Raw genomic sequence first — 46,082 nt, forward strand, 5'->3', positions numbered from 1 at the left:
AATCCGGCTCGATCGAACAGGATGCCGACGTGGTGATCTTCGTGTTTCGCGAGGAATTTCAGGCCGACGGGACGAAGAAGTCGGTCAATGGCGGCATCATCGGCTTCTTCTCCTGCGAAATGTCGGCCGAACAGCTAGCCACCCGTATCATCGCCGAACGCACCGGAATCCCCTCAAGCACCATCCGGCGCGGCGGCATCACCGAAAGTGACTTCGAAAAAATTCGTGACTACTCGATCGAGTTGCAGTCGCTGCCGTTCTATGTCGACGAGACCGGCGGCCTTTCGATCGCGCAGTTGAATGCGCGCGCGCGCCGGCTGAAGCGGCAGAAGGGCCTCGACCTTCTCGTCGTCGACTATATTCAACTGTTGCAGGGATCCGGCAAGCGTTCCGAGAGCCGCGTGCAGGAGGTCACGGAAATCACCACCAGCCTGAAGGCGCTTGCCAAGGAACTTAACATTCCCATCATCGCGCTGTCGCAATTGTCGCGCCAGGTCGAGAACCGCGACGACAAGCGCCCGCAATTGGCCGACTTGCGTGAATCCGGCTCGATCGAACAGGATGCCGACGTGGTGATCTTCGTGTTTCGCGAGGAATACTATCTGGCCAACAAGGAGCCGCGCGCCGGGACGCCGGAATACGAAAAATGGCAACTGGACATGTCGCTGGTACACGGCAAGGCCGAGGTGATCATCGGCAAGCAGCGCCACGGTCCGACCGGCACCGTCGAACTCCACTTCGACGCCTCCATCACGCGCTTTGGCGACCTCGTGCCGGACAACCAGCTGCCCGACCGGAGCTACTGACGCGGGCCATCGGCGGTTGAACCGGTGCGATCCGGCAGGTAAAACGGCGGCATGAACATCGCCTCCGATCCGAAATCGATTCCCGCCAATTCCGTGCTCTCTCCCGAGGCGAACAAGGCGGCGGCGCTGGCCACCGCTACCGGCGTGCTGACGGTCAATCTCGACGCTATCGTCGCCAACTGGCGCAAGCTCGAGAAGGCCGCTGTTCCGGCCGAGTGCGCCGCCGTCATCAAATCCAACGCCTACGGCCTGGGTCTGGAACCCGTGGCCCGTGCGCTGGCCAAAGCCAGTTGCAAGACATTCTTCGTCGCCAACCTCGATGAAGCTCGCGCCGCCCGGGCCGTTGCCCCTGCGGCTGCGATCTATGTACTCAACGGTTTCATCCAGAACACCGGCGAGGGCTACGCCAAGATCGACGCCAGACCCGTGATCGGCGATCTCAACGAACTCGCCGAATGGGACGTGTTTTGCCGCCGCACCGGCTGGTTCGGCGGTGCAGCCATTCACATCGACACCGGCATGCAGCGGCTCGGCCTGACGATGTCCGAAGCGCAAGGTCTCATCCCCAGGATCAACGCCGGTGATCACGGCGTCACGCTCGTGATGAGCCACCTTGCCTGCGCCGAAAATCTCCATCATCCGCTGAACGCCCGACAACTCGCGAGCTTTCGCGAAATTGCCAGCCTTTTTACCGGCGTGCCTGCATCGCTGTCGAATTCGTCCGGCATTTTCTTAGGTCCCCCGTTTCTGTTCGACGTAGTGCGCCCGGGAGTGGCGCTTTACGGGGTCAATCCGACGCCGGAAGCCGACAACCCGATGCAGCCGGTTGTCGAACTGAAGGCGCGCGTTCTGCAGATCCGCGAGGTCGAGCGCGGCGAAAGCGTTGGATATGGCGCGACCTGGACGGCACGACGGCCAACCCGGCTTGCGATCGTTTCGGCCGGCTACGCCGACGGCTACTTCCGCGCCGGAGGCAGCAACGACGGCACCCGCGGCGCCGAGGTCGTGGTCGCCGGCAAACGCTGCCCGATCGCCGGCCGCATCTCGATGGACGTGATGGCGGTTGACGTCACCGATCTCGAAAAGAACGCGGTACGCCGCGGCCACCTGGTGACGCTGATCGGCGACGGCATCACCGTCGACGAGCTTGCTCATCATTTCGGCACCATCGGTTACGAGGTCCTGACCAGCCTCGGAAGACGCTACGCGCGGGTTTACAAGGGCGATACCGGCGAGGGTTAGCCGACTCGCCGATGAAAGTCGCGACCTTCAACATCAACAACATCAACCGTCGCCTGCCGAACCTGCTGCGATGGCTGCAACGAGCCAAACCCGACATCGTTGCCCTGCAGGAATTGAAAGCGGCGGACAACGATTTTCCGCGTAGCGCGATCGAAAAAGCCGGCTACGGCGCGGTGTGGCACGGTCAAAAATCCTGGAACGGTGTAGCAATCCTGGCGCGCAAGGCAGAGCCGGTGCTGACCCGCAGCGAATTGCCTGGCGATGGCAGCGACCGCGAGGCGCGCTACATCGAGGCTGCCGTCAAGGGCATCATCGTCACCAGTCTCTATCTGCCCAACGGCAACCCGCAGCCCGGGCCGAAGTTCGACTACAAGCTAAGATGGTTCAAGCGGCTCAATTTGCACGCGGCGAAATTGATCAGGCAGGATGTGCCGGTGGTGCTCGCTGGCGATTACAACGTCGCACCGACCGCGTTCGATATCTATCTCACGAGATCATGGGACAAGGACGCGTTGATCCAGCCCAAGAGTCGCGCCGCGTTCAAATCGCTGGTGGCGCAGGGCTGGACGGATGCGATCCGGCACCTTCACCCGGAAACACCGATGTTCACCTTCTGGGATTACAAGCGCGATCGCTGGCGACGCGACGCGGGCCTGCGGCTCGATCATCTGCTTGTGAGTCCCGTGCTTGCGCCGCGGCTGAAGAAAGCCGGCGTCGATCGGATGACGCGCGGCGAAGAAGGCGCGAGCGATCACGCACCGGCCTGGATCGAGCTAAGATAGCTGCGAAACGCCTTCCGCCCGTGAAGCCGATTTGAACGCGGCATCACCATCGTTCCACGAGTTCCAGTGCCACTCCTGTTTTAGCCTTTGGTTAGGAAAATTACCCTAGGTTGGCCCGTTAATACTGGTTAACACCACACTTGGCGGCCAGACTTCGTTTTCGAGCGGCCTGACATGCTTGTTCATTTCATCACGGATGAACCCGGGAAGATACCAGCGATACGCGCGATGCTGGAGCCACAACATCGCATCACTACCCGAGTGCTCGGGGCAGGCGATACTCACACCGCTTCAAACGGCGTGCTCATGGTCGACGCTGACCTGCGTCAGATGGCGCGCGTCGAACAGATCAAGGGTGTGTTGAGCGAGCTGCGCTGCATTACGGAAAAGCTGTTCGTTGTCCAAAGCCATCTCCAGCAGATGGTGTCCCAGGCCTATGCGCTCGGAGCGACGGCAGTGGTCTGCAGTTCCCGGGAAATCGTTTCCAAGCTAACGCAGATTGAGGCTGCGACAAAGGCGGCAAAGGCCGACCTTGACGGCCAAACACCAGAGATCTCGAACAGTGCGGCGGCTTTCGCTTCCATGTTCTCAGCGGCCAGGCGCGGCAAATCGATAGATCTTTCGGATGCCGAAAATGCCACATCGCTGATCGTCAGCGCCATCGAACAAAATGGCCTGACTGCGTGGCTGGATGACGTTCGACGGTACCATGAAGGCACGTTCCAGCACTGCCTGCTGGTGACGGGCGTGGCCATCGGATTTGCTTTGGATGTCGGGTTCACTGGTGCGGATGTGAAACGGCTCGGAATGGCGGCAACCCTGCATGACATTGGAAAAGCGCGTATTCCCCTATCGATTCTCGACAAGCCCGCGCAGCTCGCCCCCGACGAAGACGAGATCATGAGGCAGCATCCGGTGATCGGATTTGAATTGCTGCAGGATCTCCCGGGCGTCACTCCGGAAATTCTTGATGGGGTGAGGCATCACCACGAATTTCTTGATGGCTCGGGTTATCCCGACAGCCTGACGGCCTCACAAATCTCCGATCTGGTGAGGCTGCTGACCATTTCAGATATCTTCGCAGCCCTTATCGAGACGAGGCCATATCGACCCGCAATGCCCCGCCCAAACGCCTACCAGATTTTGTGCAGCATGGACGGAAAGCTGGAGCGAGCGCTGGTAACCGCGTTTCGAAGGTCAGCGCTCGGGGCGTGAGACGTCGGCACGTTGAACTATGTGAGGGTTTTTAGAGGTGCTGGTGTTGAACGCTGGCCACCTGTTACGGGATTGGGATTGAGATGGGTATAACGGCATCGGCAGCTTTGATTGCGGAACTGGATGACGTCATCAGGGCCGGATCGCGTTTGCGACAGACGAGAATCCTGAGGCAGGTGACGGACCTGTTCCGGACCGCCGTCCGCCAGCTGGATGAAACCCAGACGGATGTCTTCGACGAGGTCCTCGTTCGACTGGTCGAGAGCGCCGACCTGCAGTCACTGGTCGATCTCAGCGTGATCCTGTCCGGGATCGAACTGGCACCGCGCGAAACCGTTTGGCGACTTGCGTTTCATGAAGACGCGTCGGTCGCAGCACCCGTGCTGGCAAACTCCAATCGTCTTTCCGAAACGCATCTCGTTGAGATCGCCAAAACAAGAGGCCGGCAGCATCTGTTGGCTATTTCGGCCAGAAAAGCCCTCAACGAAATGCTGACCGACGCGCTGATCAGGCGCGGCGATTCCGAAGTGTTCAAGGCGTTGGCACAGAATGGAGGAGCCCGCTTCTCCGAGGCCGGTTATGCCGTGCTCGTCGGAAACGCCGAGCGCGACGAAAGCCTGCTCGAAGGTCTCGGCCTTCGATTGGACATTCCCGCAAAACTCCTGCGCAGGTTGCTTGGAACGGCCACGGACACCGTCTGGGCGCGACTTTCAAACGCGACCCGCCCTGTTGTGCGCGACAGGCCGCAACTGCCGAGCGTGGCGGGCGCCGCAGCACCAGGTCCGACAGACTATGCGCAGGCGATCGAGCAGATGGTTGCGCTCAATCGAGCGGGCAAATTGAACGACTCGCCGGTAAACCGGTTTGCGATCAGGGGCGAATATACCCATGTGGTGGCAGCGCTGTCCTTCATGACGGACGTCAAGGTCGAGGACATTGAGCCCCTGATTCACAGCGACCGGCTGTACGGACTGATCGTGGCGTGCAGGGCGGCGCGGCTCGACTGGGCGACCACGAGCACGATCATTCGCTACCGGCCGGGATGTCCTCCCACCACCCAGCAGGAACTCGATCGGGCTCGAGAGATTTTCGAAGCCTTGTTGCTGTCGGTCGCGCAATGGACGGCCCGGTTCGGTCTGGCTCGAGACACTTCCGAAAAAATCCCGCTGGCACGGCAGGGCTGAAGGCATCTCGACCTCCCCCGCTCGCCCCGCAGAATCCGCCAACAGAAAAGACCGCCGCGAGGCGGTCTTTTCATTCGCCGGTTAGAGCATGATCCGGAAAAGTGGAAAAATGAGATCATGATGCGCTTCCACTTAATCGCATCATGATCTAGCAAATGCGCGATCGCAGGGTCGCTGGCGTTGGACCTGCCTAGATGCGATCCGGGAAGCGGATGATGAAGTTGTCCCGGTTGGGCATTCTCACCTTCGGCAGCGTCTCCGCATTCATCACGTCGTTGGCGCCGATCAATTTGTTCTCTGCGAGTATGTAGGCGGTAAGCGCATAGACCTCGTTGTCGGAGAGTGAGCGCGGCGCCTGGAATGGCATCGCGCGGCGGATGAAATCGAAGATCGTGGTCGAATCCCCGATGAAGTTCTTGATCGTCTTCTGTGATGCGGAAATTCCATCGATCTTGGCATCGCTGACAAGGGCTGCGGCGAAACCACCCTTGCCGTTTTCGCCGTGGCACATTGCACATTTTTCGGCGTAGATCGGTGCGCCCTGCGCGGGCGTGCCGCTGCCCTTCGGCAGCCCCGTGCCGTCGGGCAGGATGCTGATGTCCCAAGCCGCAACGGCAGCCTCGTCCAGCGGCTTGCCGAGGTGCGGCGTCTCGGCCAGGCATACGCCGGTCATGATCGCCAGCAACAGCGAAGCGGCATAGATCGCGCGCCTAGGCGTAGACATGTGCGACCTCCCCGCTGCTCGCTACCCCCCAACTGGTGATCGAATTGAAGTGCTGATTGGGAAATGCCAGGACCGGCGGCTTTTTCGCAAGTTCGCCGCGCGTTGCAACGAATTCGGCGCGGGTCGGTTGCACGTTGCCGGCCTCATCCCATGCGCGACTCTGCAGTGTGGCTGGTCCGCCATCCCAGCGCCAGGGCATGCGGAAGCGGGTGAAGGCTTTGCTCAGAACCGGTTCCTGAAGCGCCGCCTGCGCCCAGCTCTGACCGGCATCGGCTGAAACCATGACCTTTTCGATCCGGCCGTTGCCGGAATAGGCGAGCCCCGAAATCTCGTAAAGACCGGGACCCTTCAACGCCATTCCGTGCGACGGGCGGGTGATGAAGGATTTGACCTCTTGCAGGAAATAGAACCGGTAGGCCTTTCCGCTCGGCAGGATCTGCGAATAGGTCCGCGCCTCGTAGTAGCTCATGGCCGGCTGCTCGACGAGCTTGATGCGGCGCAGGAACTTGACGTTCATGTTGCCTTCGTAGCCGGGCAGCAACAGACGCATCGGGTAGCCGTTGCCCGGATTGAGACGCTCGCCGTTCTGGTACAGCGCAATCATGGCGTCATCCAATGCCTTCTTCACCGGCACGCTGCGGCTCAAATGTGGGGAATCAGCCCCCTCCGCAACGAACCATTTTGCCCTGGGATCGATTCCGGTTTCCTCAAGCAGGGTCGAAAGCTTCACGCCGGTCCACTCCGCGCAGGAGACGAGCCCGTGCAGCGCCTGAATGTTCTCCTGCAAGGGTTCGGGAGAAAACAACGGCGCACTGTTGCCGCCGCATTCGATGAACGTGACGCGCGAGACCATCGGATAGCGGGAGAGTGTATCCAGCGTGAACTCGGTCGGCTGTTTCACCAGCCCATGGATGACGAGCCGGTGCTTTTCCGGATCGATGTTGGGGACCCCGCCGTGATTGATATTGAAGTGAAGCCCATTTGGCGTGATCGTTCCCTCAAGCAGATGGTGCGGCGTGCGGGCATGCGAATTGCGCGGTTCGTTGTTGGGATTGCTCAGCGTGCGCACCACCTTGGCCTCGAATTTCGATGGCCCCTGGTAGGGAGGCATCGGGTCACCGACTTCAAGGCTCCATGGATCGTCGGCCAGTGGTTCGGCAGCCGCAGATGCGGGCCCAATGCCCGTACTCATCGCGCCCGCCAACACCATGCCGCGCCCAAGCAGCGCCCGGCGGTCGATCAACCCGTTTCCTGCGACCGGTTCAAGAGTTTCAACGGGCGTCTGGCGATCCCTCGATCTGACCATGCCTCACCTCCCTCGAGTGCGGGCGTTTTCAACCGCCCTCTTGCTCATGCGCAAGTGTCCCGATTCCGAACTTCGCATCATTTTGCGGCGATCTTGTTTGCGAACTTCGGAATCCAAAGGACACTAGCAAGTCCTGTTTCTAGTGTGGCTTTGGTTCAGAAGGCCGCATAACGAACTCGCCGCTGCAATGATGCGGACTTCTGAACCGCCACACTAGGCTAGCTCTTCTCCTGTTCAAGAACAATTGGCCGGATTTCATCGGGTCCGGGACCGAATGAAGGACACGGCGAAGTATTCGCTGCCGGTCAAAGGCCCTTCTTGACGCGGCGCGAAGAAGCGCCGCTCGTCGCACCGGGACGTACAACCGATTCGAAGGAGACAAGGCTTTTGGATTTCCTCTTCGTCCTTGCGGTCGGGCTCGTCGCCGGCACGATCAGCGGCATCGTCGGCACCGGCTCCTCGATCATGCTTATGCCGGTCCTGATCTATGAATATGGCCCGAGGCAGGCGGTGCCGATCATGGCAATTGCAGCCGTGATGGCCAACTTCTCGCGCATCCTCGCCTGGTGGCGCGAGGTCGACTGGCGGGCCTGCGCAGCTTATTCCGCACCCGCCATTCCGGCCGCGGCGCTTGGCGCGCGAACGCTGCTCGTGCTGCCGTCGCGCACCGTCGATATCTGCATCGGTCTGTTCCTGATTGCGATGGTGCCGGCGCGGCATTGGCTCGCTCGCCACCAGTTGAAGCTCTCGCTCTGGCATCTTGCGATCGGCGGCGCCGTGATCGGCTATCTCACCGGGATCGTGGTTTCGACCGGGCCCCTGAGCGTGCCGCTGTTTCTGTTCTACGGCCTCACCAAAGGCGCCTTTCTGGCGACGGAGGCGGCGAGCTCGCTTGGCATATATGTGAGTAAATCCGTCACCTTTCAGCGCTTTGGTGCGCTGCCTGTCGAAGTCGCCGTACAAGGCCTGATCGCCGGCGCCTCGCTGATGGCAGGCGCTTTTGTCGCCAAGCGCTTTGTCTTGCGGCTCGAGCCGGAGGTTTTTCGGTGCCTGATGGATGTCATCATGATCGTGGCCGGCCTTTCGACGCTTTGGACGGCATTTTCATAAAAATCGGTCGTCGGCGTCGCCTCGGTCTCAACCGACGCGAGCAAAACTCCCCGTCACCGGCGAAGTCGAGGCTGCCTCCATCGAGGCGCGCGCCAAGGCGCTCGGCACCAATCCGAACCTCGTCACGCTGATGCAGGCCGAACGCTGGAACGGCGCCCTGCCGACAACCATGGTTCCGGGCTCAGGCGGTGCCGTTTGTATTGGTCAAATGAGGGGTTATGCCCCGGAGATGATATTCGGCGCAAACATGGACGGCATTGCCGGCCGCCATTCCATGCTATGGGAAAGCGTTCGCTCTCGATTCCGTCGTCGAACGAAGCCCCCATGGCCAAGAACGCGCTCTCTTTCGTCTGCCAGAACTGCGGCGCTGCCTATAATCGCTGGCAGGGCAAGTGCGACTCCTGCGGCGAATGGAACACGCTCGCCGAGGAAGACATAACCGGCGCGACGACGATGCCGGTCTCGATCCGCTCCAAGCGGAAGGGACGGTTGTTCGCCCTGGAAAGTCTCACCGGCAAGAGCCAGGACGCCCCTCGCCTGTCCTCCGGCATGCTCGAGCTTGACCGGGTCACCGGCGGCGGATTCGTGCGCGGCTCGGTGCTGCTCGTCGGCGGCGACCCCGGCATCGGCAAATCGACGCTTTTGACCCAAGCGACGAGCCAGCTGGCGCGCGCCGGCCATCGCGCCGTCTATATTTCGGGTGAAGAGGCGGTCGCCCAGGTGCGGCTGCGCGCCGAGCGTCTGGGCCTTGCGGACGCGCCCGTGCAGCTCGCCTCGGAAACTTCCGTCGAGGACATCGTCTCCACACTTTCCGAAGGCACTGTACCGCGCCTGATCGTGATCGATTCGATCCAGACCATGTGGACCGACACCGTGGAATCGGCGCCGGGAACGGTGACCCAGGTACGGGCCTCGGCACAGGCGCTGATCCGGTTTGCCAAGAAATCGGGCGCAGCGATCATCCTGGTCGGCCATGTGACCAAGGACGGTCAGATCGCCGGCCCTCGCGTTGTCGAGCACATGGTCGACGCCGTGCTATCGTTCGAGGGTGAAGGCTCGCAGCAATTCCGCATTCTGCGTGCCGTAAAAAACCGGTTCGGCCCGACCGACGAGATCGGCGTATTCGAGATGACGGGATTAGGCCTGCGCGAGGTTTCCAATCCGTCCGAGTTGTTCTTGTCGGAGCGCGATCTTGGCAGCCCGGGCACCGCGGTGTTCGCTGGCATCGAGGGCACCCGCCCGGTGCTGGTGGAACTACAGGCGCTGGTGGCGCCAACCTCGCTCGGCACGCCGCGACGCGCCGTGGTCGGCTGGGACCCGAGCCGGCTCTCGATGGTGCTGGCGGTGCTGGAGGCCCATTGCGGGGTCAAATTATCCGGCCACGATGTCTATCTGAATGTCGCAGGCGGCTTGCGGATCCAGGAACCCTCCGCCGACCTCGCCGCGGCCGCGGCCCTGGTGTCATCGCTGGTCAATGCACCCCTGCCGCCGGATGCGGTCTATTTCGGCGAGATTTCACTGTCGGGCGCGGTCCGGCCGGTGCCGCAGACCTCGGCCCGGCTGAAGGAAGCGGCAAAACTTGGTTTCGGCCGCGCCATACTGCCCGAATCCGTCCGTGCCGAGGTCAGCGAAGCCGGTTTATCTCTGCATTCGGTGGGGGGACTGACGAGCCTGGTCGCGGAAATCGCCGCGCGCGGCGCTCCCAGGGGGAACCGGCCGCCGAATCGGGAAAGTGCTGCTGCAGAGAAAAATGCCACACCTGAGAGATTCCGACGCAAAGAAGGCTAGCCGGGCGTGACCTTAACCGCCCTCGCCGCTATACAACCCGCGCGCGGGGCGGCGCGACCTCGGGCCTTGCGAGCTGGCCTTGGTGACCGTCAACTAGGGTGGCCACGATTACGCCGATTCGCGGCTTGAACTTACGAGCGGACCGACCAGCCGATGCCGATTACGATTCTCGATCTCGTTCTGCTCGCCGTGATGCTGATCTCTGGCCTCTTGGCAATGGTCCGCGGGTTCATGCGCGAGATTCTTTCGATCGCGGCGTGGGGCGCCGCCGCGCTGGTCACCCTTTACAGCTACTCAAAGTTGTTGCCGACGGCCAAGACCTATTTCAACAGCGACACCATCGCGAGCATAGCGGTGGTTGCCGGCGTGTTCATTGGTACCCTGATCATCGTCTCCGTGATCACGGTGCGGATTTCCGACATGATCCTGGACTCCCGGATCGGGGCGCTGGACCGCACCCTCGGGTTCCTGTTCGGACTGGCCCGCGGCTTGCTTATCGTCGTCGTGGCCTATGAGTTCTTCATCTGGCTTGTTCCCGACAAGCAACGGCCCGACTGGGTGGTCGGGGCTAAGTCACGAACGATGCTGGATTCGACCGGCGAATGGCTCAAAGGGCTCTTGCCGGACGACCCGGAGAACACCATTTTGAAGAGATTCAAGAAGAATAAACCCGAGGAAGAGCAAACTGACGCCGACCAGGCGGCGCCGGGGTCGGGCGATGGGTATAGCAAGCCGAACCGCGAGAGCCTGAAAAAGCTGATCGAAAAGCCCGCGGCACGTTAATACCAGGCCAAAGAGAGGCGCGATGGACAGTAAACAGAGCCCTTCCGACGACGCCGAACAACGGGAGCCGAACCCCGGCTCCCCCTATCCGGAAATCCCTGACCTTGAAGGCGACACGTTGCGCGAGGAGTGCGGTGTGTTCGGCATCTTTGGCCATCCGGAAGCAGCGGCCATCACCGCGCTCGGATTGCACGCGCTGCAGCATCGTGGCCAGGAGGCTGCGGGCATCGTTTCATTTGACGGAACCCGCTTTCATTCCGAGCGCCGCCTTGGCCTTGTCGGGGATACCTTTTCCCGCCGCGAGGTGATCGAGCGCCTGCCCGGCAATGCCGCGATCGGCCATGTCCGCTATTCCACGACCGGCGAGACCATCCTGCGCAACGTGCAACCCTTGTTTGCCGAACTCAACGCCGGCGGGTTCGCAGTTGGCCATAACGGGAATCTGACCAACGGACTGACCTTGCGCCGTGATCTGGTACGCGGTGGCGCGATGATGCAATCCACCACCGACACCGAAGTCATCCTGCATCTGGTAGCGCAATCCAAACGCAGCCATTTCATCGATCGCTTCGTCGAGGCGCTGCGCGCGATCGAAGGCGCCTACTCGCTTGTCTGCCTGACCAACAAGAAGCTGATCGGCGCACGCGATCCGTTGGGCATCCGTCCGCTCGTGCTCGGCGAACTCGACGGCTGCCCGATTCTGGCCTCGGAGACCTGTGCGCTCGACATCATCGGCGCGAAATATGTCCGCGACGTCGAGCCCGGCGAGATCATCGTGTTTGACGAGCGCGGCGCGCGGAGCCACAAGCCGTTCCCACCGAAGCCGCCGCGGCCCTGCATCTTCGAGTACATTTATTTCTCAAGGCCGGATTCCATCGTCGGAGGACGATCGGTGTACGACGTCCGCAAGGCTTTCGGCGCGCAGCTGGCGCGCGAGAGTCACGTCCCGGTGGACGTCGTGGTGCCGGTGCCAGATTCCGGCGTGCCGGCGGCAGTCGGCTACAGTCAGTATTCCGGGGTGCCGTTTGAACTTGGCATCATCCGAAACCATTACGTCGGCCGCACCTTCATCCAGCCGACCCAGAGCGTGCGCGAGCTCGGGGTGCGCATGAAGCATTCCGCCAACCGTGCCGCCATCGAAGGCAAGCGCATCATCCTGATCGACGATTCGCTCGTGCGCGGCACCACGTCGAAAAAGATCGTCCGCATGATGCGCGACGCCGGCGCCCGCGAGGTCCACTTCCGGCTCGCGTCGCCACCGATCGTGTACCCCGACTATTACGGCATAGATTTGCCGGACCGCGGTGGCCTGCTTGCCGCCACCCATAATCTTGAAGAAATGCGCGAGCTGATCGGCGCCGACACGCTGGCGTTCCTGTCGGTGGACGGCATGTATCGCGCCATGGGTTATCAGGGGCGCGACCCCGCCAATCCCAAATTCTCCGACCATTGTTTCACCGGCGTCTATCCCACCAGCCTCACCGACCAGAACATGGTCGAACCACAACCGCGGCAATTGTCGCTATTGGCCGAAGCAAGCTGACGCACGGCGGTAAGGGATGGTTGTAGCGTCATGGCCGGGCTTGTCCCGGCCATCCACGTCTGTAAAACCCTCCGCGAAAGTAAGACGTGGATGCCCGGCACAATGGGCCTTTGCTCGGGCCGGCGAGGCCGGACCCGAGTGCCGGGCATGACGGAGAAACCTGTTTTCATGACCCTTCCCCTCGCCTCCCGTATCGCTCTGGTCACTGGCGCCTCGCGCGGCATCGGCTATGCGACGGCGCGCGCGCTCGCTAGCCGCGGTGCACATATCATTGCGCTCGCGCGAACCCAGGGAGGCCTCGAGGAACTCGATGACGAGATCCGCAAGGATGGCGGCAGCGCCACCCTGGTGCCCCTCAGTCTCACCGATGTCGACGGCATCGCGCGGCTTGGCGCGGCGTTGCACGAACGTCACGGCCAACTCGATATTCTCGTCGGCAATGCCGGTACCGCCGGTCCTTCCTCGCCGCTCGGCCATATCGACATGAAGCCCTGGAACGACGTGATGGCGATCAACGCAACCGCCAACTTTCAACTGATCCGCTGCATGGAGCCGTTGCTGAAAAAAGCCGATGCCGGCCGGGCGGTGTTCATCACCTCGGCGGCGGCGAGCACGGCGCCGGCCTATCTCGGCCCCTATTCGGCTTCCAAGGCCGCGCTGGAGGCGCTGGTGCGGGTATGGGCCCACGAAACGGCATCGACCCGGCTTCGTGTCAACCTGTTCAACCCGGGGCCGATCCGCACGCGCATGCGCGCCGCCGTATTCCCCGGAGAGGACCCGATAACGCTCGATACGCCTGAACGGGCGGCAGAACTCATCGTGCCGATGTGCCTGCCGTCCTGGAACGAAACAGGTCGCCTTTACGATTACCCGACGCGGACGCTGATGAGCTTTCGCGCCCCGGCCTGAAAGTTATCGCCTTGGATGATCCTGGATGCGCTAGGATAGCGCATTGCCGCCTGCAGTGAGCAAGATAACATCGCGGCAGGCGATCATGTGGGCAAGCTCCGAAAAAGAGAGACGCCCATTCTCGAAACGTGGAGGAATTCGAATGAGAATTTTACTTGCGCGCCGCTCCGCGGTGCTCTTCGCATTCGCGAGCCTGGGACTGGCGACACCGGCGCTGGCTCAGGACAAGACGGTGAAAATCGGCGTGCTCAACGACATGTCGAGCCTTTATGCCGACATCGGTGGCCCCAATTCCGTAGCCGCGGTCAAAATGGCCGTCGAGGATTCCGGCCTGCCCGCCAAGGGCTGGAAAATCGACGTTTTAAGCAGCGATCATCAGAACAAGCCCGACATCGGCGTCAACATTTCCCGGCAATGGATCGATGTCGACAAGGTCGATGCCGTGGTCGATACGCCGACCTCGAGCGTCGCGCTCGCGGTTTCCAATCTTGTCAAGGAAAAGAATGCGATCCTGATCAACTCGGGCGGCGCCAGTACCGACATTACCGGCAAGGCCTGCACGCCGAACACGCTTTCGGTAACCTACGATACCTACATGCTCGCCAACGGCACCGGCAAGGCACTGACCAAGGCCGGAGGCGACAGCTGGTTCTTCCTCACTGCCGATTACGCTTTCGGTCATGCCCTTGAACGCGACACTGCCGCGACCGTCACTGCAAGTGGCGGCAAGGTGCTGGGCGGGGTCAAGCACCCATTGAATACTGCGGATTTTTCGTCGTTCCTGCTGCAGGCGCAGGCCTCAAAAGCCAAGGTGATCGGCCTTGCCAACGCGGGCGGCGACACCACCAACGCGATCAAGCAGGCAGCTGAATTCGGCATTGTCCAGGGTGGCCAGAAGCTTGCCGCCCTCCTGCTCTTCATCACCGACGTGCACGCGCTGGGGCTGAGGACCGCGCAAGGCCTCACCTTCACCGAATCCTTCTACTGGGACTTGAACGACAGCACCCGCGAATGGTCGAAGCGTTTCCAGAAGGTTTCACCGAAGGGGATGATGCCGTCGATGACGGTGGCGGGCCTCTATGCAGGTGTGCTGCACTACCTCAAGACACTGGAGGCGATGGGAGGTAATCCGCATGACGGCATCAAGGTCGTCGCCAAAATGAAGGAATTGCCGGCCGACGATCCCCTGTTCGGCAAGGGCATCATCCGCGTCGACGGCCGCAGGCTGGTTCCGGGCTATCTGTTCGAGGTCAAAAAACCCGGGGAATCCAAATATCCATGGGACTACTACAAGCTCATCGCGACGATCCCCGCCGAGGAAGCCGCAAGGCCCCTTAGCGAAAGCGAGTGCCCGCTGGTGAAGAAATGATCACGTAGCAATCATTCCGGGCCGCGCTCAAAAACGCGAACCCGGAAATGATTTGTCCCGCGATGTTCCGTTATCACCGCAATCGCAGAACCAAGAACGCCGATGTCGGGGAACATTTGACAATCGCGGGCGCAGGCCTCTAGAACAGAGCATGCGTCCCGCCGTCAATCACCACTCGGCCTCGTATTACCTGCCGTCGACATAACGGCGGGCGCATTTTTCTTGCACAACCGCTGCGTTCCGGCGGTTGAGACAGAAAGACATCCGGCATCGCAGCTGAATGGAGCCTTGCGATGTCGCCAAAACCGAGAGCTATCCAGCCCACACACGTCAGGTCAATCGGGATACTCGGCTTTGGCGCCTTCGGCCGGCTGATTGCCGCGCACCTGCATCCATATTTCTCGCTTTTTGCCTGCGATCCCGCGCTGACCGCGGAAGACCAGCGCCACGATCATGTCCGGTTCGGCAACGTCTGCGACATCGCGCGTTGTGACCTTGTGATCCTCGCCGTCCCCATCGGCGACTTGTCTTCCGCGCTGAGGGAGATTCGTCCGCATCTTCGTCCCGGCGGCATCGTGGTCGATGTTAGCTCGGTGAAGGTTCGCCCCATCGCGCTGATGAAGGCGGAGCTGCCGCCATTCGTCGACATCGTAGGAACGCACCCGCTGTTCGGCCCACAAAGCGCTAGTCACGGCATCGTCGGGCGAAAGATCGCGCTGTGTCCTGTGCGCGGCAGCTCGGCTCCGCGCATCGCGGCGTTCCTGCGACACGCGCTCAAGCTTGCCGTATACATTGTCTCACCGGAGGAGCACGATCGGCAGGCTGCGATCGTGCAGGGCATCACGCATTTGGTCGCCAAGGTCCTGGTGCGTATGGAGCCGCTGCCCACGCGTCTGGCAACCGCGAGTTTCGATCATCTGATACGGGCGACCGAAATGGTGAGGTACGATGCGGCGAGCGTGTTTCTCGCGATCGAGCGCGAAAACCCCTACGCTGCGGAGGTCCGCGAGCAGTTTTTCCTGATCGCAGAGGCCACGCGGGCCGAGCTCGATCAGCGCGATTGAGCCAGCGTCTTGACTGCGATAACCAGCGCCAGCAACAGCAGCGCGCCGGCAAGCAGGAACGGCGCGCCCGGTAGCTTTGCCGGCGCATCTCGGCCGATGAAATAGGCAAAGGTCAGCGTAAACAGAAAAGGGCCGAGCAGCTGAGAGAGGCTTTGCACGCTGTTGGTGGCGCCCTGCAACTGGCCTTGTTGCTCCGGGGCGACCAATCGCGTGTTGAGCGCCTGCAGCGCTGCCCCGGACACTCCCCAGAGTGACATGACGGGAATGCCGAGCCAGAACAGAAGCCCGGTTGACGCCACGCCGAAAATCAAAAAGCCGGCGGCGCCGCAGGCAAGCCCCAGCATCAGGGCTCCGCGTTCGCCCAAACGCGCCACGATTGGCTCGATTCCCGCGCCCTGCACGACCATTGCACAGATTCCGACGGTTGCGAGGGTAAAACCGACGGCAGCTGCGTCCCAGCCATAACGATAAGTCGCATAGAGCACGAAGGTGGAGGGAAGGACCACATGCGCCAGCTGGGCAATGAAGTTGACCACGGACAGGCCGGCCAGCACCCGGTCCGACCGCAACAGATGCAGCGCGCCGATCGGATTGGCGCTCTTCCAACGGAACGGCGAGCGGCGATCGTGCGGCAGGGACTCCGGCAGGATCAACAGACCATAAATCGCGTTGGCGAAGCTGAGGCCCGCCGCCGCCCAGAACGGCAGGCGCGGATCGAGCCCGCCGAGCAGTCCGCCGATCGCAGGTCCCAGGACGAATCCGGCCCCGAACGCCACACCGACCTTGCCGAACACCGCTGCTCGACGCTCGGGAGGCGTCATATCCGCGATATAGGCAAAGGCGGTTGAAATGCTCGCCGAGGTGACGCCCGAAATGACCCGGCCGATGAAAAGCCAGACCAGGGAGGGCGCCAATGCCATCAGGACATAGTCCAGGCCAAGTCCGAAATTCGACAACAGCACCACGGGCCTTCGGCCGAAACGGTCGGACAGGCTGCCGAGGATCGGCGAGAAGACAAACTGCATCAACGCCCAGGCTGTGCCGAACAGGCCGAAAATTCGGGCCGCACGCGCCGTGTCGTTGTCGACGAAACTTTCCACGAGCTTTGGCAGAATCGGCACGACCAGGCCGAACGCCAACATGTCGAGCAGGATCGTGAGGAAGATGAACGCCACGGCCGCTGGGCGCGCTGGCGGCGGCGTCAGCGAAAGCTCGGGCGCACCTGCTTCTACCTTTTCGCTCAAGACAGCCGCTTGCGCTTGTGGGCGAACGGATTGGCCTTCTCGCGCAACGAGATCCGCACCGGCGTGCCCGGCAGCTCGAAATGCTCGCGCAAGGAGTTGATGAGATAGCGCAGGTAGGATTGCGGCACCGCATCGGCGCGCGAGCAGAACAACACGAAGCTCGGCGGCCGCGCCTTGGTCTGTGTGATGTAATTCAATTTCAGTCGGCGGCCAGACACCGCCGGCGGCGGGTTGGCGCTGGTCGCCTGCTCGAACCAGCGATTGAGTGAAGCGGTCGCTATTCGCTTGTTCCACACCGCGTAGGCCGCCTGGATCGCGTCCATCAGGCGGTCGATGCCTTCTCCCATCAAGCCCGACACCGCCACCACCGGCGCCCCCTTGACCTGCGGCAGCCAGTGATCGGCCTCGGTTCGAAGCGCCGAGATCGCGCCCGGCTTTGTTCCGATCAAATCCCACTTGTTGATCGCGATGACCAGCGCCCGTCCTTCGCGCTCGATCAGATCTGCGATGCGCAAGTCCTGTTCTTCGAACTTGTTCTGCGCATCCATCATCAACACTACGACCTCGGCGAAGCGAACCGCGCGCAATGCGTCGGCCACCGACAGCTTCTCCAGCTTTTGCTCGATCCGCGAGCGTCGGCGCAATCCCGCCGTATCGAAAACCCGAAAGCTGCGGCCCTTCCAGTCGATTTCCACGGCGATGGAATCGCGCGTGGTGCCGGCTTCCGCACTGGTCAGGAGCCGCTCCTCGCCGAGCAGCTGATTGATCAGCGTCGACTTGCCGGCGTTGGGACGGCCGACCACGGCTACCCGTATCGGCCGCTTCGCCAGCTCCTCATCGCTATCGACGATCTCCTCATCGTTGAAGGTCTCGTCCTCTTCGGCTGGTTTGGGCATCAGCGCACGCAGCGCATCGTAAAGATCGCTCATGCCTTCGCCATGCTCGGCCGATATCTGGATCGGCTCGCCGAGACCGAGCGCGTAGGCCTCGATCGCACCCGTTTCGCCATGCTTGCCTTCGCTCTTGTTGGCAATCAAAACCACCGGCTTGTTGGCACGGCGGGCGAGATCGGCAAAGGCTTGATCGGTCGGCGTAAGCCCTGCGCGCGCGTCAACCACGAACATCAGAGCATCCGCAAGACCGACCGCAGTTTCGGTCTGCTCCTGCATTCGCTCGGTCAGGGAGCCTTTCGCACCCTCGTCCAGACCTGCGGTGTCGATCACCGTAAATTGGAGATCGCCGAGGCGCGCGGCGCCTTCGCGGCGGTCGCGCGTCACGCCGGGTTGGTCATCGACCAATGCAAGCTTCTGGCCGACCAGCCGGTTGAACAGCGTCGATTTTCCGACATTGGGCCGGCCGATGATGGCGATGTTAAACGACATGACACGATCCCGGCGCGCAGGAGAATCGATTAGAGAATTCTCTGCTTTTCGATGTCCTCATCAACGGGACGGGAGATCAAAATCGAGCGCTGCAAAAGGGACACTAGCAACTCTATGATTCTGGTGTGGCTTTGGACTTGACGTTCCTGTGACAATCACGGCGAGACTGATAGGAACGTCAAATCCACCACACTAGCGTTGGAATGTGCCGCCCGGGAGCGGCGCCGGGAATGGCGCTGCGGATTGTTGCGTCGGCTGGGAAGGCTGTGCCGGCTGGGCGGCCGGTTGTGCATCGGCCGGCTGATCTGGCGGCGGCGCGGTGGTGCGCTGGCGGACGACTTTCTTCGGCTTTGGCGCGGGCGGCGCCGCCGCTGAAGTGTCTTCTTCTGGGGTTGCTGCGGGTTCGGCGTTGGCCGCCGCCGGCTGCTTGGTCTTGGATTTCGCGGAGCGCTTCGGCTTCGTATCCTCGGCCGGTTGAGCGGCGGCGGCTGCTGCCTGGGCATTCTGCTGATCGGCGTCCTGCTGCGCTCCCTTGTAAAGCGATTTCGGCACGCCCTGTTCGAGGCCTGGCACGCCGTCAGGGAAAACCGGCTTGCGCTCGCCCGGCAGCTTCTTCTTGGTATCGAGAAAATCGAGCATGTCCATCGGATCCCAGCTGCTCACGCTGCCGGAGCAGCCTGCCACCGCGCCCGACAGCGCCATCAGGACGGAAGCTGCGATCAGACGTTGGAAACAGCGCATGGTCGGTTTCTCGTTCAACCCGTTTCTGGCTTCAACTCTTCGCAACCGGCGGAAGCAATGCCTGCAACGCTTCGGCACGCGAACGCATCGCCGATGGCGTCTCGGCGTCGCCGGCGATCAAGTCGAGCCACTGCCGTGCTGCCGCCGTGTCGTTGGCGCGCCAGGCCGATAGCGCCAGCAGTTCGCGTGCCGTATGGCGAAAGGTCGCATCCGCTTTGGTCGCCGGCTCAAGGCGCTGGCGCATGCTCGGATAGCTTGCCGTGTCCAGCAGCAAGCCCGCGGCACGTATCCTCGCCAGATCCTGCTGCTCGGCCCCCATGCTGCGATCGCCGGCAATGTCGTCGTACATCCTGGCGCCCGCCTGCGGGTCGCGTGTTGCCACTTCCGCCGCCGCACGGAGTTTGGCCAGCATGCGATAGCCCCACGGCGCAGACGTCGCCAGCTTGCTGAAAGCCAATTCCGCCTCGGCGCGCTTGTTCTGCTCCGAAAGGTCGACGGCGGCATCGAAGGCCGCGCCCGCCTCCGCCGCCTTCTTGGCTTCCAGATATTGGTATCCGCGCCAGCCACCGACCGCGGCAATGATCAGAAGCGCAGCGGCGATGATGTAGATCGAATACTGGTCCCACAGCTTCTTGAGCCGTTCCCGGCGAACTTCCTCGTCTACTTCATCAAATAATTCAGACACTTAGAGAAATCCCATGCCAGCTGGCCGCGCCTGATCCCGGCGCTGGCTCAAACTTCGTTCCCGTGTGGCGCGGCGTTACCCTAGTCATATGGCGGTGGCAAGGCAAAGCTAGCCCGATCAAAGTCTTAACGCTGGAGTTGTCCACCTCGCGGAGACGCCCCCTTTTATCACAGCTCTGGCGCCATCGCTTCTGCTCAAATAAGGCCCGCACGATCAACCTGAGGCTACGCACTTTTACGAGCAGTAACTCCATGATTCTAGTATGGCTTCGGATTTGACGTTCCAATAACGCGCTTCGCGGCGAGACTGATAGGAACGTCAAATCGGCCACACAAATTTAGCCCTTGGTTTTCATGTCGTAGACGTGCTCGGGTCCGGGAAAGGCACGCGAGCGCACGTCGGCTGCATAGGCCTCGATCGCATCTTCGATCATCGGGCCCAGATTGCCGTAGCGGCGGACGAATTTCGGTGCCCGCGGCGACAAGCCCAACATGTCCTCCAGAACCAGTACCTGACCGTCGCAGGCAGCACTGGCGCCGATACCAATCGTCGGAATCTCGATGGTCTCCGTGATCTTTCGGGCCAGCGGCTCGGCGACGGCTTCGACCACGACCGAGAAGGCGCCCGCTTGCGCGACCGCGCGGGCGTCATCCTCGATGGGCTTCCAGCTACCCTCCTCGCGCCCCTGCGCGCGGAACGAGCCGAGCGTGTTGATCGATTGTGGCGTCAAACCGATATGGCCCATGACGGGAATGCCACGTTCGACAAGAAAGGCGATGGTCTCGGCCATCCGCGCGCCGCCTTCGAGCTTGATCGCACCGCAGTGCGTCTCCTTGAGCACCCTTGCCGCCGAGTGAAAGGCCTGCTCTTTCGACGCTTCGTAGGAGCCGAAGGGCATGTCGACCACGACAAGGGCGCGCTGAGAGCCGCGCATCACCGCGCGACCCTGCAAGATCATCATGTCGAGCGTCACCGGCACGGTGGTCTCGAATCCATGCATCACATTGCCAAGGGAATCGCCGACCAGAATGACGTCGCAATGGCGATCCACGAGAGCTGCGGTATGGGCGTGATACGAGGTCAGCATCACGATTGGCTCGCCGCTCTTGCGGGCGCGAATATCCGGGGCGGTCTTGCGCTTGATCGCGGACTGGACCGACATTTTCTACACTCCTACGACCGGAACGCCGATCACAACGGGATGAAATGCGAAAGCCAGCGCAAAATAGGCAATGATTCCGACCGCTATGGCGATGAGATCGTTACCCCAACCGCCGACCGGAATTGCCGGTGCACCTGCATCGCTCCGGTGCTTGAGCGAGATCCGGTCGAATACCGCCCATCCGAGGAATGAGCCGAACAGAATGATCGAGCCGAGATCGCCGTTGGCGAGCAGATGCGCCGCCGCCCACAGTTTGATACCCGCCAGCATCGGGTGCTTGAGCGTCGTATAGATATGGCCGCGGATAAAGGCGGCCACCACGAGGATGACGGCCGGCAACATCAGCGCTACCGTGATGTGCCTGAATGCCTTTGGCGGATTCCAGACGTCGACCCACCCCGTCGCACGGTAGTGGCCAAAGCCCCAGGCGATCAGCGCGATGCCCAATATCGAGACCAGCGCATAAACGATCTTGTAGCCACCCTCGCCCAATGCCGCGACGGCCCGCGCGCGCCATTTGCGCTGCGCCGGTAGCGTATGGGCCCCAAGGAACAGGACGAGCCCCAGGATCATCACCGCAAGCCCCATGATCTCCCTCCGGAAAGCCAGGTCTTATGCGCACCGCCTATCACTTTCGGGGCGCCGACGGCAATCCGCCAAAAGGGCGACTGATCCCTGGCCCGCCGCCTTTCCCGAAAGGTCCGCCAATGGCGCGGGGCCGTTCACTGCGCAGACGGCTGTTTGTCGATTTCACGGTTGTCGACATAGCGCACGGCGATCGGCCGTCCGGCCAGCGCACCGGCAAGGCCACCCGTGAATTTCAGCGGCACACAGCCATCCAGCGAGGCGTTGATCGCCTTGAGATAGGTCTCGCGGACATCCGCCGGCACCCCCGCGGTAGCGAAAGTCATACGTGGTGGCCCAATCAGGTCGCCGGATCGCTTGAAACTGAAGCGCACGGTCATCTGCATGCCCTCTTTGGCTTCCTGCGCCTGAGGCGGGGTCCAGCAGGATCGCAGGGCGGCAAAGAGATCGCCGATATTGTCGAGATCGTGGTCGGGCTTCTGGTATTTGGCCGCGTCGTCCTGCGGCGGCACGCTCTCGACCGTCAGTTGAAGATTCTCGCCATAGGGATAGTCGATCTCGGGAATGCAGGGTCCGCGATTGAAAACGCTGCAGAAGTAAGGCGTACAAGGCCTTCGGGAAAAGACGCTGCAGGGTGCATGCCAAAAGGGCGTGGCATCGATATGGTGCCGCCGCCCTGCCTCGGCGCTTCCGGTGGTAGCCACTCCAGCAATGACAAAAATAAGACCGATAGCGGCGCGACGGAGCATGCAAGCGGCCCTCCGAACCAACACAAACTCGAATGCAAATATTATAATGCCGAACCGGGCGCTTCGTAGACGTATCCCGTTCACATCCGCGCGTTCAGTTTCGCCGGTTTTCGCGATACCGGACGGGAAGAGCGCTCACGTCTTCTTCTTGACGTCCTTGACGTTGGAGAAGGTGATGCCCTCGGCGCGTTCTCTTGTGTAGCCGAGATAGAACTCGTTCCTGGCGAGGAAGACCGGATCACCGTCAACGTCATCGGCCACCCCTGAGCCATTGGCCGCAATGAAAGCATCGAGCTTCTTGCGGTCATCGGACGAAATCCAGCGCGCCAGTTGGAACTCGGAAACTTCGAATTCGACAGGAAGCGCGTATTCGGCCTCGAGCCGCGCCTTCAGCACGTCGAGTTGCAGCGGACCGACCACGCCGACCAACGCAGGCGCGCCATCAAGGGGACGGAATACCTGGACGACGCCCTCCTCCGACATCTGCTGCAGGGCCTCCTTGAGCTTCTTGGCTTTCATGGCGTCGGTCAGCCGTACCCGGCGGACGATTTCCGGCGCGAAACTGGGAACGCCGACGAAGGTGATGTCTTCGCCCTCGGTCAAGGTGTCGCCGATCCGCAAGGTGCCGTGATTTGGGATTCCGACAACGTCGCCGGCGAAGGCTTCGTCCGCCAGCGCGCGATCCTGCGCAAAGAAGAATTGCGGACTTGAGAGCGACATGTTTTTGCCCGTGCGCACCAGCTTCGCCTTCATGCCGCGGCTAAGCTTGCCCGAACACAGCCGCGCGAATGCGATGCGGTCGCGATGGTTCGGATCCATATTGGCCTGGATCTTGAACACGAAGGCGCTCATGCGGGGCTCGCCGGCTTCCACCTTGCGCAGGTTGCTTTCCTGTGCACGCGGCGGCGGCGCGAAACGGCCAAGACCTTCCAACAGGTCGCCAACCCCGAAATTGCGCAAAGCGCTGCCGAAATAGACGGGCGTCAGATGCCCCCCGCGAAAAGCCTCGAGCTCAAACGGTTTGCAGGCCTCCGACACCAGCGCGAGTTCGTCCTTGACGACGGCGACGTCGAGATTGGCGTCGCGCTTGCCAAGTTCGGCAATGTCGATCTGTTGCGCGGCGCCGGTCTTGGAACCACCGCCTTCGAGAAGGCGCACCCCGCCGGTAGCGAGGTCGTAGGTGCCGAGGAAATCCCGCCCGCGCCCGACCGGCCAGGTCATCGGCGTGGTATCGAGCGCGAGCGTCTTCTCGATGTCGTCCAGAAGCTCGAAGGTATCGCGGCTTTCGCGATCCATCTTGTTGATGAAGGTGATGATCGGAATGTCCCGCAAGCGGCAGACTTCGAACAGCTTTCGCGTGCGAGCCTCGATGCCCTTGGCAGCGTCAATCACCATGACGGCAGAATCGACTGCGGTCAGCGTGCGATAGGTGTCCTCCGAGAAATCTTCGTGGCCCGGCGTGTCCAGCAGGTTGAAGACGAGACCATCGAACTCGAAGGTCATCACCGAGGTGACGACGGAGATGCCCCGCTCACGCTCGATCTTCATCCAGTCGGACCGGGTGTTGCGCCGTTCGCCCTTGGCCTTGACCTGTCCGGCTAAATTGATGGCGCCACCGAACAGCAGCAGTTTTTCGGTCAGCGTCGTCTTGCCGGCATCCGGGTGCGAGATGATCGCAAAGGTGCGCCGGCGCGCCACCTCGGCGGCGAGCGGCGAACGAGAGGGCGATTCGGCGGTGAGTGCGACGTCGGACATAAGGGGTTGAGCGTTTGGCAGGGAAAGAAGACCGGATCAAGTGGAATTGCCCCTATTCATATATGAACCGCGCGGGCTTTCCTCCAGTCCGCCGGCCCTAAAAGCGCAATAACGTCGTGGACCAATAGGCCAGTGCCGCGACGCCTGCCGCAGCCGGAACAGTGATCACCCAGGCATAGACGATCGAACTCGCCACGTTCCAGCGCACCGCCGAGAGCCGCCGCGAGGCGCCGACACCAACGATGGCGCCGGTGATGGTATGAGTCGTCGATACGGGAACCCCGAGCCAGGTGGCCATGAACAGCGTCGCAGCGCCGCCGGTCTCCGCGCAAAAGCCCTGCATTGGCGTCAGCTTGGTGATTCTCAGTCCCATCGTGCGGACGATGCGCCATCCGCCCATCAGCGTACCCAGCGCCATCGCGGCCTGACACGTAAGCACCACCCAGAACGGTACCGAAAACTGTGCGCCGAGCTTCCCTTGCGAGAAGAGAAGCACCGCAATGATGCCCATGGTCTTTTGCGCGTCATTACCGCCGTGGCCCAGCGAATAGAGCGAGGCTGAGGCAAATTGCAGGATCCGGAAGGCGCGGTCGACCGCAAACGGCGTCGAGCGCACCGATGCCCAGGATACGACCGCCACCAGCGCCAGCGCCAGAACGAATCCAACCAGCGGCGACAGCACGATCGCCAACAGTGTCTTGGACAAGCCGCTCCAAACCGCGGCCGAAAGTCCCGCCTTCGCCATCCCGCCGCCGACCAGCCCTCCGATCAGGGCGTGGGAGCTCGAGGACGGGATGCCCAGCCACCACGTGATCAGGTTCCAGACAATCGCGCCGACGAGAGCGGCAAAGACGACCTGCGCGTCGACAACGCTGGGTTCGATGATTCCCGTGCCGATGGTCTGGGCCACGTTGAGCCCGAAAACCACGAAGGCGACAAAATTGAAGAACGCAGCCCAGAACACCGCATAATGCGGTCGTAGCACACGGGTCGACACGATGGTCGCGATCGAGTTGGCGGCATCGTGCAAGCCATTGAGAAAGTCGAACAGGAGTGCGACGGCAATCAGGGCGACGAGAATCGGAAAACCAAGGGTGGTATCCACTGCGCAGCCCCGCCCTATACCTGTTCGATCACGATGCTGTTGATCTCGTTCGCGACGTCGTCGAAGCGATCGGCGACTTTCTCGAGATGGTCATAGATTTCCGCGCCGACCACAAAATCCATTGCGTTGGCGTCGCGGTGCTTGAGAAAGAGCTCCTTCAGGCCGATGTCGTGAAGGTCGTCGACGCGTCCTTCGAGCTTGGTGAGTTCCTCGGTAATTGCGGTCAGCATCGAGACATTGCTTCCGATCGCTTGCAGCAACGGTAGCGCGCGGCCGACGAGATTGGCGCACTCGACCAACAGCGTGCCCATTTCACGCATTGGCGGCTCGAAGGAACGAACCTCGAACAACATCACGGCCTTCGCGGTCTGCTGCATCTGGTCGATGGCATCGTCCATCGAGGTGATCAAATTCTTGATGTCGCCGCGATCGAACGGCGTGATGAAAGTGCGGCGTACCGCGGTCAGCACCTCGCGCGTGATGTTGTCAGCATCATTTTCAAATTGGTTGATGCGCTGGCAGAACATCGGGGTTTCATCGCCACCGCGCAGCATGTCCTGCAACGCGAGTGCTCCCTGCAGGACGGCCTCAGAGTGGCGGGCAAACAGATCGAAAAACCGTTCCTCCTTGGGAAGAAAGGCGCGAAAAAAGCGCAGCATATGATCTAGTCCATACCCTCGGAAACCGGCTCAAAACCTTTTGTCATATCACTGTCATAAACCATTTCCCCGAAAACTGCCTAGACGGCGGTCGCCGGGCCGGCGGTCATCCACCGCTTGATCGGCCTGAAACTCCACGGATTGGGAAACGGGCAAGAATGCTAGAGCGAGCGGCGGAAAAAATGCGCGATCTCACCAATGATGCCGCGGCGGAAAGTCAGCACGCACACGACGAAGATCACGCCCTGGATGACCGTCACCCACTGCCCGAACCCCGCCAGATATTGTTGCATGGCAATGATCACGAAAGCCCCGACCACCGGGCCAAACACCGTGCCCAAGCCGCCGACCAGCGTCATCAGCACGATCTCTCCCGACATCGTCCAGTGCACGTCGGTCAGGGAGGCATTTTGCGCCACGAATACTTTCAGGGCGCCGGCGAATCCGGCCAGCGTTCCCGACAGGATGAACGCGAGCAGCTTGTATTGGTCCGTCTTGTACCCCAGCGAGATCGCCCGCTGCTCGTTCTCGCGGATCGATTTCAAGACTTCGCCGAACGGCGAGTTGATGGCGCGAAAGATCACGAGAAATCCAAACAGGAATCCGGCGACGATCACATAATAGAGGATCATCGACTGGGCGAGATTGAGGACCCCGAACAAATATCCCTGCGGGATTCCCTGAATGCCATCCTCACCATGGGTAAAGGGTGTCTGCAGATAGATGAAATAGAGCAGCTGCGACAATGCAAGCGTGATCATGGCGAAATAGATGCCCTGACGGCGGATCGCGACTACTCCGGTGATGACTGCGAGCCCCGCTGCACCCGCCGTACCGATCAAGATTCCGATTTCGGGCGTAACTCCCCAAACCTTCAACGCATGTGCGGAGAAGTAACCCGCCGACCCCAGGAACATGGCATGCCCGAACGACAGCAACCCGCCATAGCCGATCAGAAGATTGAAGGCGCAGGCCAAGAGCGCAAAGCACAGCGCCTGCATCACGAAGAACGGATAAATGCCCGTGAACGGCACGAGAAGGAGCAGCACGGTCACGACGGCGAATGCAATCATCTCGTCGCGGATCGTGCGCCCGCTCACCGGAATGGTATCCTCGGTCGTCGCGGTCATGTTCTAGTGCCCACTTTCCGAAGTTCGTGCTACACTTCAGCACCCAGCTTTCACGAACTTCGGAAAGTCATGGGCACTAGCGAATTATCATTACAACTGCTTATCGATCTGAAGTCCCTGAAACGAACCTACCGCAGATGCTGCAGGGACTTCAGATCGGCGGTACTAGATCGTCCGCCCCGTCAGTCCAGAAGGCTTCACAAGCAGCACCAGCACCATGAGGACAAATACCACCGTGTTGGATGCCTCGGGATAAAAGTATTTGGTCAACCCCTCGATCACTCCGAGCGCAAAGCCCGTGATGATCGAACCCATGATGGAACCCATGCCGCCAATGACCACGACTGCGAACACCACGATGATCAGATCCGCGCCCATCAGCGGGCGCACCTGGTTGATAGGTGCCGACAGCACGCCGGCAAGCGCGGCAAGACCGACCCCAAGGCCATAGGTCAACGTGATCATCCGCGGCACGTTGATGCCAAAAGCGCGTACCAGCGTCGGATTTTCGGTGGCTGCGCGCAAGTAAGCACCCAACCGCGTTCTTTCGATCAGATACCAGGTGATCAGGCATATCACGAGCGAGAAGACGACCACCCAGCCGCGATAGATCGGCAGAAACATGAAACCGAGATTCATGCCGCCCTTCAATTCATCGGGGATCGCATAGGGCAAGCCGGAGGAGCCGAAATAATTCTGGAAGATGCCTTGCACGATCAGCGCGATACCGAAAGTCAGCAACAAACCGTAGAGGTGGTCGAGGCCGGACAGCCACTGCAACAAGGTCCGCTCCAGGATCATGCCGAAAATGCCGACAGCAATCGGCGCGATGATCAACGCCCACCAATATCCGATGCCTGCGAGATCGAGCAGGAAATAAGCGCAGAACGCGCCCATCATATAGAGCGCGCCGTGGGCGAAATTGATGATGTTGAGCATCCCGAAGATCACGGCGAGCCCAAGACTGAGCAGCGCGTAGAACGAGCCGTTGATCAATCCCACCAGAAGCTGTGCGTAGAGAGCTTGCATATCAGTCGATCTTTCGCTCAATCCCTGTGGTAACGAGTGGTAGATACCCGCCGCCGTGAGGCCCGCGGGCAATCGACTTACTTCTTCACCAGCGGACAGGAACTTTCGGAAAGCGGCCTGAACGCTTGCTCGGCCGGGGTTGTGCCGACGAGCTTGTAATAATCCCAGGGTCCCTTGGATTCTTCCGGCTTCTTGACCTCGAACAGGTAGGCGGGATGGATCTTGCGGCCGTCTGCGCGAATCGAGCCCTTGCCGAACAGCGGATCGTCGGTCGGCATTTCCTTCATTTTCGCGACCACCTTGGCGCCGTCATGGGGATTGCCGCCCATCGCTTCGAGGGTCTTGAAGTAGTGGATCAGACCGGAATAAACGCCGGCCTGCACCATCGATGGCCGCGCCTTGCTCTTGGCGCGTTCGGAAAAGCGCGCGGAAAACGCGCGGGTTCCGTCGTTCAAATCCCAGTAGAAGGTTTCGGTGAAATTAAGCCCCTGTGCTACCTTCAGACCCAGCGAATGAACGTCGGTAATGAACAGAAGGAGCCCGGCGAGTTTCTGGCCACCCGCAACAATACCAAACTCGGCTGCCTGCTTGATCGTATTGGTGGTGTCGCCGCCAGCATTGGCCATGCCGATAATCTTGGCTTTGGACGCCTGCGCCTGCAACAGGAACGAGGAAAAATCGGCGGTGTTGAGCGGATGCTTGACGCTGCCAATGACTTTGCCGCCCGCCTTCACCACGACAGCAGTTGTATCGCGCTCCAGCGCCGCCCCGAAAGCATAGTCGGCGGTCAGAAAAAACCAGGTGTCACCACCGGCCTTCACCAGAGCCTGACCGGTGCTGTTGGCAAGCATGTAGGTGTCATAAACCCAGTGAATCGTGTTCGCCGAACATTGCGCGTTGGTCAGATCCGACGTCGCAGCGCCGGTGTTGATCATGATGGAGTTCTTCTCCTTCACGAGGTTGTTGACCGCGAGCGCGACACCGGAGTTGAGCACATCCATGAAGATGTCGACCTTTTCGACATCGATCCATTGCCGTCCGATATTGGTGCCGATGTCAGGCTTGTTCTGATGGTCCGCAGAGATCAGATCGATCTTCCAGCCTTTGGCGACCAGACCGAAATCCTCGATCGCCATCTGTGCCGCCAGGGTGGAGCCGGCGCCGCCGAGGTCGGAGTAAAGCCCCGAATTGTCGGTCAGCACGCCAACCTTGACCGTCTTGTCCTGGGCGAGAGCCAAGCCTCCCGCAAAAAGGCCGAGCGCAATCCCCAGCAGCAACGATGCGATGTTTGTTGTCTTCATGGCCGTTCCTTGTTGGATCCTTCCGCTCTTTTTCAGACACCGAGATAGGTGTGAAGCTTGTCCATGTTGGACTGCAACTCCGCATTCGCGAAGCCATCGATGATCCTGCCGTGTTCGACGATGTAGTAGCGGTCGGCAACGGTTGCGGCGAACCGGAAATTCTGCTCGACCAGCAGGATGGTGAAACCTTCGTTCTTGAGACGTTTGATGGTGTGGCCGATCTGCTGGATGATGACGGGCGCAAGGCCCTCCGTCGGTTCGTCCAGCATCAGGAAGCGCGCGCCGGTGCGCAGGATTCGTCCGATCGCGAGCATCTGCTGCTCGCCGCCGGACAATTTCGTGCCCTGGCTGGCCAGCCGCTCCCTCAGGTTTGGAAACAGTTCGAAGATCTGATCCAGCGAGAGACCGCCGTTGCGCACGGCCGGCGGCAGCAGCAGGTTTTCACGAACATCGAGACTTGCGAAAATTCCGCGCTCCTCCGGGCAGAAGGCGATTCCCATTCGCGCAATCCTGTCGGAGGAGGTGCGGATGATTTCCCTCTCCTCGAAGCGGACCGAGCCGGAGCGCTTGCCGATAATTCCCATCACGGCCTTCAGCGTCGTGGTCTTGCCGGCGCCGTTGCGTCCGAGCAGCGTGACGACCTCTCCGGCCTTCACGTCGAAATCGACGCCGTGGAGGATATGTGACTCGCCGTACCACGCCTCGAGATTCTGAACCGACAGCAGCGGTGCAAGCGACGCGGATTTCGTCCTGACGGCATCGGAGGTTTGCACATCAACCATGGCCTGCCCCCAGATAGGCTTCCTTCACGCGTTCATCTTTTGACAGTTCGGCATAGTTGCCCTCCGCCAGCACGTGACCGCGCGTCAGCACGGTGATGATGTCGGACAGATTGGCCACGACGCTGAGATTGTGTTCGACCATCAGGATGGTGTACTTCGCGGAAATGCGCTTGATCAGGGCCGTGATCTTGTCGATGTCCTCGTGCCCCATCCCGGCCATCGGTTCATCGAGCAGCATCATTTCCGGGTCGAGCGCCAGCGTGGTCGCTATTTCGAGTGCGCGCTTGCGCCCGTAAGGCATCTCGACCGCAGGCGTATTTGCGAACTCGCTTAGGCCGACATCGTCGAGCAACTCCAGCGCGCGGCCGTTGAAGCGGTCGAGCACGGACTTGGAACGCCAGAAATCAAAGGAATGACCGTGCCGACGCTGCAGCGCGACCCGCACATTTTCGAGCGCGGTGAGATGCGGAAATACCGCCGATATCTGGAACGAGCGAACCAGACCAAGGCGCGCCACATCGGCCGGCGCCGTCGCCGTGATGTCCTGACCCTTGTAGAGGATTTGACCTGCCGACGGCTTGAGGAACTTGGTCAGCAAATTGAAACACGTCGTCTTGCCCGCCCCGTTCGGACCGATCAACGCATGGATGCTGCCGCGGCGGACCCGAAGGTCGACGTCACGAACAGCAAAGAAACCCGCAAATTCCTTCGTCAATCCGTGGGTTTCGAGAATGATCTCATCAGCCAATCAATGTCCCCCATCGGCCATGGCCGCGACATTCCATCGCAGCTGACCAATCTCTTTATCTCTCCGGCAAGTGCTCCCTGGCGTCTTGGAATTGGTCTTGGAATTTACCCTGGAGCCTGCCTCCTCCGGGGCGGAATATGCCGTCAACGCCCCTGTTTGCGCAAGGCGGAAAGCAGGGCAAATCCGCGCGTGCGCCGGCACCATCTTCGCCCTTAGTCGAATGATGACGCAGCCGAGATGCGTGCACGTCCGGCATGTCGAAAGCAGTCGTTAACGCTGTTTCTCCCTGAACCGCCGTTTTCATCAATTGTTTCCTCTTGGGCTTGATCGTTTGAAGCTGGGTTTTGCGATGGACCGTCAACCGTGGATTTCGAAAGCACCAACCCGACGATCGTCAAATCGATCAAGCAGCGTGACCTCCTGAACACGTGGCTGCGGCTTTATGCCCGCGCGCAACAATTGCCGAGCATCGATGAGTTCCGGCCTGAGCGGATCGAGGGAGAGCTTCCGGATCTGGTCTTCCTCACCGTCGTAGACGGGCAGCCGCCGCGCTTGAGGATCGAGAGCGACGGCACACGGATGTCGTTCGCATATGGAAACACCGGCAAGGGCCGGTATCTCGACGACTATCTCGGAATCAAGCTCGCTCCTCTCATCATGCCGATCTACCACGAATGTTTGAAGCGAGCGCTTCCGGTCTACACCATCGCCAACATCGATGACGCTTACGGCCGGAACGTCGCCTACGAGCGCCTGCTGTTGCCGTTTTCTGAAGGTACCGGCGTCACGCATGTGCTCGCCTCGCTGAAGACGATCTCCGAGGATGGCGGGTTCGAGATCAGGAATCTGATGCGGGGAGATCAATCGCTGCCGACGACCAAACGTCGTGCCGTGATCGATCGCGAGCTTTTCCATCGCATGCCGGGCCGCACCCCGACCGGCGACGTCATCGAATTCAGCTAGCATCGGACAACGGGCCGGCTAGTGGTCCGATTCTGACATTCGCTTCCCTGGATCCGGCTTCACTCCCTTGCGCGCCGGGATGTGCCGGTGGCTGCGACTTCCCTGGCATAGATCTCCGGCTTGAAACCGACCAGCAGTTTGCCACCGACGTCAAGCACCGGCCGCTTGATCATCGAAGGCTGCGCCAACATCAGGGCGAGCGCCTTGCGCTCGTTCAAGCCTTCCTTGTCGGCGTCGGGCAATTTGCGAAACGTGGTGCCGGCGCGATTGAGCAAATTTTCCCAGCCGAGCTCGTCGGACCAGGCTTTTAGCTTGTCCTTGGCGATACCCTCGGTCTTGTAATCATGAAAACCGTAAGCGATGTCGTGGCCATCAAGCCAGGCGCGCGCCTTTTTCATGGTGTCGCAGTTCTTGATGCCGTAGATGGTGATCGACTTGGTCATCGTGATCCGTTACTCGCTTCGCAGGGGTAAATCGCCGGGGAAGCTACAACAGGGGTGTTGACGATCCAAGTCACCGGCTCCGGGCGGATGAAGGGTTTAAAGCCGGGCGAAGCCGGCTGATCCGGCAAGGCAGACCGGCATCGGCTCCCGAACTGACGGCGTCGAGCAAAGGCGCCGTCAAGCGGAGCTACCATTGCGGATGGAGTCGAGCTGGTTCAGCACGGTAAGTATTTTCTGGTCTTGCGCTGCGTTCTGGCTGTCGCCGAAGGATTGATCGGCCGCGAGCGACTGCTGGAAGCGCTGGATGACGTCGTATTGTTGCCCGCCGGGAGCATCGTTGCCGACCAGTGTTCCGGGCGGACTGGGTGTGGTCGCGACCAGCTGGCCATTGATGATGCGATAATGCTGGCTGTCGAAGAAATCGCTCAGCACGGTTTTGTTGAAGAAGTCCAAGCTGTCCTTTTGCGACAAGGCGCCGGATGAGACGAGCTTGCCTTGGAGTTGCTCCTCCTGCTGATGTGTCAGGTGATGGAGGTCGTACTGCGCGGCGATCTGCTGCAACGTTGGAGGCCCTGATGGAGGATCGGACGAAGCGGCGCTTTGACCCGCGTCCACAGAGGCGCCAGACAGGTTGGTCGCCTGGCCCGCTGTTTCCGTGCCCGACGTATCCTTGGTGGATTGTTGAGACTGACTACTGATCAACGCCCCGATCACGTCCGCGGAAAGTCTGGATGTGAACCCCGTCGGGGCACTGGTCCCCCCGCCCACTGCCGAAGCGGGGCGATCGGTAGCGCTGGACGGGGCGTTGCTTGCATTCAAACCCTGCAACAGGATGGCGTCGGGTTCCCTGAGCTTGGGAAGGTTTGCAGAGGGCCAGATGTTCAAGCCAGTGATCGAAACCATGTCAGACCTTCATCGATGCGGATGATGTGTCGCGCTGCCGGTGCAACCGTAGGTTAAGCAAACGATGTGCCAAGCCAAAAAGTGCTGATTTTGCTTGCATCCTCAGGTTGTCAACTCAAGTCGAGCAGGCATTTTCTACCGGATGTCCGGCATTTCTGGCCGTTCGAGCGCGAGTACACCACGAACAAGGTCAGCCGTTGAGGTTGGAATATCTTGGCAACTTATTGGCGTCGTTAATCAGAGCAAGCCGAAACCCGGCAACAAGCGACCGACGCGGCGGGCGTAAGCGTCAAAGGCCTCGCCGTAGCTGCGCCGAAGATATGTTTCCTCGGCACGAATCTGCAGCCAAACTGCAAGATAGGCGCCAGCCCACAGCATCATCGAAGTGACCGTCGGAAGCAGGGCGGCATAGCCGGCGACGATCACGAGCAGCGCCAAATAAATCGGATTGCGGCAAAAGCGGAAAAGACCCGTTTCGATCAGGCCAGGCGTCGACGTCTCGTCGATGCCGATCCGCCAGGAGGCGCCCATCTGCAGTTGCGCGACTACGAGCAGCACCAGTCCAGCGACGATCAGCATCGCACCACCGATCGAGAGGACCAAAAATCCTTCAGGCCGCAACCAGCTCCCGGAAAAGCCAGCTGGATTCTTGAGCGCGCCGAGCGCCTGTGCGGTGAGCAGGGTAAAAACAAGAATGAATATCCCTGCCCGCGCCGCCTGGGCTGGCTCAATCAGCCCTGACCCGACCACGCCCCATGTCCCGTGACGCTGTCGTTGCAATAAAGCACGCCAGGCGACCCCGACAAGAAGGACGCACAGCATGCCTGCCAGGGGCAGGACACGCAGGATCGATGTCATGGACTCGGATACTATCATGGCTCAACCGCTATGCCCCTCTTGTCGAGACAGGACCTGCGGATTCATAGGAGTGTTTCTAGCAAGACCAAAAACGAAATATTTTTTTGAATAGGGCTGGACATCGGTGCGCGACAGCCGATTGATTTGCCCGTCGGGCAGTTTTGCTATTGCTGCTTGGCGCGGGCCGTGCATGCCCCATCAGCTTGCGTCGCCGTTCGTCGCAGCCTCACCCTCCGCCGCCAGCACAAGCTCCGCATCGCTCACGACATAGCGCGCATAACGATAGTCGCGGATGAAGCTGATCCGCTCGCCGCGCCATTCGAGCCACATGAAGTAGGCAGGCTTCGCATCGGTGCGATTCTCGAACACCGCGATCACTTCCCTGCCCTCGACCCAGGCCGGCGCGAGCCGCACGCCTTCGAACTTGGCGTAGATGGTGAAGAACATGCCGACATCCGCAGCGCCTGCGCGCATCGGATAGGTCGACTGATGCAGCTTCACATCATCGGCCAACAGCGCCCGCAGGCCGTCCCAATTTTGGGCGTTGAAGAGCGCGACATAGCGCGTGACCGCAGCCGATGCCGGCTTCGCCTCGGCAAGCGTTGGCGGTTGCGCATTGATCTCGCGCAGACGCGCGCGGCCCCGCGCCAGATGAGCTTTGACGGCATCGACGGTGAGATCGAGGAGATCGGCGATATCCCTCAGCGACTCGTCGAGCACGTCCTTGAGGATGACGACGCTGCGTTGCGGAAGCGGAAGCTCTGCAAAACGCGAGACCGCGGTCTCGACCGCTTCCTGACGCATCAAGACCTCCATCGGGTCAGCGCTGGATTCATCGGCGACATCGGAAGCGGCTTCGATCGGCTCCGCCTTTCGCAAGCTGCGGCTGCGCAACAGATCGAGCGCGCGGTTGTGGGCAATTCGGAACAACCAGGGTCGAACTAGCGGCATTTGTTCGATTTCACCGATCGCCACCAGCGCGCGCGCGAACGTATCCTGGACGACGTCCTCGCCGTCGATCACCGATCCCATCAGCCGCGCGCAGTAACGGTGCAATTCGCCACGCAGTTCGCCGGCCAGGGCAAGGAATTCTGCCCGGCGGTCACGGTTCGGCGAGGATTGTCCTGCGTTCAAGCCGCCGCTCCCTCGATCACGGTTATTCCCGCATCACCTTTGAGGCCGAACACCACGCCGTCAGCGTATTTTGCCTCCTCCAGCACGGAAACAACTTTCTCGCCGAATTCCCGCGGCGGCATGGGTTTGCCGAAGCGCGCCAGAAACTGGTCGCGAGCGACGCCCATCGCACGGGCGTAGGCATTCGCGCCGGCATCGCCGACCCCGGTATCGCCGATGATCTGTTGCGGCACGATCGCCTGAAAGCGGATCCCAAGCTTGTTCTGCACCGAGATGCCGTTGGCATATTTGGCCATCAACCACAGCATGCGCTTGGCGCCGGCATAGCCGCCTGAAAGCGGCGAGCCGTTCTGCGCCGCGCCGCTCGAGCCTACGAGAACGCGGCTCCCGGACCTGAGCGGGATCTTCAGCGCCGCCTGCAGCCAATAAAGTCCGCCCCTGACGTCCGTCTCCCATGTCACGCTGAAATCTTCCCAGCTCAGCTGATCCAACCGGCCCATGTGGGGCTTCGCGCCGGCGTTCAGCACGAGGATGTCCGGATCGATCTCTTTCAGAATACGGTGAGCCGCGCTCTCGTCGGTGACATCGGCAGAGATCGTGGCGACACCGAGCCGGGTACGGACCGACGCCAACGCGTTCGTGTCGCGGGCAACAACCGTCACCCTGGCGCTATGCGCGACCAGCGCCTCGACCAATCCGAGGCCGAGCCCGCGGCTTCCGCCGGTGACGACGACTTTCTTCTCTTCGAGGTTCATCGGTTTGCTCCACTGTTTGGACGTTAGCTAGAACGATCGAGGCCTGTGAAAAGAGTCGCACCAAATCAGGCATGCCGGGCGACGTTTCCTCGCCGCGAGAACAGCCTGAGCCACGGCACCAGATGAAAGGCAGCCATCAGCGAGTACATCGATGCCATTCCGCCCGGCCATAGACTGCCCGCAGCCGCGCAGAACGCGTTCGGTGGGCTGTTGTCGAGAACGATCGTCAGCAGCGCCATGATCGCGAAGGTCGGCGCGGCCGCGAAACGTAGCCATTTAGCCGCGGCCGACGCTGTCAAGATGCTGAGTGCATCACGGCGCGTAACGCCGCTCGCATCGACCCCGATCATGGCTTTGCGCCCGCGTCGCGTTTGCGAAAGGCGGCCTCTCCGGCGTCCGACACCTGCACCCATTTGGGGTCAGGCGCGGCATTGGGGACGTAGCTCTCGTTCCAGTTCCACCACTTGTACGGCCGGCTCTGCGGATAGCCCTGCGGCGAATCCTCCCACTCCTCCTGGCGCCCAAGCGCCGTCATGTCGAGGTAGCTCCAGACGTTGCCCATCGCCTCGTCGCCGCGGCTGTTGATGAGATAGGTGCGGAATATGCGCTGGCCCTCGCGGATGAACGCGTTGTGGCCGTGCCATTCACCCACATCGAAGTCGGTGTCGAAACTGTCGGTGATGGAAACCCAAGGGATCTTTTGCCAGCCCATTCGCGCCTTGAGGCGCGCAATGTCGGCCTGCGGTGCGCGCGAGGCATACACCAGCGTGGTGTCGCGCGCATTCAGGTGAGCGAGGTTCGAGACCTGGTCGGCCCCCAGCGAACAGCCGATGCAGGCGTGCTCCGGCCAGCCATGTACGCCGGGCTCAAAGAAGGCGCGGTAGACGATCAACTGACGGCGGCCCTCGAACAGGTCGAGCAGGCTTATCTTGCCCGCGGGCCCATCGAACTCGTATGTCTTCTCGACAGCCATCCACGGCATCCGCCGGCGTTCGGCGGCCAGCGCGTCGCGGGCGCGGGTCAAAGCCTTCTCCTTCACAAGCAGTTGCTCCCGTGCGGCCTGCCATTGTTGCGGCGACACGATCGGCGGCGTGTTGATGGCAAGCGTTGCGCCTTCACGAGCGGGTGATGTCGGCATGGTCGGCGTCCTTCTTGCTGTTTGTGACTGCAGTCCGGTTCGAGTGTTCTGATGGCTCTAAGACGTTTGAGGCGCTGAAAAGGAGTCAGCTTTGTTAAAAAAAATCGGAGGGCGGGTTAGCGAAAGCGTAACCCGGTAGTGTCGTCGTTACTACGCCAGCGCCGGAGCGGATTTCGCCTGAGCCTTCGTAAACGGCCGGAACGTCAGCGCGATCAGGAAGGCGCCAAGTCCGACGGCCCACGAGCCGATATAGAGCCAGGCGTAGCTTGCGAAGGTGTCGTAAATCAAACCGCCGGCCACCGGTCCGCTCGCCATGCCGAGGCTGCCAGCCATCGCGGTTCCGCCGATCACCGTTCCCATCATCCGCAGCGGAAAATTCTCGCGCGCGAGCACCGAATAGAGCGGCATAGTTCCGGCGTAGATGAAGCCGAACAGCGCTGCGACGACGTAGAACGCGGCAAGCTCCCGCACGAAGACATAGGCCAGCGCGCCGAACGCCTGGGCGAACAGGCCCGCCACCAGCACGCGCTTGGCGCCAAGGCGGTCGCCGAGCAGGCCGAACACGATGCGCCCGCCCATTCCGGCCAGCCCCTCGACGCTGTAGATCGTGACCGCGGCGATGATCGGGATGCCGCAAGAGATCGCATAGCTCACGGTGTGGATGATCGGACCGGAATGCGTCGCACAACAGAAGAAATTGGTCAAAAGCAGAATGACGAATTGCGGCGAACGCAGCGCTTGCGCCAGCGACATCTCCACGCCTTTCTCCGCGCCTTCGGATCGGGAAGGCTGCACTTCAAGCGCCGGCGGCCGGCGCACCAGAAGCGAGACCGGAATCATGATTCCCGCGACCACGACGGAGAGGATCTGCATCGAGGTGCGCCAGTCATGATGGGAGACGAGCCAGGCAGCCAGCGGCGACATGGTCATCGGCGCCATCCCCATGCCGGCAGAGACCAGCGACACGGCGAGGCTGCGATGGGTGTCGAACCAGCCGGTGACGGACGCCATCATCGGCGCGAAGATCGCGGCCGTGGCGCCGCCGACCATCACACCGAAGATGAATTGAAATGCGATCAGCGATGTCGCCCGGCTCGCGAGCGCCAGGCTTGCCGCGATCACCACCGAGCCGGTCAGCACCACCGGCAGCGGCCCCAGCCGATCGGACAGCGTGCCCCAGATCATGCTGGTCAGCGCCATGGCGAGGAAGCCGATGGTCATCGCGCTGGAGACGCCCGTGACCGACCAGCCGGTATCCCGCGCGATCGGCTGCAGCAGAACCGGCAGCGAGAACATGCCGCCGATCGCGACACAGCCCAACAGGCCGCCTGCCGCGACGATCACCCAGCGATAGCGAGAATTAGTCATTGCCTCGTCTCCGATTCAGTTCTGTCTTGGTGTAAGACGAACGGAATGACAGGGAACCGACAGGCGGAACCATATTTTTTTGGTATTTGATGCCTGCCAGCGCGGCGCCGCGCCTGTTATGGACATAAACGCGAAAGCCCCGTTCGATTATCGGCTTTGGAGCCGTCTCCATGAGCGAGCTTCGTTTCTCCAATGTGCGGGTCAACGGAATAACGCTGCATCTCGCCGAGGCTGGCCCGGACGACGGCCCGCTGTTGTTCCTGCTCCATGGCTTCCCGGAATACTGGCGAGCCTGGAAAGACTACATCCTGCCTTTCGCAGCGGCAGGTTTTCACGTCATCGCACCTGACCAGCGCGGTTACAATTTGAGCGAAAAACCGAAGGACATCGCGGCCTATGATCTCGATCAACTCGCAGCCGACATTTTCGGCCTTGCCGATCGTTGGGGCGCGCGCAGCTTTTCGATTGTCGGTCACGATTGGGGCGGGACGGTTGGATGGTGGATCGCAACGTCGCGGCCTGAACGCCTTGACCGTCTCGCCGTCACCAACGCGCCGCATCCCTCCGTTTGGCGCGAGTTCATGGATGCGGATCCGGAGCAGAAGCGGAGAAGCCGGTACGTCAAGCTCTTCCGGATGCCGTGGCTGCCGGAATTTCTGATTCGCCGCAGGCACTTCGCTGCGCTTGCGCAAAGCTTGCGGCGAACAGATGGCGGTCCAACGGCCACCGAACTCGAACATTATCATGCGGCGTGGAGCATTCCGGGTGCGCTCACGGCAATGGTGAATTGGTATCGCGCCTTTCTGCGCAAGCGACTACCGCCGAGCTCGGAGGTCAAGATAGGCAATCCGTTGCTGCTGATCTGGGGTGAGCGAGATCCGTTCGGCATCACCGAACTGGCTCGGGCAAGCCTGCGCTTGTGCGCGCGCGGCCGCGTCTTCTTCATCGCAGAAGGCTCGCACTGGGTGCAGCATGAAGAGACCTCGCGTTGCCGCGAAGCTCTGCTCGATTTCCTTTCTGAAGACCAGGCAGGACCCCGACCCGCGAGTAATTCGTGAAACCGGACGAAGCCTGTCCGCGGCCGCAGGAACGTAGCCCGCATGAGCGCCAGCGATATGCGGGGCCGGAATAAGGAAGTCCGGATGTCGCTGCGCTCATCCGGGCTACGGTGCTATCCGCCAGCGCCTCTGGATCGGCGAAGAGCTTGCTTCCATATTCAATTGTCAAGCAGCCGAGCATGCGCGGGCCGGTACGTTCAAGTTCCCTCCCCCCTTGCTGGGTTAGGGAGGGGTAACTGTAACGGTGGTGCTCTTGGCACCCCCTCTCCAGCTCTCCCCCACCGCAAGTCGGGCCTGCCCGACTTGCGCAAGATGAAATGGCGCAACCGCGGTAAACGGGGTGGCGCGGGGGAGAGAGCACACCGAGTACGCAAGCCGCAGCTTCGCGATCTCGCCGCAGACTTGCGCGAGTTTCGCATGAACATCGGCCCTCAACGAGACAGAGGGCGCAGGGAAAGCCGGGTGCCCAATGCACCCATAGCCTCGCGTGCGAATGAAAAAAGCACACGAGCAAGTCACCACAGGTTCATCCGGATCATCCGGCTTTCCCCGCGCGATGGTTTTATCGGTTTCCTACGCGCTCTCCCCGGTGAGCCGGGCTTTCTTGCCACCGTCGCAGGCCACGATGCAAAAACATCGTCGGCCGGCTTGACGCCAGCGTCGGGGCGTCAGGACCACGCGTCTTCGCCGCACGCGTCGCGTCGTTCGTCTGTCGACACAATCCGCGTCCACCGCATCCCGCCCCGCGTTCGTGACGATCGCGAGCCGCCCCTCTCGGTGGGACGGGACGGGCGAATCGATAAAGCTGTTTCTACCAAACGGCGAAGCGAAATATTTTTTGAAGGAGGGCTGGACAACCGCTTAGCAAGGCGTCGCAGTGATTTGCCCGTCGGGCAAATCAGCTTGCAGCCTTGCAGGGCAAATCAAGCTTGCAGCTTTGCCGTCATTCCGGGGCGCGAGTGCAACGAGCGAACCCGCAATCCATGTCTCCACTTGTGATGTGGCCCCATGGATTCCGGGCCTGCGCTTTCAGCGCATCCCGAATGACACAGTTACTTTCGGCAAAATTTGCCCGAGGGCAAATCAAGCTTGCAGCTTTGCCGTCATTCCGGAGCGCGAGTGCAACGAGCGAACCCGCAATCCATGTCTCCACTTGTGATGTGGCCCCATGGATTCCGGGCCTGCGCTTTCAGCGCATCCCGGAATGACACAGTTACTTTCGGCAAAATTTGCCCGAGGGCGGGTTAGCGAAAGCGGACTTCTGAACCGCCACACTAGGCCGCAAGCCTGATGAGCCCGAGCTGCTGCAACGCGGTGACGCCGTCGTCGAGGCCAATTTCCTCGACGATTTTCCCGTCCTTCAGCTTGAGGACGGTAGTGCCGGTAAATCGCATTTTGCGCCCGGTATTCGCAGGCAGGGATCCCGCCAGGAAGTCGGTGAATGCTGGTCCAGTGTGTGTTCCGCCACCTTCCCATCGGCCGACCACATGATCGCCGTCCGCGATGAGATCGGCGGTGCCCCAGAAATTGAGATCGGGGAACGCCTTGCGAAAATCAGTCATGAACGCCTTGATATCCTCCCGACCTCTGCGCGGCTCATGCAGCGAATATTGAAGCAGCATGTCCGGTGCGGCGAGCTCGTCGACGATTCCGAGATTGCAGCTCTCGCCCCAGAATTCAGTAAACCAGCGACCGACGATGGCCTTGTTGTCGTCTTGTCTCGACATGTTCCTCTCCTCTATTGGATCGGACCTCTCCAGGGATGGAGCGATCGACGCGCGGGAATGTGGGGCGTTGGACGACCGCCGGCCACCCGATTTCCGGATCGCGTCAATGGCCGCTGTTGTTCTTGATGGGATTTTGATTTTGGCTCACGGCGATGTCTCCTTTGGAAGACAGAGATAAACGAACTCCTCCAGCCCGTGGGGCGGGCTAGCGAAAGCGTAACCCGCCATCACGAGGGCGTAGCCCGCATGAGCGCCAGCGATATGCGGGACCGGAAGGAAACCCCGGATGTCGCTGCGCTCATCCGAGCTACGCTGCTGCTGTCATCGAGGGACAAGATTAAATCCATTCCACCGGTGCGCCGCAAACCCCCCGCTCCAGCGAAGCGCAGCGGTAACAAAATGCGTTGTTGTTGCGAACCAACGGGGAATGGCCGTCAAGCGGCGCGAACCGAAGGGAGAAGCAACATGTTGCTGAAATGGCTGATCGGCGTGGCCGTAGCGCTGGCATTGTCGACAACGGCAAGCGCGCAAGGCAAAGCGAGAGCGGTGACGCTGAGCTCGCGTGACCGTGTCTCGATATCCGCGCTCGCTTGGGAGGCCGCGCAGGCGAAGGCAGTCATCCTGCTGTTTCACCAGGCCGGCTCCAGCAAGGCCGAATACGCAACGATCGCCCCACGCCTGGCGGCTGCCGGCTACACGGCGCTTGCCATCGATCAACGATCCGGCGGCTCCCTCTATGGCCCGAACGAGACCGTTTCTCGCCTTGGCAGGTCTTCCGCGACCTACGAGGAAACCAAGCCCGATCTTGTGGCCGCCCTAGATTGGGCGGTACCGCAGCATCTCCCTGTTGTGCTGTGGGGGAGCAGTTACTCGGCGGCGCTTGTTTTCGAAGTCGCCGCGGAGCATGCAGACCAGGTCAGTGCGGTCATCGCCTTTTCTCCCGGCGAATATCTCAGGAAAAGCGGGGCGGTCGCGCGCGCGTCTGCCCAGGTCCACGCGCCGATCTATGTCACGTCGTCACCTGACGCAGGCGAGGTCAACGCGGCGCGCCAAATTCTCGCCGCGTCGCCCGCGGCTGCGAAGACCCAGTTCGTGCCGAAATTCGGCGTGCACGGCTCCTCAACGCTGATCGAGGCGCGCGACCCCAAAGGCGCCGCGGAGAATTGGGACCATGTTCTGGCTTTCCTGGCCGCACTCCCCAAACCGCCGGGATGACGGCGAAGCAGCCCGCAGCGCAGGTTAGCGAGAGCGTAGCCCGCGTCCGCGAGTACGGCTCGAGATAAGGATGTGGTGGATTACGCCGGAGCCTGCCATCGGGCCGCGCCTTGCACGGACCCGTTGGGCTAATCTACCCTACGAGCTTGTCCTTCGTTGACCACGACGCTCTGGACACCGCCCGAGTTTGTCATCTTCAAGACATGTGTCGTGTTGTTGAGATCACCCCGCAAGAAAGGTGAAAACTCGCGGAATGACCAACGCAGCGGAACCGCGCGTTCCGTTCGTAGCACACGACTGATATGAAAGCGGATGAGCCTTTGAGCGCCGATTGAAGCGGATACCTCCGGCCCATCCCAGACGATTTCAGCATACGCGGCGATTTGCAGTGTCGTGCCCGTTGCGAAGTCGACGAAAAGCAGCCCGCAACGCGGCTCGAGGAGTAGATTACCAAGCGTGTTGAACGCAGAATTCCCGGCGTAATCCGGTACGAGCAGCGTGCCATTGTCGATCACGTCGACGAAACCGGGCTTGCCGCCCCGGTGCGACGCGTCCACACCGTGACTCGAATCGTTCCGCGCCGTGCCAAACGCGCTTGCGACAAAGAACGTGTCAGACCGGGCTATCAACGTGCGATCGCGGGGCGCGAGTGACGTACTCATGACCGTTTTGGCGTCGCGACGAGCGCCATTTGGTGTCATTTTCCAGTCCCGTGCCTGTATATACTTCGGGCAATTTCCGAAGGATTGTGTGACGGCGACGTCAAACAAGTCATCGGTAAGGGCGGACACGACGCCATTTATGCGATTGCGGCGGCGCGTCGCAAACTCCAGACCGATGATACCAATGTCGGCGTCGACCTTAAGCGCATGCGCGAGAGGATCGCCAGGTAGCGGCCGAGCGACGATCCGCAACACCTTCGGATCGGGTGACACGGCAAACCCGGGCGCGCCGGCGAGGATGGATGCCCAGGGTTGCCCATCGTGATCCACCGAGCCGAGGAATAGGCACGGCAGCTGCGCGTAGAATTCCCGGTGCTGATCGAGTAGCACGTCGCGAATGACGCGCCGGCCGACGGCCTCGATTCGATCGCGAACGCCCAGCTGTTGCTGGATCGCCTGCTCACCCCGGTGAAACGGCGAGGCGGTGGCAAAACCGTCAAGAGGCTGTGTCATCGCCATTTTCCTGTCGAGGTTCCGTCGGCCGCCACTGGAGCGCCGGCCGACGGCGCAAGGCCCGGGTGGTTTGGTCTCTATTGATTATGTCGCGAGGCCCTCAGCCTTGAGCGCCTCATGGACCTTCGGCCGCGCTGCCACGCGACCCATATAGGCCTTCAAGTTCGCCCAGGGCGTGAGATCGATGTTCAGGAAATTCGACCAATTGACGACCGTGAAACAATAGGCATCAGCCACTGAGAATTTGTCACCCATCAGGTACAGCCGACCGGCCAGGTGGCGGTCGAGGTAGCCGAATTTCGCTGCGATGTTTTCTTTTGTGATCTTTTTGTATTCCTCGGGCGTGTTCTGCCGGACCATTGGAGAAAAGGTCTTATGCAGCTCCGATGTGACGAAGTTGAGCCACTCCAGCACGCGATAGCGCTCCATCGTACCAGCTGGCGGAACGAGGTCGGCTTCGGGTTTCCGATCAGCAATATACTGAAGGACTACCGGCACTTCAGTGAGCCTTTGTCCGTCGTCAAGTTGGAGCATTGGCACCTGAGCTTTCAAATTCAGTTGGGTAAAGTCGGCTCCGCTTTTCGTCTTTTTGGTCGCGAGATCGACTTGATCGAGATCGAAGGTAAATTCCGCCTCGCGCAGTACGATGTGTGTCGCAAGCGAACAGGCTCCGGGGGTGAAGTAGAGTTTCATGGCAGTCTCCTCAGTTTCCTTGGCGCGTTTGCCGGTCTTGCTGCTCGGACAGACGAAGCATGTATCTGTATCCGATACAGTAACATCTTGGGACATGGTTCTATGCAGCCTGTGCTTCGATCAGACGCATTACGTCCGCAAGCGTGCGTCCCCGCAGTTCCTTCTCGAACGCGCCCTCTGCAGCACCGATGACGGTTTCCAGCGCACCTTGGATGCGGCGACCAACAAAACATGAGGGATTGGGCTCCCGGTGGATGCCGGGTCGGTGCTCGCCTTCGAGACCGACCGCACGATAGACGTCAAGCAGCGTGATTTTATGCGGAGGCCGCGCAAGGTCAGTACCGGCAATGCCGGCAGACGAGCGGACGAGCCCAGCCCTCGCGAGCAGCGACAAGACACGGCGAATAAAGCTGGCATTCGTTCCCACGCTGCCGGCGATCATTTCCGAAGTTGGGTGGTCCTTACTGAAGCGTTCGAGGAGCGCCAGCGTGTGTACGGCAACCGAAAAACGCGTCGCTCGACTCATATGATATTCTCCTTACCTGTATCAATATCAGATACATCATCGGGGCGTCAAGCCGTCTTGAAAAAAATCTGCGTGGCGGGATCAGCGCCAACTCCGAGCATGCCGGGCTGCCCGCGTCGAGTTCCGCGGCCCCCTACTCCCACTCAATGGTCCCCGGCGGTTTGCTCGTCACATTATAGACCACGCGGTTGACGCCCTTCACCTCGTTGATGATGCGCGTTGCGGTTTCGCCCAAAAATTTCATGTCGAAGGGGTAAAAGTCCGCGGTCATGCCGTCGATCCCTCGCTCCCGAAAAATGCGCGCTGGTGTCTTAGAGCCTTTTCGGTTCTGATTGAATCAGAACCGAGGCTCTAAATCTTTTGTTTTGACGCGTTTTCTTCACGCGAACCGGGATCCACTTCGCTCGAAAACGCTATAGTCAGCGCCGCGCGATCTTCGGCTGTTTTTCCTTGGTGACTTTCACCGACTGTCTCCCTGTCGCTCCGGGCTTGACTTTAAATATTACGATCATCATGTAAAAAATGGGGCGTCCTTGCGAAGCAGGAAGGAACCTCCCATGCGTGCCGTTCACCTCACCGCCTTCGGCAATCCGGTCGAGTGTCTCGAATTCGTCCAGATCCAGGAACCCCCGCCGCCAGGCCCCGGCCAAGTCCTGATCGGCGTCGAATTCTCCCCGGTCAATCTCAACGACCTGCTGGTGGTCCGCGGCACCTACCCGCTTCGCCCGAGCCTGCCGAGCGTCATCGGCAACGAGGGAGTGGGGCGAATCCTGGCCGTCGGTCCGGGTGTCCGGAATGTCACGGTCGGCGATCGCGTCCTGACCCCGCTCTATGGCTTTGCCTGGGCCGAGCGGATCGTGGTACCGGCGGAAGGGCTGTTCGCACTGCCCGCCGATGTCGATCCGCAGCAGCTCGCCATGCTGACCATCAATCCGCCGACCGCTGCGTTGCTGCTGAGTGAGTTCGTCGACCTCGCGCCTGGCGACTGGGTCGTCCAAAATGCCGCCAATTCGGGCGTGGGTCGCGCGGTCATCGCCTTTGCCAAAGCGCGTGGCTTCAAGACGATCAATCTGGTCCGTCGACCGGAATTGATCGACGAGTTGAAAGCGCGGGGCGGCGATCTGGTGACCGTGGATACGCCGGAAGGTCTGAACCTGGTGAAGGCCGCTCTCGGCACGGCCGCCCCTCGCCTCGCTATCGACGGCGTCGGCGGCCCGTCCGCTGCGACCCTGGTCAATCTGCTC

At 61.1% G+C, this 46,082-nt stretch carries 45 protein-coding genes and 2 pseudogenes; 17 read left to right on the forward strand and 30 right to left on the reverse strand.

Features of this window, described 5'->3' with window-relative positions:
- The 5 genes from VNX23_RS01365 to VNX23_RS01385 all read left to right on the forward strand — a co-directional run.
- Window positions 1–806, forward strand: an 806-nt coding sequence (locus tag VNX23_RS01365) for a DnaB-like helicase C-terminal domain-containing protein (RefSeq protein WP_325627204.1), incomplete at its 5' end; no start/stop codon positions are given.
- Between the two features lie 51 nt (window positions 807–857).
- Complete coding sequence (alr, locus tag VNX23_RS01370) at window positions 858–2,048, forward strand: alanine racemase (protein ID WP_325627206.1); 1,191 nt, start codon at window positions 858–860, stop codon at window positions 2,046–2,048.
- An 11-nt stretch (window positions 2,049–2,059) separates the two neighbouring features.
- Window positions 2,060–2,830, forward strand: a complete 771-nt coding sequence (locus VNX23_RS01375) for an exodeoxyribonuclease III (RefSeq protein ID WP_325627208.1) — start codon at window positions 2,060–2,062, stop codon at window positions 2,828–2,830.
- A gap of 330 nt (window positions 2,831–3,160) precedes the next feature.
- Window positions 3,161–4,045 carry an HD-GYP domain-containing protein gene (locus tag VNX23_RS01380; RefSeq protein ID WP_325627210.1) on the forward strand — a complete coding sequence of 295 codons (885 nt, stop codon included), beginning with the start codon at window positions 3,161–3,163 and terminating at the stop codon, window positions 4,043–4,045.
- An 83-nt stretch (window positions 4,046–4,128) separates the two neighbouring features.
- On the forward strand, window positions 4,129–5,229 hold the full coding sequence (locus VNX23_RS01385) for a DUF2336 domain-containing protein (RefSeq protein WP_325627212.1): 1,101 nt from the start codon (window positions 4,129–4,131) through the stop codon (window positions 5,227–5,229).
- Window positions 5,230–5,419: 190 nt separating this feature from the next.
- Here the strand turns inward: VNX23_RS01385 and VNX23_RS01390 are convergent, their stop codons facing one another.
- Entirely contained in the window at window positions 5,420–5,953 is a 534-nt protein-coding gene (locus VNX23_RS01390) for a c-type cytochrome (RefSeq protein WP_325627214.1), read from the reverse strand.
- Entirely contained in the window at window positions 5,940–7,259 is a 1,320-nt protein-coding gene (gene soxC / locus VNX23_RS01395; RefSeq protein WP_325627216.1) for a sulfite dehydrogenase, read from the reverse strand. Before soxC ends, VNX23_RS01390 begins: the two co-directional genes overlap by 14 nt.
- Window positions 7,260–7,646: 387 nt before the next feature.
- Here soxC and VNX23_RS01400 point away from each other — a divergent pair, with 387 nt between their 5' ends.
- The 8 genes and pseudogenes from VNX23_RS01400 (at window position 7,647) to VNX23_RS01435 (ending at window position 15,825) form a co-directional block, all read left to right on the forward strand.
- Window positions 7,647–8,369, forward strand: a complete 723-nt coding sequence (locus tag VNX23_RS01400) for a sulfite exporter TauE/SafE family protein (protein WP_325627218.1) — start codon at window positions 7,647–7,649, stop codon at window positions 8,367–8,369.
- Window positions 8,370–8,427: 58 nt separating this feature from the next.
- Window positions 8,428–8,547: pseudogene (locus tag VNX23_RS30950) on the forward strand (prohibitin family protein); the annotation flags it as partial.
- 146 nt (window positions 8,548–8,693) lie between these two features.
- The gene (radA, locus tag VNX23_RS01410) at window positions 8,694–10,157 is read left to right on the forward strand and encodes a DNA repair protein RadA (protein WP_325627222.1); all 1,464 of its coding nucleotides are present in this window, start codon (window positions 8,694–8,696) and stop codon (window positions 10,155–10,157) included.
- 153 nt (window positions 10,158–10,310) lie between these two features.
- Window positions 10,311–10,940: a CvpA family protein gene (locus VNX23_RS01415; RefSeq protein ID WP_325627224.1), complete on the forward strand. Its 630-nt coding sequence runs from the start codon at window positions 10,311–10,313 to the stop codon at window positions 10,938–10,940.
- A gap of 22 nt (window positions 10,941–10,962) precedes the next feature.
- Window positions 10,963–12,483, forward strand: a complete 1,521-nt coding sequence (purF, locus tag VNX23_RS01420) for an amidophosphoribosyltransferase (RefSeq protein ID WP_325627226.1) — start codon at window positions 10,963–10,965, stop codon at window positions 12,481–12,483.
- A 168-nt stretch (window positions 12,484–12,651) separates the two neighbouring features.
- Entirely contained in the window at window positions 12,652–13,392 is a 741-nt protein-coding gene (locus VNX23_RS01425) for an SDR family NAD(P)-dependent oxidoreductase (RefSeq protein ID WP_325627289.1), read from the forward strand.
- Window positions 13,393–13,534: 142 nt separating this feature from the next.
- Window positions 13,535–14,761, forward strand: a complete 1,227-nt coding sequence (locus VNX23_RS01430) for an ABC transporter substrate-binding protein (RefSeq protein WP_325627228.1) — start codon at window positions 13,535–13,537, stop codon at window positions 14,759–14,761.
- 293 nt (window positions 14,762–15,054) lie between these two features.
- Entirely contained in the window at window positions 15,055–15,825 is a 771-nt protein-coding gene (locus VNX23_RS01435; protein ID WP_325627230.1) for a prephenate dehydrogenase, read from the forward strand.
- Here the strand turns inward: VNX23_RS01435 and VNX23_RS01440 are convergent.
- The 15 genes from VNX23_RS01440 to VNX23_RS01510 form a co-directional block, all read right to left on the reverse strand.
- On the reverse strand, window positions 15,813–17,069 hold the full coding sequence (locus tag VNX23_RS01440; RefSeq protein WP_414642935.1) for a TCR/Tet family MFS transporter: 1,257 nt from the start codon (window positions 17,067–17,069) through the stop codon (window positions 15,813–15,815). The two genes, VNX23_RS01435 and VNX23_RS01440, sit on opposite strands and share 13 nt — an antisense overlap.
- Complete coding sequence (der, locus tag VNX23_RS01445) at window positions 17,066–18,451, reverse strand: ribosome biogenesis GTPase Der (RefSeq protein WP_325627232.1); 1,386 nt, start codon at window positions 18,449–18,451, stop codon at window positions 17,066–17,068. Before der ends, VNX23_RS01440 begins: the two co-directional genes overlap by 4 nt.
- Window positions 18,452–18,643: 192 nt before the next feature.
- Window positions 18,644–19,192 carry a hypothetical protein gene (locus VNX23_RS01450; protein WP_325627234.1) on the reverse strand — a complete coding sequence of 183 codons (549 nt, stop codon included), beginning with the start codon at window positions 19,190–19,192 and terminating at the stop codon, window positions 18,644–18,646.
- Between the two features lie 31 nt (window positions 19,193–19,223).
- Window positions 19,224–19,877, reverse strand: a complete 654-nt coding sequence (locus VNX23_RS01455) for a tetratricopeptide repeat protein (protein WP_325627236.1) — start codon at window positions 19,875–19,877, stop codon at window positions 19,224–19,226.
- A gap of 337 nt (window positions 19,878–20,214) precedes the next feature.
- Window positions 20,215–21,039 carry a 3-methyl-2-oxobutanoate hydroxymethyltransferase gene (panB, locus tag VNX23_RS01460; RefSeq protein WP_325627238.1) on the reverse strand — a complete coding sequence of 275 codons (825 nt, stop codon included), beginning with the start codon at window positions 21,037–21,039 and terminating at the stop codon, window positions 20,215–20,217.
- A 3-nt stretch (window positions 21,040–21,042) separates the two neighbouring features.
- A complete protein-coding gene (locus tag VNX23_RS01465) occupies window positions 21,043–21,627 on the reverse strand; it encodes an NnrU family protein (protein ID WP_325627240.1) in 585 nt (194 codons plus the stop codon).
- A gap of 134 nt (window positions 21,628–21,761) precedes the next feature.
- Window positions 21,762–22,373: a hypothetical protein gene (locus tag VNX23_RS01470; RefSeq protein ID WP_325627242.1), complete on the reverse strand. Its 612-nt coding sequence runs from the start codon at window positions 22,371–22,373 to the stop codon at window positions 21,762–21,764.
- 135 nt (window positions 22,374–22,508) lie between these two features.
- Window positions 22,509–24,128 (reverse strand): peptide chain release factor 3, encoded by a 1,620-nt coding sequence (locus VNX23_RS01475; RefSeq protein WP_325627244.1) that lies wholly within the window; start codon window positions 24,126–24,128, stop codon window positions 22,509–22,511.
- Between the two features lie 97 nt (window positions 24,129–24,225).
- Window positions 24,226–25,233: an inorganic phosphate transporter gene (locus VNX23_RS01480; RefSeq protein WP_325627246.1), complete on the reverse strand. Its 1,008-nt coding sequence runs from the start codon at window positions 25,231–25,233 to the stop codon at window positions 24,226–24,228.
- A 14-nt stretch (window positions 25,234–25,247) separates the two neighbouring features.
- Complete coding sequence (locus tag VNX23_RS01485) at window positions 25,248–25,892, reverse strand: DUF47 domain-containing protein (RefSeq protein WP_325627247.1); 645 nt, start codon at window positions 25,890–25,892, stop codon at window positions 25,248–25,250.
- Between the two features lie 161 nt (window positions 25,893–26,053).
- Window positions 26,054–27,022 (reverse strand): branched-chain amino acid ABC transporter permease, encoded by a 969-nt coding sequence (locus VNX23_RS01490; RefSeq protein ID WP_325627248.1) that lies wholly within the window; start codon window positions 27,020–27,022, stop codon window positions 26,054–26,056.
- Window positions 27,023–27,187: 165 nt separating this feature from the next.
- A complete protein-coding gene (locus tag VNX23_RS01495) occupies window positions 27,188–28,051 on the reverse strand; it encodes a branched-chain amino acid ABC transporter permease (RefSeq protein ID WP_325627250.1) in 864 nt (287 codons plus the stop codon).
- Window positions 28,052–28,128: 77 nt separating this feature from the next.
- Entirely contained in the window at window positions 28,129–29,352 is a 1,224-nt protein-coding gene (locus VNX23_RS01500; RefSeq protein ID WP_325627252.1) for an ABC transporter substrate-binding protein, read from the reverse strand.
- A 32-nt stretch (window positions 29,353–29,384) separates the two neighbouring features.
- Entirely contained in the window at window positions 29,385–30,134 is a 750-nt protein-coding gene (locus VNX23_RS01505) for an ABC transporter ATP-binding protein (protein WP_325627253.1), read from the reverse strand.
- Window positions 30,127–30,882, reverse strand: a complete 756-nt coding sequence (locus VNX23_RS01510; protein ID WP_325627255.1) for an ABC transporter ATP-binding protein — start codon at window positions 30,880–30,882, stop codon at window positions 30,127–30,129. The genes VNX23_RS01505 and VNX23_RS01510 overlap by 8 nt, the downstream gene beginning before the upstream one ends.
- A 363-nt stretch (window positions 30,883–31,245) precedes the next feature.
- On the opposite strand from VNX23_RS01510, the gene VNX23_RS01515 reads away from it, so the two are divergent.
- Complete coding sequence (locus VNX23_RS01515; protein WP_325627257.1) at window positions 31,246–31,845, forward strand: PAS domain-containing protein; 600 nt, start codon at window positions 31,246–31,248, stop codon at window positions 31,843–31,845.
- A gap of 59 nt (window positions 31,846–31,904) precedes the next feature.
- On the opposite strand, the gene VNX23_RS01520 is transcribed toward VNX23_RS01515, so the two are convergent.
- From VNX23_RS01520 to VNX23_RS01555, 8 genes are all read right to left on the reverse strand, one after another.
- A complete protein-coding gene (locus VNX23_RS01520; RefSeq protein WP_325627259.1) occupies window positions 31,905–32,288 on the reverse strand; it encodes an ArsC family reductase in 384 nt (127 codons plus the stop codon).
- 177 nt (window positions 32,289–32,465) lie between these two features.
- Window positions 32,466–33,191, reverse strand: a complete 726-nt coding sequence (locus VNX23_RS01525; protein WP_325627261.1) for a hypothetical protein — start codon at window positions 33,189–33,191, stop codon at window positions 32,466–32,468.
- Between the two features lie 237 nt (window positions 33,192–33,428).
- Window positions 33,429–34,067 (reverse strand): isoprenylcysteine carboxylmethyltransferase family protein, encoded by a 639-nt coding sequence (locus VNX23_RS01530; protein ID WP_325627263.1) that lies wholly within the window; start codon window positions 34,065–34,067, stop codon window positions 33,429–33,431.
- A gap of 180 nt (window positions 34,068–34,247) precedes the next feature.
- Complete coding sequence (locus VNX23_RS01535; RefSeq protein ID WP_325627265.1) at window positions 34,248–35,183, reverse strand: sigma-70 family RNA polymerase sigma factor; 936 nt, start codon at window positions 35,181–35,183, stop codon at window positions 34,248–34,250.
- Window positions 35,180–35,938 carry an SDR family oxidoreductase gene (locus VNX23_RS01540; protein ID WP_325627267.1) on the reverse strand — a complete coding sequence of 253 codons (759 nt, stop codon included), beginning with the start codon at window positions 35,936–35,938 and terminating at the stop codon, window positions 35,180–35,182. The genes VNX23_RS01535 and VNX23_RS01540 overlap by 4 nt, the downstream gene beginning before the upstream one ends.
- Before the next feature lie 65 nt (window positions 35,939–36,003).
- Entirely contained in the window at window positions 36,004–36,288 is a 285-nt protein-coding gene (locus VNX23_RS01545; RefSeq protein ID WP_325627269.1) for a hypothetical protein, read from the reverse strand.
- Window positions 36,285–37,076, reverse strand: a complete 792-nt coding sequence (locus tag VNX23_RS01550) for a DUF899 domain-containing protein (protein WP_325627271.1) — start codon at window positions 37,074–37,076, stop codon at window positions 36,285–36,287. The genes VNX23_RS01545 and VNX23_RS01550 overlap by 4 nt, the downstream gene beginning before the upstream one ends.
- A 150-nt stretch (window positions 37,077–37,226) precedes the next feature.
- A complete protein-coding gene (locus tag VNX23_RS01555; protein WP_325627273.1) occupies window positions 37,227–38,444 on the reverse strand; it encodes an MFS transporter in 1,218 nt (405 codons plus the stop codon).
- Window positions 38,445–38,614: 170 nt separating this feature from the next.
- Between VNX23_RS01555 and VNX23_RS01560 the strand changes: the two genes are divergently transcribed.
- Window positions 38,615–39,502 (forward strand): alpha/beta hydrolase, encoded by an 888-nt coding sequence (locus VNX23_RS01560; protein ID WP_325627275.1) that lies wholly within the window; start codon window positions 38,615–38,617, stop codon window positions 39,500–39,502.
- A 1,274-nt stretch (window positions 39,503–40,776) separates the two neighbouring features.
- Here VNX23_RS01560 and VNX23_RS01565 read toward each other — a convergent pair.
- Window positions 40,777–41,229, reverse strand: coding sequence for an ester cyclase (locus VNX23_RS01565; protein WP_325627277.1), 453 nt, complete (start codon window positions 41,227–41,229; stop codon window positions 40,777–40,779).
- 465 nt (window positions 41,230–41,694) lie between these two features.
- On the opposite strand from VNX23_RS01565, the gene VNX23_RS01570 reads away from it, so the two are divergent.
- Window positions 41,695–42,444 carry an alpha/beta hydrolase gene (locus VNX23_RS01570; protein WP_325627279.1) on the forward strand — a complete coding sequence of 250 codons (750 nt, stop codon included), beginning with the start codon at window positions 41,695–41,697 and terminating at the stop codon, window positions 42,442–42,444.
- Window positions 42,445–42,572: 128 nt separating this feature from the next.
- Here VNX23_RS01570 and VNX23_RS01575 read toward each other — a convergent pair whose 3' ends face one another.
- From VNX23_RS01575 to VNX23_RS01590, 4 genes and pseudogenes are all read right to left on the reverse strand, one after another.
- Entirely contained in the window at window positions 42,573–43,619 is a 1,047-nt protein-coding gene (locus VNX23_RS01575) for a pyridoxamine 5'-phosphate oxidase family protein (protein WP_325627281.1), read from the reverse strand.
- Between the two features lie 84 nt (window positions 43,620–43,703).
- Window positions 43,704–44,312, reverse strand: coding sequence for a glutathione transferase GstA (gene gstA / locus VNX23_RS01580; RefSeq protein WP_325627283.1), 609 nt, complete (start codon window positions 44,310–44,312; stop codon window positions 43,704–43,706).
- 100 nt (window positions 44,313–44,412) lie between these two features.
- Window positions 44,413–44,838, reverse strand: coding sequence for an Rrf2 family transcriptional regulator (locus VNX23_RS01585; protein ID WP_325627285.1), 426 nt, complete (start codon window positions 44,836–44,838; stop codon window positions 44,413–44,415).
- 133 nt (window positions 44,839–44,971) lie between these two features.
- Window positions 44,972–45,115, reverse strand: a pseudogene (locus tag VNX23_RS01590) (hypothetical protein); the annotation flags it as partial.
- Window positions 45,116–45,395: 280 nt separating this feature from the next.
- On the opposite strand from VNX23_RS01590, the gene VNX23_RS01595 reads away from it, so the two are divergent.
- Window positions 45,396–46,082 (forward strand): zinc-dependent alcohol dehydrogenase family protein (locus tag VNX23_RS01595; RefSeq protein WP_325627287.1); only part of this gene is annotated, 687 nt, incomplete at its 3' end.

Origin of the sequence: Bradyrhizobium sp., assembly GCF_035570375.1 — a bacterium.
Lineage (GTDB): Bacteria > Pseudomonadota > Alphaproteobacteria > Rhizobiales > Xanthobacteraceae > Bradyrhizobium.

What these genes read in the sequence shown, in the direction of transcription:
- alr (WP_325627206.1), top strand. Translation starts at nt 858, where the DNA reads ATGAACATCGCCTCCGATCCGAAATCGATTCCCGCCAATTCCGTGCTC.
- VNX23_RS01375 (WP_325627208.1), top strand. Translation starts at nt 2,060, where the DNA reads ATGAAAGTCGCGACCTTCAACATCAACAACATCAACCGTCGCCTGCCG.
- VNX23_RS01380 (WP_325627210.1), top strand. Translation starts at nt 3,161, where the DNA reads ATGGCGCGCGTCGAACAGATCAAGGGTGTGTTGAGCGAGCTGCGCTGC.
- VNX23_RS01385 (WP_325627212.1), top strand. Translation starts at nt 4,129, where the DNA reads ATGGGTATAACGGCATCGGCAGCTTTGATTGCGGAACTGGATGACGTC.
- VNX23_RS01390 (WP_325627214.1), bottom strand. Translation starts at nt 5,953, where the DNA reads ATGTCTACGCCTAGGCGCGCGATCTATGCCGCTTCGCTGTTGCTGGCG.
- soxC (WP_325627216.1), bottom strand. Translation starts at nt 7,259, where the DNA reads ATGGTCAGATCGAGGGATCGCCAGACGCCCGTTGAAACTCTTGAACCG.
- radA (WP_325627222.1), top strand. Translation starts at nt 8,694, where the DNA reads ATGGCCAAGAACGCGCTCTCTTTCGTCTGCCAGAACTGCGGCGCTGCC.
- VNX23_RS01415 (WP_325627224.1), top strand. Translation starts at nt 10,311, where the DNA reads ATGCCGATTACGATTCTCGATCTCGTTCTGCTCGCCGTGATGCTGATC.
- purF (WP_325627226.1), top strand. Translation starts at nt 10,963, where the DNA reads ATGGACAGTAAACAGAGCCCTTCCGACGACGCCGAACAACGGGAGCCG.
- VNX23_RS01425 (WP_325627289.1), top strand. Translation starts at nt 12,652, where the DNA reads ATGACCCTTCCCCTCGCCTCCCGTATCGCTCTGGTCACTGGCGCCTCG.
- VNX23_RS01430 (WP_325627228.1), top strand. Translation starts at nt 13,535, where the DNA reads ATGAGAATTTTACTTGCGCGCCGCTCCGCGGTGCTCTTCGCATTCGCG.
- VNX23_RS01435 (WP_325627230.1), top strand. Translation starts at nt 15,055, where the DNA reads ATGTCGCCAAAACCGAGAGCTATCCAGCCCACACACGTCAGGTCAATC.
- der (WP_325627232.1), bottom strand. Translation starts at nt 18,451, where the DNA reads ATGTCGTTTAACATCGCCATCATCGGCCGGCCCAATGTCGGAAAATCG.
- VNX23_RS01450 (WP_325627234.1), bottom strand. Translation starts at nt 19,192, where the DNA reads ATGCGCTGTTTCCAACGTCTGATCGCAGCTTCCGTCCTGATGGCGCTG.
- panB (WP_325627238.1), bottom strand. Translation starts at nt 21,039, where the DNA reads ATGTCGGTCCAGTCCGCGATCAAGCGCAAGACCGCCCCGGATATTCGC.
- VNX23_RS01465 (WP_325627240.1), bottom strand. Translation starts at nt 21,627, where the DNA reads ATGGGGCTTGCGGTGATGATCCTGGGGCTCGTCCTGTTCCTTGGGGCC.
- VNX23_RS01470 (WP_325627242.1), bottom strand. Translation starts at nt 22,373, where the DNA reads ATGCTCCGTCGCGCCGCTATCGGTCTTATTTTTGTCATTGCTGGAGTG.
- VNX23_RS01475 (WP_325627244.1), bottom strand. Translation starts at nt 24,128, where the DNA reads ATGTCCGACGTCGCACTCACCGCCGAATCGCCCTCTCGTTCGCCGCTC.
- VNX23_RS01485 (WP_325627247.1), bottom strand. Translation starts at nt 25,892, where the DNA reads ATGCTGCGCTTTTTTCGCGCCTTTCTTCCCAAGGAGGAACGGTTTTTC.
- VNX23_RS01490 (WP_325627248.1), bottom strand. Translation starts at nt 27,022, where the DNA reads ATGACCGCGACGACCGAGGATACCATTCCGGTGAGCGGGCGCACGATC.
- VNX23_RS01495 (WP_325627250.1), bottom strand. Translation starts at nt 28,051, where the DNA reads ATGCAAGCTCTCTACGCACAGCTTCTGGTGGGATTGATCAACGGCTCG.
- VNX23_RS01500 (WP_325627252.1), bottom strand. Translation starts at nt 29,352, where the DNA reads ATGAAGACAACAAACATCGCATCGTTGCTGCTGGGGATTGCGCTCGGC.
- VNX23_RS01505 (WP_325627253.1), bottom strand. Translation starts at nt 30,134, where the DNA reads ATGGTTGATGTGCAAACCTCCGATGCCGTCAGGACGAAATCCGCGTCG.
- VNX23_RS01520 (WP_325627259.1), bottom strand. Translation starts at nt 32,288, where the DNA reads ATGACCAAGTCGATCACCATCTACGGCATCAAGAACTGCGACACCATG.
- VNX23_RS01525 (WP_325627261.1), bottom strand. Translation starts at nt 33,191, where the DNA reads ATGGTTTCGATCACTGGCTTGAACATCTGGCCCTCTGCAAACCTTCCC.
- VNX23_RS01530 (WP_325627263.1), bottom strand. Translation starts at nt 34,067, where the DNA reads ATGATAGTATCCGAGTCCATGACATCGATCCTGCGTGTCCTGCCCCTG.
- VNX23_RS01540 (WP_325627267.1), bottom strand. Translation starts at nt 35,938, where the DNA reads ATGAACCTCGAAGAGAAGAAAGTCGTCGTCACCGGCGGAAGCCGCGGG.
- VNX23_RS01545 (WP_325627269.1), bottom strand. Translation starts at nt 36,288, where the DNA reads ATGATCGGGGTCGATGCGAGCGGCGTTACGCGCCGTGATGCACTCAGC.
- VNX23_RS01550 (WP_325627271.1), bottom strand. Translation starts at nt 37,076, where the DNA reads ATGCCGACATCACCCGCTCGTGAAGGCGCAACGCTTGCCATCAACACG.
- VNX23_RS01555 (WP_325627273.1), bottom strand. Translation starts at nt 38,444, where the DNA reads ATGACTAATTCTCGCTATCGCTGGGTGATCGTCGCGGCAGGCGGCCTG.
- VNX23_RS01560 (WP_325627275.1), top strand. Translation starts at nt 38,615, where the DNA reads ATGAGCGAGCTTCGTTTCTCCAATGTGCGGGTCAACGGAATAACGCTG.
- VNX23_RS01565 (WP_325627277.1), bottom strand. Translation starts at nt 41,229, where the DNA reads ATGTCGAGACAAGACGACAACAAGGCCATCGTCGGTCGCTGGTTTACT.
- VNX23_RS01570 (WP_325627279.1), top strand. Translation starts at nt 41,695, where the DNA reads ATGTTGCTGAAATGGCTGATCGGCGTGGCCGTAGCGCTGGCATTGTCG.
- VNX23_RS01575 (WP_325627281.1), bottom strand. Translation starts at nt 43,619, where the DNA reads ATGACACAGCCTCTTGACGGTTTTGCCACCGCCTCGCCGTTTCACCGG.
- gstA (WP_325627283.1), bottom strand. Translation starts at nt 44,312, where the DNA reads ATGAAACTCTACTTCACCCCCGGAGCCTGTTCGCTTGCGACACACATC.
- VNX23_RS01585 (WP_325627285.1), bottom strand. Translation starts at nt 44,838, where the DNA reads ATGAGTCGAGCGACGCGTTTTTCGGTTGCCGTACACACGCTGGCGCTC.